Below are 49,254 nucleotides of genomic sequence, written 5' to 3'. Positions count from 1 at the left end.
TTCGCAAGAGCAACTCGACGCGGTAGCCAGACGACTCAACGAGCGCCCCAGGAAGACGCTACACTACCAAACACCGGCTCAACGATTTGAACAGTGTGTTGCGTTGACCGATTGAATCCGCACCCCGAAGCGGACATTGTGGAACAACTTACGCGCCGTTAACCACGCCGAAATTTATCGTTGCAAATGGACTCAACAGCCGTATGAATTAGGGCCAATCTATCTTTGCTCGACGTGAAGGAACGACTCATTACAAAAAGTTGCGGGTGGCGCAGCAATGAAATTTTGTCGAATAGAGCGCGGAAGGGCTGCTGATCCACACGAATGTACGCTACAAATTGTCCAAGGTATAAGCGGTATGCATTAACGCCCTCCCATTTTTCACGTATTGGATCCATGAGCATATGGTGTCCGACTAGGTTATCGTCTTCCCATCGAGACAAGCAGGCTCCGAAACAAGCCGGAATTGGATCAGTAGAATCTTGAATCACTTTCGCCGCAGAAGCTTCGAACGGGCCGAGATTCACCCGTGAAAAAAATTCTCGAGATGACACGGACGCGCGCCAGAGTACGGAGATTAAGAATTGCATTATGAGATTTTGATCGACGTCATCCGCTTGGAATCCCACTACCCCCGAGCGAGTCTTTACCGCTCTGAAATGGCGATCTGTCTCATTAAGGAAAATTTTCGCGGCGTAGTCATCGAACGCTTGGAATAATTTTTCGCAGTCCTTGCATAGAATCGTCTGGTCGTAGACGCCATTTCTAGATTTTTTTGGAAAAGTCCCGCGAGTGTTTGAAGCTAAAATCGCTGCTTTTTTTTCTTCTTGATACGGTTTGTAGAAAGCGGCAGGAATTACATGAGAATTCCCTAGCTGCCGTAGTTCACCGCACAACTTACATTTTTTAAATTTTTCGGCTTTCATCAATTTTTTGGTCAGTATAGTTGGCGAGATGTCACTGCAGCACTGAGATCTAAATTTGTAGTCACGGTCCGCTTCTGGCCGTTTGCTGCCTTCAACTAGTGAGGCGCTTCTCGTCCCACCACGGCTTAGCCTGTTGTTCAACTAAGGAGGCTACTCTTGAAGCAATATTCTGGTAATCCGCCTGTCGTTTAAAGAAGCCAACTGGCTCAAACGAAAACCAATTGTCCGAACCGGGGCCACTTGCACCCAGTCGCAACCTTTTCGATGTCTGCGCAGCCCGTAGCTTGCTTACTGGGGCTTCTTTATCAATATACACGTTCTCTCTTCCTGGTTCTGCATACGACAACTCAGCTACAAAGCTGCCCCCTGCCAATCTAAACTGAAAGGAGAATAGGTCCACGTGTTGATTTAGCTCGCGATAAAAATGAGGGAATGTTCCTTTAAAACCCAATTTACGGAGCACCGGGACCACAACCTCCTTGAGGGCGTCATTCATCTCTTTTCTAGCATCGACCATGAGCGACTATTCAGTCCTTCCACATTTAGTAAATTTTTCAATGACCGGCCGCTTCTGGCCGATGGCGGACGAGCGCCTAAGCCGTGAACAGCCGATATGCGAGGAATACAATGACTGCGACGATGAGGCCGATTCCACAGTAAGTTGAGTACATCATGAACTTGCCCTCAGCGCTCCCTTCCTTGCTGAGCTTCGAATAATATGCCCAGGCATCGCCTGGTTCATATGCCTTTTTCTTTCGATGCTTGTAGTCGATGATTTGGTTCGGTATTCCAAAAACGATAGCAAACAACAACACAGCAATTTTAAAAAATATCATACTTTCCCGAGAGTAGTCTCGCCTGTCCAGTTGATGTCAAGCTAACCTGCTGACGAGATGAATGAACGGTGGCGATCGCCAACAGCAGTCCAATAGCATAATAAATTACCAAGTGGAAAAAATCACGCATTGTCACCGCAACGTGAATGGCCGCTTCTGGCCGGTTACTGACTGAATCACCCGAAGGTGGCATAGTTCTAAGCGTCAGTTGTCTTCACAGCATTCGCCAAGTGGCTTCGTTTATGTTTTTTTGAGAGCGACACACCCACAATCCAGGATATGGAAAATGCCGCTAAAAGCCTTCCAAAGGCCTGAGGGTTATTTGCCAATGCTGGCAGAGCGGCAATGGTTAGCGATAGCCAGTTGTAGACAGAGGCGCCGTTTACAGCGTTTCTTCCCAAGTGCTTGTTTAGCACTTCTCCCAGGCCATGGAAGGCCCATGCAACAAACGGCGTCAGAAACATTAATAAGGTGGTGGCAGCTTTTGGTTCCATGTGTTTTTCGTATTCAATTTTGAGAGGCTGCTCCTGGCCTGACCCGGTTGTTAATCAAAGATAATTCGCTGTCCCACTTCGAATTCATTCTCGTGGCAGTAAAACAGGATAAGCGGCGTGTCCTTCGAATAAACCATCGCGTCGTCACGTGACGGGACAAAAATATCCGACCAATTCTCGACCAGGAACACACTGTTGCACAAGAAACATTCGTCCTCTCCAAACACGACGATCAGCTGCTGGTTTCCTGGCATACGGGCACGTAACCATTTGCTTGCGATGGCCGCATCCTCTCCGGATGCGAACCGCTCGATCGCGTCAACGGTGTTAACGTTCAGGCCGAGATGCGTCTTCGAGTCGTGAAGGCCTGCTATCTCATAGGCGCGGCGGGCATCCTCGGCATGCAGCCAGGCGATATCCGCTGAGTGATGCTGTAGTTCCTGAACCCGCCAATGTGCTGTGTTCATCATTTCTCAAAGTTTCATATGCTCGTGGTTATGGCGAGCAGCGCGGTCGAATCCGGTGCATCCCTTGATCCTGGCGCCAAACAAGGCTGTCATCATGGCCCGGCTTTATCTGCGACCAGTATAACCAGAATCTAATTCTATTGGCATGATAAAAAAACAGTGTATCCTGCAATTCCAGCAGATATATTTTTTTGTCGAGGCAAAGAAAAAGCTGCGGCATTTGTTTTTGCTGGCGGAGTATCTTTGAATTGGCGCAATGGCATGGCGATATTGCGTGATGAATGCTATGCCGCAGGAAAATATGCAGACACTGCGCGGCGCCGGATAGCAGACCCAGTTACTTTCACCACAATGATAGGGAGATTCCCAATTGATGCAAATCAAAGAAAGCATTCACATTGCAGTCCCGCCCACGGTCGTCGACCAGATTTGGAGCGAGGTCGACCGATGGCACCTGTGGGATCCGGACACAAAGCAAGCCCGGCTCAATGGGCCGTTCGCGGTGGGGACGCATGGCAGGATCGTTCCCAGCAAGGGCATGGGCATTCCGTTGCTGGTCACGGAGCGCACTGCCGGCCGCTCGTTCACCGTCGAGGGCCACATCCCCCTGTTCCGCATCCACTTCGAGCACACGGTTGCCGCCGTCAATGGCGGGTCGGAAGTCGTTCACAGCGTGTGGTTTACGGGAGCGCTTGCCTTTCTGTTCGGCCCAGGCGTTGCCAGGCAAGTCAGGGACGGGCTTCCCAGGACGATGCTTTCGCTGAAGGCCTATGCCGAGAAGCGCAACGAAACACTCCATGATGGCGAGGCGGGCAGGGCGGACGCGACTACAGCCTGATAGATAGTTTCCCCTCGTCAATTCCTTGCAAAGCACTGCAGCAAATTAACGTGCCGTTCCCGTCATGATGGAATACAATTCTTGCGTGGCAGCCAGCTTGCCTGGCAAGGCCGGGCACGGCACCACGCTTTGACCTCGGAAAGATGTTGGCTTATGACTCTGCAGTTCCCCCAGCGAACGGCGCCTTGCGCGCCATCCACGCTCCGCCTTTCACGCAAGCCCCTCGTTTCCCTGTTCGTCCTGACGTTTTCGTGCCTGCTGCTCACGGCGCCCGTCATGGCGGCCACGCCAGCCAGCGGCAGCGTCATGCTGGAAGAACTGACCAGCACGGAGTTGCGCAGCCGTATCGACCATGGCGCGACCACTGTGCTGGTGCCGATTGGCGGCGTCGAGCAGAGCGGGCCGTACATCGCGCTGGGCAAGCACAATGTGCGCGCCGGGCTGCTGGCGCGGCAGATTGCGCAAAAGCTGGGCAATACCATCGTCGCGCCCGTCGTTTCCTACGTGCCGGAAGGCAGTATTTCGCCGCCGGCAGGCCACATGCGCTTTGCCGGCACGATCTCGATACCGCCAGCCGCCTTCGAGGCCGTGCTGGAAGGGGCGGCCGCCAGCCTGCGCCAGCATGGTTTCCGCGACATCATTTTTCTCGGCGACCATGGCGGCTATCAAAAGAACGAGCAGAACGTGGCGAATAAGCTCAACCGCGCCTGGGGCAAGGCTTCCACCGGCAAGGAAGCGCGCGCTTATGCCTTGCTCGACTACTATGACATCACGCAATCGGCCTATATTGCCGAACTGCAGAAGCGCGGCCACAGCAGCGCCGAGATCGGCCTGCATGCCGGCTTGGCGGACGCGGCGCTGATGCTGGCGACGGACCCGTCGCTCGTGCGCAGCGAGGCCATGGCCCACGGACCCAAGCCTGGCGTGGCGGACGGCGTGCGCGGCGATGCGACCCGCGCCACGGCTGAACTGGGCCAGATCGGCATCAAGCTGCAGGTGGACACCTCGGTGGCCGCTATCAGGCAGCTGCTGCAACGTCCTAAATAATTCCGCTGGAAGTGTTGAACTTCCGGCTTTTGCAACGAAACGACGCGAAATCACATGAAAAAATCTCAACGACGCACCATCGTCACCTTGTCCGCCCTGGCTGCCGCACTGGCCGGCCTGGGCGTGGCCAGCCAGGTCATCGGCGCCAGTACGCCGGCCCCGGCCGCCGCAGCGCCGGCCGCCGCCTATTCGCCGCTGCCGGGCATGCCGCCGCTGGTCGATCCGAAAAACGTGTACGGCAGCATCGCCAGCAGCAATATGAGTCCCGTCGTCAAGGATCACTTGCGCCGGGTCTACGTGCCCAACCTGCGCTCGAACGACGTGTATGTGATCGACCAGGACAGCCTGAAAGTGGTCGACAAGTTCAAGGTCGGCAGCGGCCCGCAGCACGTCGTGCCGTCGTGGGACTTGCGCACCCTGTGGGTGGCGAATAACGCCGAGCGCACGGACAAGGGCAGTTTGACGCCGATCGACCCCCTGACGGGCAAGCCGGGCAAGGAAGTGCCCGTCGATGATCCTTATAATATGTATTACACGCCGGACGGCAAGTCGGCCATCGTCGTGGCCGAAGCGCGCCACCGCCTCGATTTCCGCGATCCGAAGACCATGGCCGTGCAGTACTCGATCGACACGCCCCAGTGCGGCGGCATCAACCATGCCGATTTTTCCAATGACGGCCGCTACGCCATGTTCACCTGCGAATTCGACGGCACCATCGCCAAGATCGACCTGGTGGGCCGCAAGGTCGACGGCTATCTGAAATTGCAGATGCCGGCCAAGCGCTTTGCCGAATCGGGTCCCGTGGGCGGCCCGGCGAATGAAATCTGCAGCGTCAAGAAGGGCATGCCGCAGGACATACGCATCTCGCCGGACGGCAAGAAATTCTTCATCGCCGACATGGACGCCGACGGCGTGCACATCGTCGATGGCGCCACGCTGAAGGAAATCGGCTTCATCCAGACGGGCGTGGGCGCACACGGCCTGTACCCCAGCCGCGACGGCAAGAAATTGTACGTGGCCAACCGCGGCACGCACCGCATCCACGGCAAGCCGAAGGGCAAGGGCAGCGTCAGCGTGATCGATTTCGCGACGGAAAAAGTCGTGTCGAACTGGCCGATCCCCGGCGGCGGCAGCCCCGACATGGGCAATGTGAGTGCCGATGGTAAATATCTGTGGCTGTCCGGCCGTTTCGACGACGTGGTCTACCGCATCGATACGAACAGTGGCGACGTTTCCAAAGTGAAAGTCGGCCAGGAGCCGCACGGCCTGACCGTGTGGCCGCAGCCAGGCCGCTATTCGCTGGGGCATACGGGCAACCTGCGCTAGGCGAGGCGCGTGGCGCTCCCTGGAACCGCAGTGCCGGGTCTGCAGTTATGCTTGCCTAAAAAGCAATGTTGGCGCATACTGTATTCCCCATTCCACTACCTTCAGGGAGCACCAGCATGATTCTTGATCACATCGGTTTGAATGTCAGCGATGCACAGGCCAGCAAGGCCTTCTTTTCGGCCGCCCTGGCGCCCTTGGGCGTGTCGGTGGTGATGGAAGTGCAGGGCTGGGTCGGCCTGGGCAAGGATGGCAAGCCCGATTTCTGGTTCGGCGTGGGCGGCGCGCCGCATGCCGGCATGCATCTCGCCTTCGCGGCGGATAACCGCGCCCAGGTGGATGCGTTTTACCAGGCAGCGCTGGCAGCGGGCGGCAAGGATAACGGCGCCCCCGGTATCCGCGAAATTTATCACCCGAATTACTACGGCGCCTTCGTGCTGGGCCCCGACGGTCACAATGTCGAAGCCGTCTGCCACCGTCCCGAACCTTGACGCCGGTCATTACCTGAAGAGAGCAGCATGAAGCACAGCGCCACCCTGTTTGCCGACGATGCCGGCCGCTATGCCTACGTGAAAGCGGGCTTTTCCTGGCCGGCCCTGTTGCTGGGCTCGTTCTGGGCCGTCGCCAAGCGCCGCTGGTGGCTGTTGCTGCTCATGCTGGCCATGGATGCCTGCCTGTGGTTTGGCAGCCATCTGGCCACCGAACTGCGCATCGGCCCGATGATGCTGCTGATGGCCGCCGCGGAGCTCAGTTACCTGCTGGCGCGTGGCTGGTATGGCAACCGCTGGCTGGAAGCGTCGCTGCGCAGCCGTGGCTACAAGCCCGTCGTGCCGGGCTGAACCTGCCTGGCACAGATTTCCCGTCACGTCACTGACGTTTGCCAAAGGCAAGCCGTCCAGCCAAAACTTTCTGCGCAGCCTAGCGCACCTTTGATCCAGATCATCCCTCAACTGCGGTGCTCACGTAGCCTTGGGACTCGCGTTGCAAAGCATCGTCCCACCAATCGGATATGTTTTTTCGCGTTTCGTGGCGTAGCCCGGCCGTCTGCCTCACCGTTCGACAGCCGGTGGTGTCGCCATCTGTTTATGTCCACCCAACCGCTATCTAATGAGGAACTCCATGTATCCATATTCCCGTAGTGTTACCCCCGCCGCCAAAAACCACCTGGAAGCGCAACTGGCTTTTTTCAATGGACTGTCGAAGTCGCTGTTCCAGTCGGTGCAGCACTTCAGCGACCTGAACATGCAACTGGCGCAAGGCTTGCTGGAAGAAACCGCGGTCACCAGCCAGAACCTGCTGACGGTCGAGCGCGCTGAAGATGTGTTCCAGGTGGCTGCCGCAGCGGGCCAGCCAGCCGCCGAGCAACTGCGCAAGTACCAGCAACAGGTGTCGCGCCTGGCAGCCGATACGCAGGTCGAACTGGCCAACGTGGCAGAGCGTCATGTGAATGAAACGAGCCGTACTGCCAAGGCGCTGGCCGAAGAAGTGGCCCGCACGGCGTCGGAAGAAACGGAGAAAAACGTGCGCAAGCAGCAGGAAGCCATGCAGCGCATCGCTGAACCGTTCCAGGCCTATCAGCAAAACGGCGCCAGCCGCGACCAGCAACGGGGCGCGCAAAGCCGTGACGGCCAAAGCCTGCAAAGCGGCAGCCACCAGGGCAGCCAGCAGTCGGCCGGCAGCGAAGGCTCGGCCAGCGGCAGCGTATCGCAAGCGGGTTCCGCACAAAGCAAGAGCAGCAGCGCCAGCCGTAAAGAGTAAGTACGAGGCTGCTTGCGGCTGAACCGCTTCGCGAGGGCCGAGCCTTGAGTTGCGGCCAGCCGGCACGCAGCATCGTGCCTCCTGGTTTGGACAGAGCGCCCGCCCTTCACGGGGCGGGCGTTTTGTCGTATGCGTGCAGTTCAGAGGCCGGCGTGGCCGCGCCAGGTGAGCGGGTGGGCACGGTGATGCTTGCCGGCACGGCTGTCTTCGGCGAGACGGCGGACAAGACCGTATCACCGTTCCCGCTCGCGCTGTTGGCGTCGATGAAGGCGCTGACGGCGTCCAGGGTGGGCACCAGCCTGCGCAAGGGCGCGGCCAGCGTGGCGACCAGGGTGGCGTGGCCCACGTGGTCGAAATACGTTTCCGTCACGGGCCTGGCAAGCGTCCGCAGGGCCTTGGCCATGCCGCCCGTGTTGCGTCGCGGATCGACCAGTTTATCCTGTCCGGGCAGGGGGGCGATCAGCAGGGCGGGCGGGGCTGCGGCCGTCACGTGGTGGATGGGCTGTGACGCGGCGGGCGTGTCCGGGTAAAAGAAAACGGGCCGGGTGGTGGTGTTTTCGATCGGCAAGAAATCATAGGGGCCGGCCAGGCCTATCCAGCCCCGCAAGTCGTGCGGGTGCATGCCATGGCGCGCCAGCAGGCTGGCGTCGAGCGCCACCATCGCCGCATTGTAGGCGCCGGCGCTATGGCCCATGACGAACAGGCGCGTCGGGTCGCCGCCGTGGCGGCTCGATTCCATCGCGGCCCAGGCCACGGCGCGGGCCGCGTCCTGCAGGATTTCGGGATAGTGCACGTCCGGATACAGCCGGTAGTCGGCGATCACGGCCAGATAGCCGCGCGCCGCCAGCGCATGGCCAACGAAGGCATAGTCGGCGCGCTCGCCCGTCGTCCAGTTGCCGCCATAAAAGAACACCACCACGGGAACGGGCCCCGTGCGGGTCTTGGGGGCATACACGTCGAGCTTTTGCCGTGGCAGGGGGCCGTAAGCGAGGCCGCGCGTCACGTGCGAGGCGCTGCCGGACGAGAAGGCATTGATGGCCATCAAGGGCGAGCAGGCGGCCAGGCCGGCAGCCAGCGGGATGGCCGCCAGCAAACCGAGCAGGGTGGTGCGCAGGATCGTCATGCCAGCTCCTGATGGTGAGGGTTGATGCTTGCAGTGTAGGCCAGGCAGGGCAGGGCGCACACGGGGAAGTTGCTGTATAGCATAGATAAATGTGGCATGCGTCAATCAATCCTGCAACAGCCATTTGCGCGCCGTGGCGATGACGGCATCCGACAGGGTGCGCGTGAGCGGGGTCTGGATATCCCAGGCATGCCAGGTCAGGGGCACGTCGAGCGCCTGTCCGGCCGCCACGTCGACCAGCCTGCCGGCGGCCAGTGCCGTTTCCGCCTGCAGCAAAGGCACCATGCCGTAAGCATAGCCCGCTTCGATGAAGCGCACAAAGTCGCGCGCCGAACCGAGCACGTGGTGCGGATAGCGGCCCGTGTAGCCGAGGCGGTGCTGCAGGTAGCGCTCGTGCAGCGCATCCTTGCTGCCGAACGTGATGGCGGGCGCCTGGCTGACGGCTTCCACCGTAAATCCATGGGGAAACCATTGCTGCGCGAACGCGGGCGAGGCCACGCACAGGTAGCGCATGCCGCCCAGCGGCGTGGCCGTGGTGCCCGCCACCAGGTCGTTGGCGCTGGTGACGCAGGCAAACACGCGCCCTTCGCGCAACTGGCTCAGGGTGTGGTCCTGGTCGTCGAGGCGGATATCGAGCAGGCAGGACGGCGGCGACAGCAGCGGTCCCAGCGCTTCCGGGATCCAGGTGGCGGCGCTGTCGGCGTTGACGGCGATGGCCAGTTCCGGCAAATGCGTGGTGGGGCCGGGCTGGGCGTCGAGCGCCGCTTCGAGCAGCTTGACTTGCCGGTAATGGGCGATCAGGCGCTGGCCCGCTTCCGTGGGCAGGGGCGGGTGGCTGCGGATGATCAATAAAGTGCCTTCCAGGTTTTCCAGGGTGCGGATGCGCTGCGACACGGCCGGCTGGCTGATCGCCAGCGCCTGCGCGGCCTTTTCAAAGCTGCCCAGGCCGATCACGGCGTCGAGGGCGGCCAATCCACGGTAATCGACGACGCGCATAAGTTTCTCTTATATATGGTTAGAATCATTCATTATACTTATATTTACTTTTTCTTTACACTGTTGAAATAGGGTAACAACTCCACTCTCCCGCGCGGTCCTGCTGGTACCGCTACACCCTCCACCTACCTTTGATGACTTTGCCGTTGCCGGCAGAGCGTGGGCGGCCGTGCGCGTGATGGAAAGCAATAAAGGAATCGATATGGACAGCGCAATCTTCTTGAAAGGCATGGGGCTCGGAGCGAGCCTGATCGTTGCCATCGGCACGCAAAACGCCTTCTTGCTGAAACAGGGCTTGAAGCGTCATTACGTGCTCACCTGCATCCTGGTCTGCCTGGTGTGCGATGCGATCTTGATCACGGCCGGCGTGGCCGGCATGGGCACTTTCATTGCAGACAACCCCAATTTCCTGCTGTGGGCCAAGGCCGGCGGCGCCACCTTCCTGATCGCATATGGCTTGCGTGCCGCCAAGTCCGCCTGGCGCCCAACGGCCTTGACGGTGTCGGCTGCCAAGTCGCCGGAAGGCTACTGGGCCGTGATCGGCGCCGCACTGGCGTTCAGCCTGCTGAACCCGCACGCCTTCCTCGATACGGTCATCCTGCTCGGGTCGATCGGCGGCCAGCATGAAGGCGTGGGACGTTTCTACTTCGCCGGCGGCGCCATCATGGCTTCGGCCCTGTGGTTCTTCCTGCTGGGCTTTGGTGCCCGCTACCTGGCGCCCGTGTTTGCCAAGCCCATGGCCTGGCGCGTGCTCGACGGCATCATTGCGCTCGTCATGTGGGCCATCGCCGCCTCGCTGTTCCTGTAATCAGCGGGTCAGGAAGGCCAGCACGCGGCTGGCCAGCTTGCCATACGGCGGCCACAGCAGTTTCAACGCACTGTAGCGGGCCTGGTAAAACACGGGCCGCAGCTTGCTGAAGGTGTGAAAGCCTTCGACGCCGTGGTAGTGGCCCATGCCGGACTCGCCCACGCCGCCGAACGGCAGGTCGTGCTGGCCCACGTGGTACAGGGCGTCGTTGACGGACACGCCGCCCGACATCACGCGCTCGATCAGCAACTGCACCGTGTCTGTTTTGTTGCTGAATGGATAGATGGCCAGCGGCAGTGGTCCCGCATTGATGCTGTCGATCACGGTGTCAAGCCTGGCATAGCCGCGCAGCGGCAGGATGGGACCGAAGATTTCCCGCGTCAGCAGCAGGCTGTCCTCAGGGGCGCCGAGCACGATGTGCGGCGCGATCTTGCGCGTGGCGCGGTCGTAGGCGGGCCCCGGCAACAGCGAAATTACTTGCGCGCCCCGCGCGCGTGCTTCGTCGAGCGCCTGCAGCAGGCGATCAAAGGCGGCCTCGTCGATTATGGAGGTGTAGTCGGGCGTGTCCAGCCGCGGGTAGCGCGTGGGCACGATGGCGCGTGCGTGCTCGACGAAGGTAGGAATGCTGGCCTCTGGCAGCCAGGCGTGGTCGACGCTGGTGCAGATTTGTCCCGCGTTCAGAAACTTGACGAACAGGATGCGCTCGGCTGCCGTGCGCACGTCGAAATCGGCGCAGACGATGGCCGGCGCCTTGCCGCCCAGCTCCAGCGTGACGGGGCACAGATTGCGCGCGGCGGCCGCCATGACGGCGCGGCCCGTCTGGCCGGAACCCGTAAACAGCAGGTGATCGAACGGCAGTTGCGAAAATTCCATACCCACGCCGCCCGTTTCGTCAAAGAACTGCAGCTTTTCCGGCGGAAAGTAGGCGGGTATGGTGTCGATCAGCAGCCGCGCCAGGTGGCGCGAGTTTTCGCTCATCTTGACCATGGCGCGGTTGCCGGCGGCGAAGATGTAGGTCAAGGGCACCAGGCTCAGGTTCACGGGGAAATTCCATGGCACGATGACGCCCACCACGCCCAGCGGCTGCGGCATCACGCGGTTGCGGGCGCCAGGAAAGCTGCGCCAGTCCACGCCGCGGCGCTGCGGCCGCATCCATTTTTTCAAGTGTTTTAATACATGGGCGATGCCATCGATGGCGGGGAAGATTTCCGCCAGCAAGGTTTCGTGACGGGAACGGTTGCCGTAGTCGGCGCTGATCGCCGCGCACAGCGCGTCTTTATGGTCGTGGATGAAGCGCTGCAAGGTGTGCAGGTCGCGTTTGCGCTCGGCCAGGGTCGGCACGGGGTGGGCCAGGCAGGCGGCGCGCTGCAAGCGCAGGGCGGCGGCGAGTTCGGTGCTCAATAGCATGTTTTCTGCGACATCAGGCATTGTTTTCCTTGGCCGGCCCGGCAATGTGCGCGCCGTTTCATCACACGTTTCAGCACACTATAGTGGACTCTGCGGACAAGTGCCGCCAGCGTGCCGACGGCGCTGCACGATACGCCGTAAAATGTCCGGCAACTGTACGCTACTCTTTCCAGGAACGCCATGACCTCGACCACGCCAGACTCCCTGCACATCGTGTGCCCCCATTGCGACGCCGTCAACCGCTTGCCGGCGGCGCGCCTGATTGAACAGCCCACGTGCGGCAAGTGCCAGAAGGATTTATTTACGGGCCAGCCCGTGGACCTGGCCAGCGCCCGCTTCCTCAAGCATATCGAACGCAGCGACATTCCCGTGCTGGTCGACTTCTGGGCGCCGTGGTGCGGTCCGTGCCGCAGCATGGCGCCATTCTATGTGCAAGCCGCCAAGACCCTGGAACCCGCATTTCGCGTCGTCAAGGTGAATACGGAAGCGTCGCCGGACCTGGGCAGCCGTTTCAATATCCGCAGCATTCCCACCCTGGCCCTGTTCCGCAGGGGCGTGGAAGTGGCGCGCCAGCCGGGCGCCATCGATGCGCAAGCCATCATCGCCTGGGCGAGGGACAAGGCGCGTCTCTAGGCGCATGGGAAAACCATTGAGGTTTTCCATTTGACATTTAATATGGTGCCATATTATATTGCGCCATATGATAAAACTCGAACAGAAATACACAGCCTTGCTGGGCGACGTGCAGCGCCGCGCCAGCGGTCTCGACATGGCGCAGTCCACGGCGCGCTTGCGTCTGTGCTTTGAAGTGCTGGGCCTGGCCTCCGCCATCGATGGCGATTGCGCCGCGCGCCTGGGCCGGCATGGCTTGTCGGAAGGAAAATTTGTGCTGTTGTCCCTGCTGCGTGACGTGCCCGGCGGACTGTCGCCGCACGAACTGGCCGAGCAGGCCGGCGTGACGCGCGGCACCATCACGGGCTTGCTCGACGGCCTGGAACGCGATGGTTTCCTGGCGCGCCACGCGGACCAGGTCGACCGGCGCAAGCTGCTGGTGCGCCTGAGCGCCAAGGGAGACATGGCCGCCGCGACCCTGGTCGATGAACACGCGCAATGGATCGCCAGCCTGTTTGCCGATTTCACGCCGGAAGAAATGCAGTTGCTGAGTGCGCTGCTGGAAAAAGCCTGGCGCAAGACGGATAGAGGTGAAATGCAGGATGCGCCATGAGCCGCGGCGTCGCCGACATCGCTCCCGCGCGCCTGGCCCTGCTGAACGGCGGGAGCGTGGCCAGTACCACCCTGACGGAAGGGCTGGCCATCGATTTCAGCGTGCTGCTGGCTGCGGCCGTGCCCGCTATCGGCGCCGCCCGCCTGGATCAACTGCGCGCGCAGGCCGCAGCCGGCATCACCAAACGCATGGCGCTGGCGGCACAATTGCTGCTGGAAGCCAACACCGACCTGGCGCTGCTGCAAGCACATGCCTCCGACACGGTACGTGGCTGGGTCTGCTTTGCCATCGCCGCGCAGGCTGGCCTGACCTTGCCGCAACGGCTGGCGGCCATGCGGCCGCTGGCCGACGATGGGCACTTCGGCGTGCGCGAATGGGCCTGGCTGGCGCTGCGGCCCCATCTGGCGGAGAGCCTTGACGAGGCCATTGCCTTGCTGGCGCCGTGGACGGCTGACCCGTCGGAAAGAGTACGCCGCTTCGCCTGCGAAGCGCTGCGCCCGCGCGGCGTGTGGTGCGCGCATATTGCCCGGTTGAAAGAACAGCCGCAGCTGGCCTTGCCCGTGTTGCACGCCTTGCGCGCCGATCCGGCCGTCTACGTGCAGGATTCCGTGGCCAACTGGCTCAACGATGCGGCCAAGAGCCAGCCGGATTGGGTGCGCAGCCTGTGTGCGCAATGGCTGCAGGAAAGTGCCAATGCCGCCACCCAACGCATCTGCAAGCGCGCCCAACGCTCGCTTGCTTAACTTTTTGGAGGAAAACATGCATTACCTGTTAGAACTGTACAGCCCGAAACCCGCCTGGCTGGCCCTCGATGCCGCCGCGCGCCAGGCGTATTTCGGCACGGTGGGCGCCGGCATGGCAGCCTTGTCCGGCACGGGTGCCGAAGCGCTGGCCATGGGCGCCATCGATGGCGGCAAGCTGCATGGGGCTGCCCAGCAATTTTATGCCGTCTGGCGCTTCCCGGACGAGGCGGCACTGGATGTCTTGCTGGCCGGCATCGCGGCCACGGGCTGGCATGATTACTTCGACACCATCAATGCGGCGGGACCGGCCGTGGATTTTCCTGCCCACCTGGCGCAACTGGCGGGCATCTAGCCGTCCGCCGTTTTCCTTGCCGCTGCGGTAAAGTTGGCATTTTCATCCGACCATTGACGTTGATGCCAATCAAACTGCTCTCCATCCTGATGCTTGCCCTGGCGCCCATGCTGGCCTCGGCCATTCCTGCCACCCCGCAAGCCCTCGTCGCCGCCGCCCGCAAGCAGGTGGGCGTGACCCTGCAGTACGATCCGCGCTATGAACGCCTTGCCTATCCGGGCGGCGACGTACCGCTGGAACGGGGCGTGTGCACGGACGTGGTGGTGCGCGCCTACCGTCAGCTGGGGCAGGATTTGCAGGTGCTGGTGCACGAAGACATGCGCAAGGCGTGGCAGGTGTACCAGCAGCAGGGACGCTGGCAGATGAAGGGGCCGGACCGCAATATCGACCACCGGCGCGTGCCGAACCTGGGCACCTACTTTGCCCGCCATGGCACCAGCTTGCCGCCAAGCAAAGAGGCCAACGCTTACCGCGCGGGCGACATCGTCACCTGGCGCCTGCCGCGCAACCTCACGCACATCGGCATCGTCAGCGACAAGCAGTCGTGGAGCGGCGTGCCGCTCATCATCCACAACATCGGCGAAGGCGCGCGCGAGGAAAATATTCTATTCAGCTATCCCATCACGGGACACTATCGTTGGCAACCCCGCTGAGGGGCAGGGGAGCGATCTCTTGCAGGATCGCCAGCACCTGGGTCAGCGCCGTGTCGATATCGAGCTTGTCGATGGCGCCATAGCCGAGGAACAGGCCTGCGTGGCGTGCCACGCCATGGTAAAAGCCCGATAACGCATACAGGCTGATGTCGGCCAGGCGCGCGCGGCGCAGCAATTCGGCGATATCGAGCGGCGCCTGGGCCAGGGCCGCCACGTGGAAGCCGGCGCTGGCGGGCACCAGGCGGAACCACGGCGCCAGCGGGCCGTTGAACCAGTGCTGCAGCCGCTCGCGCCGCCCCGCATAGATATCGTGGCAGCGGCGGATATGGCGCAGCAGATGGCCGTCGCTGATGAACTTGGCCAGCGCATGCTGGCCCAGGCTGGCCGTGTGACAATCGCTCAGGTATTTCACCGTTTCCACGGCGGCCACGATAGCTTGCGGCAGCACAACATAGCCGAGCCGCAATTCTGGCAGCATGATCTTGGAAAAGCTGCCCACGTGCGCGACGACGCCGTAGCGGTCCATGCTTTGCAGGGAATCTTCGGGCCGGCCTTCGTAACGGAAGGCGCTGTCGTAGTCGTCCTCGATGATGATGGCGCCCAGCTGCTGCGCCCGTTCCAGCAAGGCATGGCGGCGCGCCATGCTCATCGGCATGCCCAGCGGAAATTGATGCGCGGGCGTGACATAGATCAGCCGCGTGCCGTCCGGGATTTGTCCGACGATGAGGCCATCCTCGTCCACGTCGATGCCCACCACGCGGGCGCCCTGGCTGGCGAACACGGCGCGCGCCACCGGGTAGCCGGGTTCTTCCACGGCAACCGTGTCGCCTGCTTCCAGCAAGGTCAGCGCCAGCAGGTGCAAGGCTTGCTGCGCGCCGCTGGTGACGAGCACTTGTTCCTCGGTGCAATGGATGCCGCGGCTGAAAGCGGCATGGCCGGAGATCGCCGCGCGCAAGGCCGGCAAGCCGGCAACAGGGCCATAGCGGCCGCGCGCCTGGCCACCCTGGCGCAGCGCGTGCAGCATGCAGGCGCGCCATTCATCCTGCGGGAAGTGCGCGGGCGTGGCGCGCCCGCCGATGAAGGCATAGCGCGCCGGCTCTTCCTGGCTGGCGCGGCGCAGGGGCGTGGGCGTCGCTTCCCAGCGGGCGATGCGCTGGGCGCTGGCCAGCGGCGTGCTGGCGTGCCGGCGCTGCGGCGACGCGTGCGGCGTCTGCACGAAGCTGCCCACGCCCACTTTGCCGACCAGCAGCTTTTCATAACCGAGCTTGTCATACACGTCGGACACCGTCTTGCGCGACAGGCCCAGCTGGCTGGCCAGCAGGCGCGAGGGCGGCAATTGCTGCCCGTCCGTCAGCCGGCCCGAGCGGATGGCCTCGCTGAGCTGGCGGTACAGCTGGCCGCCCAGGTCGCGCGTGCCGTCGATCAGGATGTGTAATTCCATGGAGTATCTGCTGGTGGTCTGCTGTTTTTCGGGGGGATTGGCCTGCCGCGTGCTGTTCCTGGGCTACTACAATGGTGCATCTCTACTCCCTCAAGGAATGCATCATGACACAGCAACGACTCGATTTTACACAAGCTTCGCCGGACGCCGTCAAGGCCATGTACGCGCTGGAAGCGGCAATCGCCAGGCTGGGCGTGGAACACTCGCTGCTCGAGCTGATCCGCCTGCGCGCCTCGCAAATCAATGGCTGCGCTTTTTGCGTGGACATGCACACGAGCGACGCGCGCAAGGCGGGCGAAACGGAGCGCCGCCTGTATGCCGTGTCCGTCTGGCGCGAAACGCCGTTCTTCACGCCGCGCGAGCGGGCCGTGCTGGCCTGGACGGAAGCGCTGACCCTGCTGCCGCAAAGCCAGGCGCCCGATGACGTGTATGCGGCGCTGGCGGAACAATTGACGCCGGCGGAAATGGTCAACGTGACCCTGGCCATCGGCTCCATCAATACCTGGAACCGCCTGGCCGTGGGTTTCCGCAAGATGCCCGAATAAATCCTGTGTTCGTTCGCGAACAGACGCCTGGCTGATCCCTGCGTAGTCTGGCAAGACAACTTGTCAGCGGGGGAACGGCCATGGAAGTCAATATCAGCGAAGCAATTGAAAAGACACCGGAACAGCTGGAAGAGGCGCGCCGCGAATTCATCGCGGAACTGTGGCGGCGCTTTGAAACCTTGCAGGAATGGGCCGTCAGCCACTGGCCCGACCAGGAACACCCGCTCAGTTCCGCCGACTTCGTCGAGGCGCGCAAGGAAATCTTGAGCCTGCGTTCGCCGGCCGGTTCCCTGAACCAGCCGGCGCAGCAAAATGAAGCGGAACCGGAGCAGGGCGGCGCGCAGTATGTGGATGTGACGCCCGCCCCCTGGCCTTGAGGAGCGCCTGAGAAAACGTCCATGACTGCGTTGCCGTGCCTTGCCGTACTAGCGTACTGCCTGCGGCACGGCGCCTTGTCCTGAACGTTTTTCAGGTGCCCCCGTCCTGAAAAATCCGCTGTAAAAGCTACTGCTTGACCACTTCCGCTTTCTTGCCCTGCGCAAACACCCAGCACAGCAAACTCACCAGCAATCCCGCCATCACGCCATACGCCAGGTTCAGGGCGCTGTCGAACAGCAGCGGCGCCACCAGGCCCGACACCAGCGCGAACAGCAGCATCTGGATGAACGATTGCATCGACGATGCCAGGCCGCTGTTGTTGGGGAAGTGGTTCAGGGCCATCAGGGTCATCGGCGGCATGGCGATCGACAGGGCGAACGAGTAGAAGAACAATGGCAGCACGGCCCACGGCACTTCGGCGGCAAAGAAGTAGTTGTAGCCGATGTTGACCAGCGCGGCGATCAGCATCAGGATGAAGCCTGTCCAGATCATCTGGCGCTGGCTGTAGCGGTGGGCGATTTTCGCCGACAGGGCCGAACCGAACACCATGCCGCTAATTAATGGAATGAACAGCCAGGCGAACGCCGTCTCCGGCAGGTGCAGGATGTTGATGATGAAGTAGGCGGCCGAACCGATGTACAGGGCGAAGCCGCCAAAGGCGGCGCCGATGGCCGTCGACAGCAGCAGGAATTGGCGGTGGCACAGCACTTTCCAGTAATTGACGGCGATGTCGCCCAGGTGGAAGGCGTGGCGCTGCTCCTTCGGCAAGCTTTCCGGCAGCGCGCGCCAGACGACGACGAACATCAGCACGCCGAAGGCCGTCAGGAACCAGAAGATCCAGCGCCAGCCCAGGCCCACCTGCAGCCAGCCACCCAGCACGGGCGCGATGGCCGGCGCCAGCGCGAACACCATCATGATGTGCGAGAGGATTTTCTGCGCGGCGGCGCCCGAATAGCGGTCTTGCACGATGGCGCGGCCGATCACGGAACCGGCGCCCGCCGACAGGCCCTGCAGCACGCGCCAGGCCAGAAGCCAGCCCAGCGACGGCGCCAGCGCGGCGCCCACGGAAGCGATCACATACAGCACCAGCGAGACGAGAATGACGGGACGGCGGCCGAACGAGTCGGACAGGGTGCCGTAAAACAGCATCATGAAGGCGAACGTGAACAGGAAAAAGCTCAGGGTTTGCTGCACCAGCAGGGGGCTGGCATTGAAATCATGCGCGATGGCGGGGAAAGACGGCAGATAGGTGTCAATTGCAAGCGGTCCGACCATCGCCAGGCCCGCCAAAATCCATGTTAATAATTTAGTCATGTTGAAGAGTGTTTTTGTTAGTCCGTCATTTTACGCTAGTGACCGGAATCAGGTTTGGCGCCGGCCTTTTTGCCAACCATATGCGTTTTTCGCATATAGAATCTTGAAATTCTTCGTTTGCATCGCTTGCCGCCGCCGCTAAGCTGGGGCGACCCGGCTTGTTTGCCGTTTTCTGGAAGTGATACGCCATGCACAGTATTTATCCCGCGGCGCCCGCCGACGACACGGCCCAGTGGAACCTGGGGCCCGTGATCCAGGCCTTGCGCAGCTCGCGCGAAGACAAGCACAAGATCCGCCATAACGGCAGGGTGCGCGAACTGCCGTCGCGCGAAGCCCTTACCACCATCGTCAACGGCCTGTCGGCAGCCTTGTTCCCCACGCATTACGGGCGGTCCAACCTGACGGACGAAAGCATCGATTATTTTGTCGGCGACACGCTCAACACCACCCTGAACCGCCTCAGCGAGCAGGTGCGGCGCGGCTTGCTCTTTTCCGTGCCGGCCGGCGATGAAGGCGATGGCGCCAGCGACGATGCGGCCCTGGCGCAGCAGGCGCGCGACATCACGCGCGCCTTCGCCGCCAGCCTGCCCGATATCCGCGCGCTGCTGGTGTCGGACGTGCAGGCCGCCTACGCGGGCGACCCGGCCGCCACCTCGGTGGCCGAGATCATGCTGTGCTATCCGGGCACCATCGCCATCCTGTACCACCGCCTGGCGCACCGCCTGCACGCGCTCGGCGCGCCCTTCCTGGCGCGCCTGATCGCCGACATCGCGCACACCTTGACGGGCATCGACATCCACCCGGGCGCGCATATCGGCGCCTCCTTCTTCATCGACCACGGCACGGGCGTGGTGATCGGCGAGACGGCCATCATCGGCCAGCGCGTGCGCCTGTACCAGGCCGTTACCCTGGGCGCCAAGCGCTTCCCGGCCGATGCCAGCGGTGTGCTGATCAAGGGCACGCCGCGCCACCCCATCGTCGAGGACGACGTGGTGATTTACGCGGGCGCAACCGTGCTGGGGCGCATCACCATCGGCGCGGGATCGACCATCGGGGGGAATGTGTGGCTGACGCAGAGCGTGCCGCCAGAAAGCAATGTATCGCAGGCGCAGATGCGCAACGATTGAAGCGTGGCCGAGAAAACGTCCATGGCGGCGCTGCGCTTTGCCCTGAACGTTTTTCGGCCACTCTTCGCGCCAGGAGAGGGTTCCTGGCTTTGTGATGACCTTACTTCACCGTCAGCGCTTCATAGCGCGCCACGGGCACGCCATCCTTCAACAGCAGCAATTCCTGGTCGGCGTAGCGGTAGCCATTGACTTCGCCCAGGGTGGTCAGCAGCAGGCGTTCCAGGTCCATGTCCTGCGGCTGGCACATCATCATGGTGCCTGCCAGTTGTCCAAAGTTCAAGGTGCTGACGCCATCGCTGGTGTAGCCGCCCATCATCTGGTTGCAGCCGCTGTTGCCGCTGGCGCGGCCTTCAGCCAGCAGCAGGGTCACTTCGCGCTGCTCGGGCGCCTTGCGCACCACTTGTTTGCCCTGCAATTCCTTCAGCTTCCACTGCGTGCCCGTCAGCTTGGGCGCCGGCTTGGCTGGCGAGGTGGCGCCTGGCGCGGCGGCGGCAGCGTCGCTGCGCACCGGTGTTTGCGCGCAGCCGGCGGTGATGGCGACGATGGCGGCGAGGGGAATCAGGCTGGCGAGTTTGAACATGGCGGTTCCTTCTTTAAATGAATGGCGCCAGCGTAGCAGATCGGCGCTGCGCCAGCGTGCACGGTTGACAAGCTCATTGGCAATCTCACTGCTGCTTTTCCTGTTCCAGCCGGGAGTCGAGCACGGTACGCGCCGCCGCCACATAGGCGCGGCAGGCTTGCGGGTCGACAAAGGCGTCGCTGCCGGCCGTGGCGCTCGCTTCCAGCCGCTCCCACAACTGTGCAGCCTCCGGATGCGCGGAAATGAGCACGTCGCAGGGCAGTTTTTCCAGGGTCTCGAAGCTGCGGCGCAAGTCCGCCACCGCGTTCGGATACTCGCTGCTGGCGCTGAACTTGAAGCCGGGACGCGAGACGGCGTTGAGGCTGTCCGCATAGACCATGTTCAGGCAGCGGGGGCCGTCGCACGATTGCCACGTCCAGCTCAAGCCTCCGGGTGTGTGGCCCGGCGTGGCGTGCGCCGTCAGGTTGACAGGTCCGACATTGAACTGGCCGCCGTCGCGCGCCAGGCGCATGTCCTTCACGGGCGGGTACTTGGGCAGCGCGTGGTATTGCGGGTCGTCCGGCCCCACTTCACCCGACGCCAGGTCCAGCGCCGCCGACGGGCTGGCGGCCACCAGCGCATTGCTGCGCCGCTGCAGTTCGGCCAGACCGCCCGCATGGTCGATATGGCCGTGCGAATTGAGGATCAGCTTGACGTCCTCGATGCGAAAACCAAGCGTGCCGATATTGGCGATGATCTTGGGCGCCGATTCCGGCAAGCCGCCGTCGATCAGCACGTGGCCCTGCGGCGACGTCACCAGCACGGAACTGAGGCCTTTGACGCCCACATAATAGGTATTGCCGAAGATGCGGAACGGCGCCTGGTCCGCATTCCAGGTGGCGCAGACGTCGCAGCCAGGCGTCGGCGGCGTGACTGGCGCCTGCGCCAATGCCAGGGAGCCATGGCCTGCCAGCAGCGCCAGTGCCAGCGCGCGCGTAAGAGTGGGGGGCATTGCGATCCTTATCCGTGGTACCAGGGTGGCATATGCTGACATGGAACGGGGCGCGACGCAAACGCTAAGGGGCGGCGGACGGCGTACCGGCGGCATCCTGCTGGTAGACCAGTTCGATCAGGGTATCGTCCGCATAGCGGGTGTCGCCCAAGGGGGCCAGGAAGGACGTGCCGCCATTTTTCACCTGCAGCGCGACGCGGCGCCCGCCATCGAGCAGGGTAGCGCTGGCGATGGCCGGATCGCTATACGTGCTCATCTTGAGTTCAACGGCGGAGCACCAGTCGGTGGTGCGCAGCTTGGCGGCGATCAGGGTGCGCAGCAAGAAGGGTGTCTCTTTCTTGGCAATGGCGATGCCGACCTGGCACTGCAGGCGCAGGTCGCCCAGGCGGCGCATGCCGGGCGGTACATCGTCGCTGCGGACGCTGGCTTGCCAGCGGTACGCGTCCTTCTTCCTGTTGGTGACCAGGTCCGCGTCTTCGCGCTCGGCTTGCGCGCTGCGCGGCAGCGTAAAACTGCCGTCGGCGGCAAGGGACAGGACGATTGAGGTCTCATTGCCGGCGATACGCAAGCTCAGATCCTGCATGGCGTTGTCCGGTGCGCCGGGGCCGGGAATCAGCTGGAAGCGCACTTCGCGTGCCCTGGGCGCCAGTGCATGGTGGTCGTCAAAGGCATCGAGGCCCGCGGTCATCACGCGGTAGGACTTGAGTTCCGGGTTGCGGATGCTGCTGACGTGGATGGACTGGCTGGTGTCGACCGCTGCGTCGGCAGGTATGTCAGCCTGCGTATCCGCGTGAGCTGCGATGTGGCTGAGGGCAAGGATGACGAGAACGGGAAGGAAAGGAAGATGCACGTAGCCGCCTGTTTGTTTTCAAGATGGCAAACTAACATGAATGATAAGGCTTGTCACTGACGGTGCAGCGCGAGCCTCAGATCGCGTGCGCGGCGTGCAGTTCGCCGAGGATGGCCTCTTTTAATTGCGCCTGTGCCGCTGGCGTGCGCAGGCGGGGCCGGGGCGCGGCCACGTCGTACTGGGCGCGTGGCGGTCCGGCGCGCGTGTCGAGCATGACGATGCGATCGCTCAGGTACAGCGCTTCATCGATATCGTGCGTCACCAGCAGCACGCTCAAGCCATGGCGCGCGGCGACGGCGGCCAGCAAGTCTTGCAGCTTCATGCGCGTAAAAGCATCGACGGCGGAAAACGGTTCGTCCAGCAGCAGGATGCGGGGCTGGCCAAACAGGCCGCGGGCAATCGCCGCGCGCTGCGCCTGGCCGCCCGACAACTGCTTGGGCAGGCTGTCCGCATGGCCCTGCAAGCCTACTTCCTCCAGCAATTGCGCGACCCTGGGATTGTCTTCACCTTTGGGACCGAGGCCGAAGGCGATGTTTTGCGCCACTGTCAGCCAGGGAAACAGGCGCGGTTCCTGGAAGATCAGGCCGATGTCAGCGTGCACTCCCGCCAGCAGCTTGCCGTCGAGGCGCACGGTGCCGCGAAAATCCGTATCGAGACCGGCCACGATGGATAGCAGGCTGCTCTTGCCGCAGCCGCTGGCGCCGATCAGGCTGACGATCTCGCCCTGGCGCAGCTGCAATTGCAGGTTGTGCAGCACGCGCCGCGCGCCATAGGCTTTGTCATGGATGGCGATGTCGAGCAGGGCAGTCATGCGTGGGGGCTTTCGTCAGGAAGTGGCATAGCTGTCACGCCAGGCGAGCAAGCGGGTTTCCAGGCGCTGCATCAGGCTGTCGCTGGCCTTGCCCAGCACGGCCAGCAGCACGATGGCTGCGAGCACGATGTCGGCGCGGCTCGTTTCGCGCCCGTCGCTGAGCAGGTAGCCGAGGCCCTGGCTGGCGGCGATCAGTTCGGCCGCCACCATGAACATCCAGGCCAGGCTCAAACCGTTGCGCAAACCCGTGAAGATGGCCGGCAGCGCGGCCGGCAGCAGCACGCGCCGCGCCAGCGCGGGGCGGCTCAAACGGTACAGACGGGCCGCGTCGATCAGCTTGCGGTCCACGTCGCGGATGCCCGAGGCTACGCCCATGTACACGGGGAAGAGGGCGCCGATGCCGATCAGGACCAGTTTCGGTGCTTCATCGATGCCTAGCCACAGCAGCAGCAAGGGCACCCAGGCCAGCGAGGGAATGGCGCGCAGGGCCTGGAACGTGGGGTCGAGCAGCGCTTCCGCCGTGCGGTTCAAGCCCACCGCCGCACCGAGCACGATGGCCAGCAGCGCGCCGCCCGCAAAGCCGATGGCCACGCGCGCGGTGCTGGCCAGCACATGGCCGGCCAGGCCCTGGCGTGCCAGTTCGGCGATGGTGGCGCCGATGTCGCTGGGCGCAGGCAGCAAATTGGCGGGAATGGCGCCCGTGCGCACGCCCAGCTCCGCTGCCAGCAGCGCCAGGGCGGGCAGAAGCAGGCCAAGCGCCGCGCGTGGCAAGGGCGGGCGAAAGAGTTTGTGCCGGACGCCCGTGTCGTGGGCCGGTGCCGGCGCGGCGAGCGTGTCTCTGGCCATGAGCGTCTACGCCTTGCTGATGAAGGGCGCGGCGAAGCGCGTGTCGACCAGGTCCGCGATGGCGCGGTTCACGTCGGCGCCGGGTTTGACCAGCGCTTCCTCGGCGAGGATGGGCGCGGCCACCAGCAGGGCCTTCACATGCTCGTTCGACGGCTGCGGATTGCTGAAGTCACTGCGCAGTTTCACCTGCAGCAGCGCTACCGGCAGGCTGACCTTGGCTTCTTCCGACAGGATTTTCACCGCCTCTGCCGGATTTGCGCGTATCCAGGCGCGCGCCCGTTCGTAGGCCTGTATCACCTTGCCCACTTCGGCGGGGCGGCTGGCCAGGAAGTCCTCGCGCACGTTCAGGAAGCCGTAGGTGTTGAAGGCCACGTTGCGGTAGATCAGGCGCGAACCGGCTTCCAGTTCGCTGGCGGCCATGTGCGGATCGAGGCCGGCCCAGGCATCGACCTTGCCCTGTTCCAGCGCCGCGCGGCCATCGGCATGCTGCAGGCTGACGTGTTCGATGTCGCCGCGTTTCAGGCCGGCCGTCTTCAATGCGCGCAGCAAGAACAGATACGGGTCGGTGCCCTTGGTGGCTGCCACCTTCTTGCCCTTCAAGTCGGCGAGGTTGCGGATGGGACTATCCTTGCGCACCACCAGCGCCGTCCATTCGGGACGCGAAAAAACATACGGCGCACGGATGGGGTTGCCATTGGCGCGCGCCAGCAGGGCAGCCAGGCCGGCGCTCGAACCGATGTCGATGCTGTTGGCGTTCAGGTATTCGAGCGCGCGGTTGCTGCCCGCGCTGAGCACCCATTTGATGCTGGTGCCGTCCGGCTTGAACGCTTCTTCCAGCCAGCCGAAGCGGCGCAGCACCAGGCTGGTGGGCGAATAATAGGCGTAATCGAGGCGCAGCTCTTTCAGGGGCGCTTGCGTGGCGGCGCGGGTGAGGCCGGGCAAGGCGGCGATGGAGGCGCCGCTGGCGGCCAGTTGCAAGATGGTTCTGCGTTTCATGGTGTCCTTGAGTGGGAAATCTGATGCGTCAGGCCGCTGCCAGGGCGGCGTCGGCGGGGGCGATGCTGACCTGACGGCCCGCGTGATCGGCGGGCAGGCGCGGGCCCTGGCCGAAGACCTTGTGGCGCAAGCTGCCTTCCTCGTAATGGGTACGGTAGCGGCCGCGCCGCTGCAGTTCCGGCACGATGTATTGCACCACGTCGGCCATGCTGTCGTGGGCGACGGCGAAGGCCAGATTGAAACCGTCGATGCCCGTTTCATCGAGCCAGCTTTCCAGCTGGTCGGCCACCTGGCGCGCGTCGCCGACGATGACTGGGCCGCGTCCGCCCAGGCCGATGTATTCGGCCGCTTCGCGCACCGTCCAGCGGCGGTCCGGGTCGGCTTGGCTGAACGAGGCCAGCGCCGAGCGGCCGGCCGGTGAATCGATGTACTCGATGGTGGCGTCAAGCGGGTAGCGGCTGAAATCGACGCCCGTCCAGCCGGACAGCAGCACGAGGGCCGCCTCGATATTCACGTGACGCAGGTAATCGGCATGCTTGGCGCGCGCTTCTTCTTCCGTGACGCCCGTGATGACCAGCGCTTGCGCGTAGATGAGCAATGCGTCGCCATCGCGCCCGCTTTGCCGCACGGCGGCGCGCAAGTCGTCCGCGTAACGCTTGACGACTGTCTTGCTGGGGCCACTGACAAAGGTGGCTTCCGCATGGCGCGCCGCGAAGCGCGTGCCGCGCGGCGAGGTGCCCGCCTGGTACAGCAGGGGCGTGCGCTGCGGCGACGGCTCGCACAAATGGATGCCGGGCACCTGGTAGTGGCGCCCGGCATGGTTGATCGGATGCACGCGGGCCGGATCGGCATAGATGCCGCGCGCCTTGTCGTTGACGACGGCGTCGTCGTCCCAGCTCTTTTCCCACAGCTTGTAGACGACGTCCAGGTATTCGTCGGCCAGGTCGTAGCGCTCGTCGTGGCCCAGCTGCTGGCTCAAGCCCAGGTTGCGCGCCGCGCTATCGAGATAGCCGGTGACGATATTCCAGCCGATGCGCCCTTTCGTCAGGTGATCCAGGGTGGAAATGCGGCGCGCGAACGTGTACGGGTGCTCGTAGGTGAGGGCGCAGGTGACGCCAAAGCCAAGGTGCGTGGTGGCCTGCGCCATGATGGGCACGAGCGCCAGCGGGTCGTTCAGCGGCACCTGCACGCCGTGTTCCAGGGCCGCATCGAGGCTGCCCCGGTACACGTCATACACGCCCAGCACGTCGGCGAGGAAAACCGCGTCGAACAGGCCCGCTTCCAGCAGTTGCGCCAGTTCGGTCCAGTGTTCGGGATCGGTATAGCGGTGGCTGCGGTCGCGCGCATGCGTCCACAGGCCCGGCGACTGGTGGCCGACGGTATTCATCTGGAAGGCGTTGAAGCGTATCGACTTGGCCATGGCTTATTTGGCCGCCGTCTGCAAGGCTTGCTGGTAATCGGGTTTCGAGTAGCCGGCAAAGTGCTTGTTCGTGATGTCGAGGAATTCGCGCGAGCGGTAGGCGGCCGCCAGGTCTTTCGCGAACTGCTTGTCCTTGTCCGCTGTGCGGATGGCCACCAGGTTGATGTAGTTGGGCGAGATTTTCTCGGCCACCAGCGCATCCGTCAGCTTCAGCCCTGACGCCAGCGCGTAATTGCCGTTGATGAAGGAGTAGTCGGTGTCGCCCAGCGAGCGTGGCAGTTGCGCCGCTTCCAGCGGCAGCAGCTTGATTTTCTTGGTGTTGACGGCGATATCCTTTTCCGATGCGCGCACGGGGTCGAAGCTGGGGCGCAGCTTGATCCACCCCAGCTGGTCGAGCAGCACCAGCGCGCGCGCCTGGTTGGTCGGATCGTTCGGCAAGCCCACCGTCGTGCCTTCCTTCACGTCGTCCAGGGTCTTGTGCTTCTTGCTGTAGATGGCGATCGGCGCCGTGGGTATTGTGATCAGGTCCGTCAGGGCCAGTTTGTGTTCCAGCGCGAATTTCTTCAGGTAGACGATGTGCTGGAAGACGTTGGCGTCCAGCGAACCCTCGGCCAGCGCGAAGTTCGGCTGGATATAGTCGTTGAATTCCACCAGTTTGACCTTGTAGCCCTGCTTTTCCAGGATAGGCTTGATACCCAGCTTGATCTGGTCCGCATACGGCCCGGCGCTGGTGCCGATGGTGATGTCTTTCGGGTCCTTGGCGTGGACGAAGCTGCTGGCCAGTGCCAGGGTCAGGGCGGTGAGGAGGATGCTGCGGCGGGCGATGGTCATGGTGGCTCCTTGGTGGGTGAATCAGGAATACGCCGTCGGCTCGGGCACGGTGCCATTCAAGGCAAAGCGTCCCAGGTCGCGCAGCTTGTAGTCGATGGGGTCGTGCAGGGTATGCACGCGCACGTTGCGCCAGTAGCGGTCGAAGCCGTATTGGGCCGAGGTGGAGCGGGCGCCCGTCAGTTCGAACATCTGGCTGCTGATCTCCAGTCCCGCCTTGTGCGCCAGGCACTTGGCTTCGGCCACGGCGACGGCCAGCAAGCCCCGTTCGCGCGCCGTCACCAGCGCGCCCTTGCGGAACACTTTTTCCAGTTCCTGCGCCGCCGCGTCGGCCAGCACCTGCGCGGGGCGCAGCAAGAGCCACAGCTGGCCATAGCGGTGCTGTACCAGAGGGTCGTCCGTTGCCTTGGCCACGCCCGAGGCAAACCAGGCTTTCGCCTGTTCGTCCGTGTAGTGGCGCGCCGCCTCGAATGCACCTTCGGCGATGCCAAGGTACAGGTTCGCCATAATCAGCTGTGCGATCTGCGAGCGCACGGTGGCTTGCGGCGTGGCGGCCTGCGCGGGCGCCTGCAGCACCAGTTCGCGCGGCAGGGCCACCGCCTGGAAATGCACATTGCCGCTGTCCGTCTGGCGTTGGCCGAAGGCATCCCAGTCCGCCTGCACGGTGACGCCATCCTGGCGCGTGGGCAGGGCGGCGATCAGCGCCGTCTGCGTGGGCGCGTGCCAGGCCGAGACGGTCAGCCAGTCCGAGCCCACGGAACCGGAAGAAAAGCTCTTGATGCCGTCGAGGGTAAAACCGTCGTCGCTGTCGGCCGCGGTGACCCGTTTGTCGAGGGGATTCAAGGCATTGCCCCAGAACAGGCGCTCGTCGACGGTCAAGGCGAGCAGGCGGCGCTGCTGCTGCGCGCTGCCATACAGCTGCAGGCCGGCCAGCTGCAGATGGTGGAAGCCGAAGACATGCGCCAGCGCGCTGTCGGCCCGCGCCAGGATGCGGATCACCTGGTACACGAGGGGCCAGGACGCGCCCTGACCGCCGAATTCCACGGGGATCGACAAAGTCAGCAGACCCGACTCGCGCAGCCATTCGCGTTCCTGCGCCGCGTGCCCGCCGGCCTGGTCGCGGGCATTGGCCGTTTCGGCCAGGCGCGCGGCCAGCTTTGTTGCGATGCGGATGGCGTCCTGCAGGGGTTCCGGCACAGGCGGCTGGGGACGGGCGGCATGGAGAAAAACGCTAGACATGAGTGACATTCCAGAAAGACGATGACGCCGATATTGCACCGCCAGGCGCGCGCCGTACACGAAGAAAACCGCGCATGGATATGCGAAAAAAGCCGCGCGGAAGCCGGCGCCTCCGCTGGCGGGGCGTCAGGCCCGGATAGTCGAAAAACGCATATCGAAGCGCGAAAGCATTCGTTTTGCCGGACTGCTGATGGCGATAGGCTGCAAGCATCCGAGCAACTCCACTTTTGACAACCTACAGGGACGGGCATCACATGAGCATCTTGTTATTGGGCGGTAGCCCGCAACTCCCCTCGAGTTCCAGCCGCCTGCTGCTGCATATCGGCGAACAGCTGGCGCTGCAGGGCCACAGCTACGCCAAGCTGCATGTACGCGACCTGCCGGCGCGCGCCTTGCTGCTGGCCGACTACGACGATGCGGCGATTGCCCGCGCCGTGCGCGCCGTGGCCGACGCCGACGCCATCGTGATCGCCACGCCCATTTACAAGGCGTCGTATACAGGGTTGCTGAAAGCCTTCCTCGACCTGCTGCCGCAAGATGGCCTGGCCGGCAAGCTGGTGCTGCCGCTGGCCACGGGCGGCGGCCATGCCCACACCCTGGCGCTCGACTACGCGCTGCGTCCCGTGCTGCATGCGCTGGGCGCCAAGCAAGTCTTCACCAGCATCTACGCGAATGCGCAGCAACTGGCGTGGCACGAAGAACGGGGCCTGAGCCTGGATGCGCCGATTGCCGAACGCGTGCAGGCGGGCATCGAGGAACTCTCCACCGGCCTGTTCGTGCTGCAGGGGCAGCGCCCGCCCGCGCCCGCCGATATTTCTGTCCCCGTGCGTTCGCTGCAAGACCAGCCTTACGCGCCCCAGTATCAAGCCGCCTGATTATTCACCGACCAAGGAACTGCCATGACACACCGCCACGCACAACGACTCTCGCGCCGTACCACCCTGGGTTTGCTGTTTTCTGCCGTCGCCGGCGTGATGGCGGCCGGCATGCCGGTCGCGGCGCAGGCGCAAGCCAAGGGGGAAGTGCAAGCCAAGGGCGAGGTGCGCATCGGCTACCAGAAATACGGCACATTGACCTTGCTCAAGGGGCGCGGCACCCTGGAAAAACGCCTGGCCGAGCAGGGCGTGGGCGTGAAATGGACGGAGTTCCCGGCCGGTCCCGTGCTGCTGGAAGGCCTCAACGTGGGCAGCATCGATTTCGGCACCGTGGGCGAGGCGCCCCCCATCTTTGCGCAGGCGGCCGGCGCCAACCTGGTGTATGTCGGCAATGAGCCGGCGTCGCCGACCAGCGAAGCCATCGTCGTGCCCAAGGGTTCCGGCCTGCGCACCCTGGCCGACCTGAAGGGCAAGAAAATCGCCCTGAACAAGGGCTCGAACGTGCACTACCTGCTGTTGAAGGCACTGGAAAAGGCGGGTATCGCGTATGCCGACATCCAGCCCGTGTTCCTGCCGCCGGCCGACGCGCGCGCCGCCTTCGAGCGGGGCAGCGTGGATGCCTGGGCCATCTGGGACCCGTTCCTGGCGGCCGCGGAAAAGCAGCTGGGCGCCCGCGTGCTGGCCGACGGCAAGGGCCTGGTGGCGAACTACCAGTTTTATCTCGCCTCGCGCACGTATGCGGAAAAAAATCCCGAGATCCTGCGCATCGTGCTCGACGAGGTGGCCAAGGTCGATGACTGGGGCCGTAACAACCCCGACGAAGTGGCGACGATTCTCGCCGCGCAGACGGGTTTGGGCAAGGATGTCGTGGCGCTGGCCGCCTCGCGCTATGCGTATGGCGTCAAACCCGTGTCGGTCGACGTAATCGCCTCGCAGCAAAGGGTGGCCGATGCGTTTTCCAGCCTGAAGCTGATACCGAAACCGATCGTCGTCAAGGACGCGCTGCTGCCGGCGCGCCAGCTGGCCACCAGCACAAAATAAACAAGCAAAGGAAAGCGCACCATGTCATTGAATGTCTTCTGGTTCATCCCTACCCACGGCGACAGCCGCTACCTGGGCACGTCGCAGGGCGCACGTCCCGTCGATGCCGATTACCTGCGCCAGGTGGCCGTGGCCGCCGATACCCTGGGCTACGACGGCGTGCTGCTGCCGACGGGCCGCTCCTGCGAAGATGCGTGGGTGGTGGCCTCGTCCCTGATCAGCGTGACGCAAAAGCTGAAATTCCTCGTGGCCATCCGTCCCGGCCTGTCCACGCCCGGCCTGGCCGTGCGCATGGCGTCCACCTTTGACCGCCTGTCGAACGGGCGCCTGCTGATCAACGTCGTCACGGGCGGCGACCAGGGCGAGCTGGAAGCGGACGGTCTGTTTGCCGACCACGCCAAGCGCTATGAAATCTCCGATGAATTCATCAAGGTGTGGCGCGCCACCCTGGCGGGCGAGGGCGGCGCGGCCGGCTATGATTTCGAGGGCAAGCATATCCAGGTGAAGGGCGCGAAAACCTTGTATCCGCCCGTGCAGAAACCGTATCCGCCGCTGTACTTCGGCGGCTCGTCGGAGCCGGCGCATGAACTGGCGGCCGAGCAGATGGACGTGTACCTGACGTGGGGCGAGCCGCCTGCCGCGGTCGCCGAGAAAATCGCGGACATCCGCGCGCGCGCCGCCAAGCGGGGACGCACGGTGCGCTTCGGCATCCGCCTGCACGTGATCGTGCGCGAAACCAACGAGGCGGCCTGGCGCGCGGCCGATGAACTGATCAGCCACCTGGACGACGACATCATCGCCAAGGCGCAGGCGGCGTTCGGCAAGATGGATTCCGTGGGCCAGCAACGGATGGCGGCCCTGCATGGCGGGCGGCGCGACAAGCTCGAAGTGTCGCCCAACCTGTGGGCCGGCGTGGGCCTGGTGCGCGGCGGCGCGGGCACGGCCCTCGTGGGCGATGGCCCGACGGTGGTGGCGCGCATGCAGGAATACGCGGACCTGGGCATAGACACCTTCATTTTCTCCGGCTATCCGCACCTGGAAGAATCGTACCGCTTCGCCGAACTGGTGTTCCCGTTGCTGGGCAAGGGTAAGGCCGTGGGTGAGCAGTCACTGACGGGGCCCTTCGGCGAAGTCATGGCCAGCAATATCGTGCCGGCCGCGCCGCAGAGAAAGGCGGCCTGAGATGGGCGCCGGCCCCACTTTCACCACCAAGCGTCTGCCCGGCACGCCGTGGCGCAATGCGCTGGCGCCGTGGGCCTTGCCCGTGGCGCTGCTGCTGGCCTGGCAACTGGCGGCGCAGTGGGGCTGGCTGTCGAGCCGCATCTTGCCCGAGCCGTGGGCCGTGGCGAAAGCCTTCTGGCACCTGGCCGTATCGGGCGAATTGTGGCTGCACCTGAAAACGAGCTTGTGGCGCGCCACGGTCGGTTTTACCGTCGGCGCCGGACTGGGCTTGCTGCTGGGACTCTTGACGGGCAGCTTCCGCCACGCGGAAACCCTGCTCGACACGACCCTGCAAATGGTGCGCAACATCCCGGCCCTGGCCCTGATCCCGCTGGTGATCCTGTGGTTCGGCATCGACGAGACGGCGAAACTGTTCCTGCTGGCCGTCGGCGTCTTCTTTCCCGTCTACCTGAACACCTTCCACGGCATCCGCTCGGCCGACCAGGGCTTGATCGAGATGGCGAAAAGCTACGGCCTGTCCGGCTGGCCCCTATACCGCGACGTGATCCTGCCGGCGGCCATGCCGTCAATCCTGGTCGGCGTGCGTTTTTCGCTCGGTCTCGTGTGGGTGCTGCTGATCGTCGCCGAAACCATCTCGGCGCAGGCCGGCATCGGCTACATGACCATGAATGCCCGCGAATTCCTGCAAACGGACGTGGTGCTGGTGGGGATTTTGCTGTACGCCTTGCTGGGCAAGCTGGCCGATTTGTTCTCGCGCCGGCTGGAACGCCACTGCCTGCGCTGGAATCCCGCCTACCGATAGTGACGAAATGAGGAAAGAACACCATGCTGCTCGCCCCCATCCAGATCGAAACGGATTTCCTGTCGCACTTCGTGCAGTACGACCCGGCTAGCGCACCGCAGGCCAAGGCCGCCCCGCAGGCCCCTCTGGCGCGCCGCGGCGTGCCGCTGGCCTTGACGCAATTGAGCAAGGCCTATGGCGAACGTCCGGTCCTGAAAAACGTCGACCTGCAACTGGAAGCGGGCGAATTTGTCGCCATCGTGGGACGCAGCGGCTGCGGCAAGAGCACCTTGCTGCGCTCGATCGCGGGCCTGGAAAGCGTCGATGAAGGCCAAATCGCCATCGGCAGCGGCGTGGGCGCGCCCGATATCCGCATCATGTTCCAGGAATCGCGGCTGCTGCCGTGGAAGACGGTGCTCGACAACGTGGCCCTGGGCTTGCCCCGTTCCGTCGGCGCGGCGGCCGCCTCGCTGTGGACGGTGGGCCTGGCCGAGCGGGCGGACGACTGGCCGTCAGCCCTGTCGGGCGGGCAGAAGCAGCGCGTGGCGCTGGCGCGCGCCCTTGTGCACGAGCCGCAACTGCTACTGCTCGACGAACCCCTGGGCGCGCTCGACGCCCTGACGCGCATCGAGATGCAGCAGCTGATCGAGTCGTTGTGGCTGGCGCGCGGTTTCACGGCCGTGCTGGTGACGCATGACGTGGCCGAAGCCGTGGCCCTGGCCGACCGGGTGCTGCTGATCGAGGATGGACAGGTCACCATGGACGTGCCGGTGGACTTGCCGCGCCCGCGCCAGCGCGGCCATGCGGCGTTCGCCGCGCTGGAACAGGCTATCTTGTCGCGCGTGCTGCAACCGCAGGGTCAGATAACTGCGCCAGCACGATGAAGCCGTCGCTGTCGAGCGTCGCGACGATGGCTTCATAATTGTCGATGGCCGGGTGGCGCGTGGCCAGCGGATGCGCATGCGTGGCGGTGACGACGATGACCTTTGCTCCAGCCGCTTCGCCCGCCTCGATGCCGACGGAGGCATCTTCGAACACCAGGCAATCGGAGGGCGCCACGCCCAGTTTTTCCGCCGCCAGCAAATAGCAATCGGGCCGGGGTTTGCCCGCCTTGACGTCTTCCGCCGTCACCATGATGGCCGGTATCGGCATGCCGGCCGCCTTCAGGCGGGCCGTGGCCAGCGCGCGCGGCGCCGAGGTGACGATGGCCCATTGCGCGGGCGGCAGCGATTGCAAAAAGCGCAGCGCGCCCGCGATTTCAATAATTCCTTCCACATCGATGATTTCGGCGTCCGTGATGCCCTGCGATTCGCGCTGCGCGTCGACGCCGGGCAAGCGCAGTTTGGCGATGGTGTCCACCGAGCGCGCGCCGTGGATCGTGGGCAGGAAGGCTGCCACGTCGAGGCCCTGGCGCTGCGCCCAGGTGCCCCAGATGCGTTCTGCGGCGGCGATGGAATTGATTACGGTGCCGTCCATGTCGAACAGAAAAGCCCGGTAGCGGCCGGCGGCCGATGGTGTCGGGGATGAAGACGGCGAGGGCAGTGCGGACATGGCTTCCTTCCGGATGATGGGCTGGAAGCCATTGTAACGGCAGTCGATTTTTATTTCACAGGTAGACCGATTCAAACCTGGCCACGGGCGCGCCATCCTTGAGCAGGATCAGGTACTCGCCTTCGAAACGGTAGCCCGTCACGCTGTTCAAGTTGGCCAGCACGGCGCTTTCCAGCTGCATCAGGGGCGGCGGGCAGGCCATGCGCGTGCCGGCCAGCTGCGTGAAGCGCAGGGCAGTGCCGGCCAGCGTGTAGCCGCCCATGACCTGGTTGCAGCCCGTGAAACCATGGACCTTGCCATCGTCGGTGAGGGTGATGCGCACTTCGCGCTCCTGCTGCGGCGCCATCGTCACCGGGGCGCCATCGAGTTCCGTCAGCTTCCAGTAGGTATTCGTCAGGCTGTAGCTGGGCGTCAGGCCGGTGTCCGGCTTGGCGCTGTCGGACGTGGCGGCGCAGCCGCCGGCCATGGCGATGGCGGCGGCGAGGGACAGGTATGTGAGGCGATGCAGCATGGCGAGCTCCAGTATCAAGGTGAATAGCCGCAAGATTAGCAGTTTTCCCGTATCTGCCCGCGTACCGCAGCGGCGAATGTTTCCATTTTGCCAGTACTGGCATTACACTCATGCTTTCTGCTGTTTCAACCTTGATCGGGGAGCCGGGCCGATGCTGCAAGCGCAAGCGCTGGATAATCGACTGGTCGCCACCAGTGCCGACGACGTGCTGGTCGACCGCATCGTGCCGGGCGCGCCGCTGGTCATCGCTTTCGGTTTTGTTTCGTGGACAACGCGTCCCGCCTTCGATTTTTACGGGCGCCTGCGCAAGCTGGAGCAGGCCAGCGGACAGCACCTGAACAAGATCCTCGTGCGCGATTCGGGCAACGCCTGGTACCACCGCCGCATCGCGGGCCTGGGCAATCATGTGGATGAAACGGCGCAAGCCCTGCGCGAGCTGGTGCGCCGCATCGCACCGAGTCAAGTCTCCACCCTTGGCCAGTCCATGGGCGCGTACGCGGCCGTCATGTATGGCTTGCTGCTCGAGGCGCAGCAGATCGTCGCCTTCGGACCCTTGTCTTTTCTGGACGTGCAGCAGGCGCGCCTGTACCACGAGCTGCGCTGGCTGCCCGTGATGGAGTCGCTGGCGCAAGACCCGCCGCCGTCTGGCTACTATGACCTGGCCGCCCTGTGCCGCGCCAGGGCGACGGCCGATACGCAGCTGCACCTGGTGTTCGGCACGCGGCCTGACGTGGCCCGGCCCGACGTCGCCAATGCGGGCGCCAGTGCCAGCGAATCGGTGAACCTCGACGCCATGCACGCGCAGCGCCTGGCCGCCTTCGGCCGCTGCACCCTGCACCCGTATCCCCAGTCGGGCCATGCGGTGGTGCAGCACCTGATCGACACGAAGCGCATCAACGGCTTGCTGGCCAGCTGCATACTCGGTCTCACGCTGGAAGAAGAACCCATGCCGGAGATCGGCGCCGCCTGGCAAGACTGGGTGGCGGAAAACCTGCGCCTCGGCTGCGCCGGCGAGCAGCTGGTGGCGGTGCTGCAGCAGCATGGCTTTTCGCTGGCCAGCAGCATGGCCGCCGTGGATGCGGCCCGCGCCAAGGCCCTATGACGCCGCAGTTCGAACTCGACACCCTGAAAATCCGCATCGCCGCGCCTGAACTGGCGGCGCTCGACTTGCGCGTGCGGGTGCAGCGCGCGCTGCGCCAGTTGATACTCGACGGCGTGCTGGCGCCCGGCCTGCGCCTGCCGGCTACGCGCGCGCTGGCGCAGTCGCTGGGCGTGTCGCGCGAGACGGTGGAAATGGCGTATGCGCAGCTGCGCCTCGATGGTTATGTGCGGCGGCAGGCGGGATCGGGCAGTTTTGTCTCGCCGACGATAGGCGCGAGCTTGCTGGGCAAGACTGCGACTGCGTTGCCGCCCTTGTCCGCGCAGCCGGTGGCCCTCAGCGCGCGCGGCGCGCAGATTCTCGCCAGCGGCGGCGTGGCCGACCAGCAGAGCGTGAAGGCCTTCGCCACGGGCTTGCCGGAAACGCGGGCCTTTCCGCTCGACGTGTGGGAGCGCTTGCGGCGCCAGGCCGCCGGCGAACACCATGTGCTGCTGCACGGCGACCCGCAAGGGGCCGGGCCTTTGCGCCAGGCCATCGCCGACTATGTGAACCTGGAGCGGGGCGCGCGGGCCACGGCGGACCAGGTGCTGGTGCTGAGCAGCACGCGCCAGGCCCTGTACCTGTGCGGGCAAGTGCTGGCCGACGCGCACGGTCCCATCCTGATGGAAGACCCCGGCTATTTCGGCGCGCGCAAGGCGTTTGAGATGGCGCAATTGCGAGTCGTGCCAGTCCCCGTCGATGCGCATGGCTTGTCCATCGAGCACCTGCGCGCGGACCGCAGCGGGGCCAACACGGTGTACGTCACGCCCTCGCATCAATACCCGACGGGCGCCACCCTGGCGCTTGAGCGCCGCCTGGCCCTGACTGCCTGGGCCGCCGAGCGCCAGGGCTGGATCATCGAGGACGATTACGACAGCCAGTTTCATTACGCGGGCTTGCCGACGGCTTGCGTGCAGGGGCTCGACACGCAGCAGCGCACGATCTACCTTGGCACCTTTGCCAAGTCGCTGTATCCGGGCCTGCGCATCGGCTACATGGTGCTGCCGCCCGCGCTGGTCAAGCCGATGACGTATGCGCGCAGCATCCTCGACGGGCATACGCCGCAGCTGGACCAGCTGACACTGGCCCGTTTCATCGCCGACGGCCATTTCGCGGCCCATGTGCGCGCCATGCGCAAGGTCTACGCCGTGCGCCGCGATGCGATGGCGCAGGCCGTGCAGCGGCACTTGCCGCACGTGGTCGCGGCGCAGCTGCCGCCGGGCGGCTTGCAGATGCAGTGTCTGCTGCACGGGGGCAGGGACGAGCTGGAAACGATACGCCTGGCGGCGCAGGCGGGCATCGTGCTGCCGGGCCTGAGCCGGCTGTACGCGAGGCCGCCGGCGCGGGGCGGCTGGCTGCTGGGTTTTGCCGCGCTCACGCCGCACGAGATCGACAGCGGCATCGTCCGCCTGGCCCGCGCGCTGGGGTGAGCGCTCGAGTGGTCTGCTATGCATGCGAAAAGTGGCCTGCCTGAGCAGTCCATGTGGCCGTTAAGATGCCCCTTTTGAACCTCAGGCAAGGGCACACGCATGCAGACCAGTTCCACATCATCGGCGTCGATCGACAACACGGCACGGGCGCGCTGGCGCGACCTGGCATCCCCCGCCATGGCGGCCTTCATCTCCGTCCTCGTCAACTATGGCGGCACCTTCGTGCTGGTATTCCAGGCGGCCCAGCTGGCCCAGCTGAGCGCAGCGCAGACGGCGTCCTGGGTCTGGTCGCTGAGCATCGGCGTGGGCGTGACGGGCATCTGGCTCAGCTACCGCTACCGCGCACCCATCATCACGGCCTGGTCCACGCCCGGCGTGGCCTTCCTGGCCACCGTCATGCCGCATACGCCGTATGCCGAGGTGATCGGCGCCTATATCGTGTCCGCCATCGCCTTCATCTTGCTGGGCATGTCCGGCGCCTTCGAGCGCCTGGTGCGCCTGATACCGGGCGGCATCGCCGCCGGCTTGCTGGCCGGAATCCTGCTGCAATTCGGCGTGAACGCGTTCGGCGGCGCCAGCGCCGATCCGCTGCTGGTGGCGGTATTGCTGCTGTCGTACGCCGTGCTGCGCCGTTTTACGGCACGCTTTGCCGTGGTGGGCATCATGCTGACCGGCCTGGCCCTGCTGCTGGCGCAGGGGCGCATCGATACGCAAGGCATAGCACTGGCCCTGGCCGCGCCCGTGTTCGAGATGCCGCGCTTTTCCGTGGCGTCGCTGCTGGGCGTGGCGCTGCCCCTGTTCCTGATCACCCTGACGGGGCAATACATGCCCGGCATGCTGGTGCTGCGCAATGACGGCTACCAGGTCAGCGCCAATCCCATTTTGACGGTGACGGGCCTCGGTTCGCTGCTCATGGCGCCATTCGGCGCGCACGCCTTCAATGTGGCCGCCATCACGGCCGCCATCTGCACGGGCAAGGATGCGCATGCGGACCCGTCGAAGCGCTATGTCGCGGGCCTGGCGTGCGGCGTGCTGTACATCCTGGTGGGCATCTTCGGCGTCACCCTGGCCAGCCTGTTCATGGTCTTGCCGCGTCCCTTCATCACGGCGCTGGCGGGCCTGGCCTTGCTGGGCGCCATCGGCAACAGCCTGGCGCAGGCGATGGCGGACGTGCGCATGCGCGAAACGGCGCTGATCACCTTCCTGGCCACGGCCGCGAACGTGACCCTGCTGGGCGTGGGCGGCGCCCTGTGGGGACTGGCGGCCGGGCTGGCGGCGCATGCGCTGATGCATGGCTGGCGCAAGGCGGCATAGCAAGATAGGTTGCCCGTTTTGCCGGCCGCCGCATACAATTGCTGCGCCCGTGCCCGTTGGCACCGTAATCCGACTTGAGCCGAACGATGCCCGAGATCACTTCCCTGGCGCAGTATCTGCTGGCGATCACGCCCGCCTTCCTCGTCTGCGCCGCCTTGCTGCTGGCCGTTCCCCGGACGGTGCCGCTGCTGCGCGTGCTCGTGCACATCCTGTTCTTCGTGCTGGCGCGCGACGCGATGACGGCGCATGGCTATTGGCAAGTGGCGGCGGGCGGCTTGCGCTTCACGGCGCCGCCGCCAGTCTTGCTGGCGCTGGGCGCCATGTCGCTGGCCCTGGTGGCGAGTATTTGCTGGCTGGAAAGCGAGGCGCGCCGCCAGATCCGCTGGCTGGGCACGCGGCCGGCCCTGTCCGTGTTGCTGGGCGTGGCGGGCGCCATACTGATCATTGCGCTGGCGACGGGCTTGAAAGCCGTGTTTAACTTGCCCTCGCTGGCGCCCGTCGCGACATCCGCGCTGCCCTTGCTGCTGGGCTTTGCGCTGGCGGCCAACTGTTATGAGGAATTGCTGTTTCGCGGCTTGCTGCAGCAGCAATTGCGCGCCTGGCTGCCGGCCTGGCGCGCGGCGCTGGTGTCGGGTCTGCTGTTTGGCCTGTGCCACGCCTTTCTCGCCACCACCGTCACGCAGGTGGGCGCGCCCATCTTCGTGTTCACCGTGATCGAAGGCGTGGTGGCGGGGCTGGTATATTGCCGTGCCGGCTTGCTGGGCGCATCCCTGGCGCATGGGTTGGCGATTTTTGCGCTGGCCGCCGGCTGGGTGTGAATCCTGTTGTTTAATGTTAAAGAAACGAGAAGACAATGCCTGTAAGCTCTTACCTGAATACCCGTCCCGTGCTGGGCGAGCGCGTCTACCTGCATGATACGGCGCAAGTGATTGGCGACGTGCAGATCGGCGACGACTGTTCCATCTGGTGCAACAGCGTGCTGCGCGGCGATGTCAACCGCATCGTCATCGGCGAAGGCAGCAATATCCAGGACTTTTCCATGGGCCACGTGTCGCACAGGAATGCGGCCAAGCCCGACGGTTCACCGTTGACCATCGGCAAGTACGTCACCATCGGCCATTCCGTGATCTTGCATGGCTGCACCATCGGCGACGAGTGCCTGATCGGCATGGGCAGCATCGTCATGGATGACGTGGTGGTGGAAAAACACGTGATGCTGGGTGCGGGCAGCCTGGTGTCGCCGGGCAAGGTGCTGGAAAGCGGCCATTTGTACGTGGGCCGTCCCGCCGCCAAGGTGCGCGCGCTGACCGAGGCCGAAATCGCCTACCTGCGCTATTCGGCCGAGCACTACGTGCGCGTGAAGAACAATTACCTGGCCGGCGAGCCGGACTGATGCGTCAGGCTGGCGCCGTGGCCAGCGCATTGATGCGCGCCGCCATGGCGCGCGCGTCAGGCACGCCGAGTACCAGGCGCGCCCACTTTTCGCCCTGCAATTCGATGACGAGCGGCTGCGTGCCGCGCGTCATGAAGACAAACTGGCGGTCGCCACCCTTGTGGTAGGTGCCCGCCGAAATGACGCCAGGCAGGTTGGTGCCCGGAGCGCGCAAGCCCAGGGCCGTGCCGCGGAAGCCGTCATCGTCGGTGGCGCCACGCACATGCTGCAGGGGAATACGCAGGTTGCCGTGAAAGGAGGCCAGCTTTTCCCACAGGGCCAGGCGGATGGTCAGTGCATCGTCGTTCAATTCGAGGACAGGCATGGTGTCTCCTTTGGTGGTTGATCCAGATGGCTTAACAGGCGTTCGCCCAGCAGGCGGGCCGTCCCGGCGCCCGTGTCCTGCACGGCGGCGCGGCACAGCGCCGTGATGGCGGCGTCGGAGGGCGCCAGTTCCTTCAAGGCGATGATCAGCAAATCGACCGCTTCTTCCCGCGCCGGCCAGCCAGGCTGCAGCGCCTGCGCCAGCACGCGCTCGAACAGATGGCGCTTGGAGCCGAATGCCTTGTACAGGCTGCCGCGCAGCAAACCGGTCGCCTTGACCAGGTCATCGATCGATGCGGCGTTGTAGCCCAGGCTGCCAAAGACGGCGGCAGCCTGGCCGATGACGGTCGTTTCGTCGAAGTTGCGCGGTCTGGCCATGGTGCGTATGCAATGCGTGCGGCGGGGCGGGATGTCCCGTATCTGCTTCCACTATATGCATTGGTGAACGATTGGTCAATAACTATCGGCGGGCAGCCGTTGGCGCAGTTCCGGCCGCGGCGCCAGGTCGTGCGGCAGGCGCAGGCCGGAGACGAGGCCCAGGCGCCGCAACAGCAGCAGCATCCACCAGCCCGGGTCCCATTCGCCCGGCAGCAGGCCCAGCCTGGCTGAACCCGGATACGCGTGATGGTTGTTGTGCCAGCATTCGCCCATGGTCAGCAGCGAGGTCAGGCGGATATTCCGGCCTTGCACGGCGGCGCCGTCGACATGGAAGTGCATTTGCCCATGGTTGTGGGCGAAGTAGCCGATCAGCCAGTGGCCCAGCACGCCGGCGCTGACCCGCGCGCAGACGCCCCAGCAGACGTAGCCCCAGCCGCCCCAGGCGTAGAACAGCAGGGCCCAAGGCAGTTGCTGCAGCATCCACGTTTTTTCCAGGAAACGATAAAAACGGTCGTGCGCGATGCGCGGCTCGATGGCGATGTGCGGCGGGTGGTCGAGGTCCAGGCGGCAGTGCAATTGCCACCAGGCATCGCGCCAGAAGCCGGCGCCGTGGCGCAGATAGGGGTGGCAGTCGGGCAGGCGCTGGGCATAGTCGCGCAGCTCGTGCTGGCGCAGCAGGCCCAGCGGGCCGCTCAGGCCCACCAGCACGCCCAGGTAGACGAGTACATATTCCAGCCATTGCGGGCATGCGAAGCTGTCGTGGATCAGTTTGCGGTGGCTGCCCAGCGAGTGGCCGAACAGCAGGACGATGGCCGTGCTGACGATAAACAGCGCCACGCCCGTCCAGCTGAAGAAGAACACGGCGCCGGCAATGGCGCCGGCCAGCATGGCCGTCAGCCACAGCGATGGCAGCGGCGCGTAGCGCACCACGCCGTCCAGCACTTCGCCAGCGTGGCTGGCGCGGACGCGATGACTGTCCAGGCTGGCCGTTGGCATCAGCCCTTGGGGGCCGACGACGGTTGCGTGTACTTGTCGAAGTTGGTGATGTAATCGTTGAAGTTGTCGGTCAGCATGCGCTTGTACTGTTCCGTGAAGAAGGCCACGGCGCCTTCCTTCTCTGCCTGCATCTTGGCCACGTCGTTGCTCTTGCTGGCGACGAGGAAGGCGTTGAAGCGGGCGGCCGCGTACAGCAGCGAGGTGGCCACTTCATTGCCGCCGCTGTGCATGCATTGCTCATTGGCCAGGGCGATGACCTGGTCGGCGCGTTCCCAGAATTCCGGGCCCGGTGCTGGTTTTGTCGTTGGTGTGCTCATAGAAATCCTTCATGAAAGTGCGCGCCAGTCTACACAGGGGGCCGCGGGCTGTCCAGCCGCACGGCCGCCAGTCAGGGCGTTTGCAGGATCTGTTCGAGCAGCGCGGCCAGCGGCTGGCGGATATCGAGCACGATGCCGGCCTCGTCCGCCTGCAGCGGTTGCAGGGTGGCCAGCTGGCTGTCGAGCAGGCTGGCGGGCATGAAGTGGCCCGGGCGCTGCAAGCGGCTTTCCAGCACGGCGCGCGGGCCGTCCAGGTGGACAAAGCGCAGGGCCGGGTCGCCTGCGCGCAGCACGTCGCGGTAGGCGCGCTTCAGGGCCGAGCAAGAGACGACGAGGCCGCTGTCTTGCGCGCGCGCCGCAGCGATGCGTTCGTGCAGGGCGGCCAGCCAGCCGGCCCGGTCGGCATCGTCGAGCGGGATGCCGGCCGCCATCTTGGCCACGTTTTGCGGGGAATGCACGTCGTCGCCTTCCACGTAGGGCACGTGCAGGGCCTCGGCCAGCAGGCTGCCGACGGCGCTCTTGCCGCAGCCGGACACGCCCATCACGACCCAGCGCACGGCGGGCACGTCCAGGTGCAAGGTCAAGGTGCCGAGACGATGACGGTGACGCGGCGGTTTTCCGCCTTGCCCGTCTTGCTGGCGTTCGAGGCGACCGGTTTGCTCATGCCCAGGCCCTTGACGGTGATGTTGTCGCGCGGAATGCCCGATGCGCTCATGGCGTCGGCCACCACGTTGGCGCGCGCCAGCGACAGCTTGTTGTTGTACGCTTCCGTGCCTTCGTTATCCGTATGGCCTTCCACGCGCATGTGGGTAATGCCCACTTTCAGCAGGGCGGCGCTGATTTTCTGGATGGCGTTGCGGCTCGGTGCCGTCAGCTTGGCGGCGTCGAATTCGAACAGCAGCTTGTCCGTAAAGCTCAGTTCCCAGCCTTCGTCGGTCTGGTTGAAGCCTTGCTCCTTCAAGGTGGCGACTTGCTCGGCGTTGAACAGCGGTTTGATTTCTGGCGTGCTCTGGCAGGCGGCCAGCAGGCCCAGCATGAACAGACCGAGGACGCCGCGGCGTAATTGTGTGTAGAGAAATTGCATGGTGTTGCTCCTTGGTTCAGGGGTGAATATGGGGTTGCGGCAGGCGCGCCACCTGGCGCGTGCCGCGCTGCGCCTGCTTGGCGCGGTACATGGCTTCATCCGCCGCGCCCACCAGCGAGACGGCGTCGATGGCGTGGTCGGGGAAGACGGCCACGCCGATGGTCAGCGAGCTGACGATACTGTTGCCAGTGGGCAGCTCAATGGCTTGCGCCATGGCGGCGATGATGTTGTCGGCGATGTGCATGGCGTCGCTGCTGTTGCGCAGCGGCTTGAGCAGGATGGCGAATTCGTCGCCGCCCAAGCGCGCCACCAGGTCGCCCTCGCGCAATTGCTGCTTGATGCGCGCGGCGATCGTCACCAGCACCCGGTCGCCCGAGGCATGGCCGAAGGTGTCGTTGATGTATTTGAAGCGGTCGCTGTCGAGGAACAGCACGGCCACCTTGCCATTGCCGACCCGCGCTTCGAGGATGGCGCGTTCCAGCTCCGCTTCCATGAAGGCGCGGTTTGACAGGCCCGTCAGGCTGTCGTGGTTGGCGCGGTGCGACAGCGAGGCGTTTTCCTTTTGCAGATGGCTTTGCCATGCTTCCAGTTCGTCGAGCAGGGCGTTGAAGTCGTCATTGATCTGGTTCAACTCGGCAATATTGGCTGGCGGCACGCGCAGTTCGAACGAGCGGTCGCGCCGCACGCGGTGGGCCGTTTCCGCCAGGTGGCGCAGGGGCGACGTGATTTCCGTTTCCATGCGGCGCGACAGGCGCACGGCGACGGCCAGGCTGAGCACCAGGCAGGCGAGCAGGCAGGCCAGGCCGCTGAGCAGGAAGGGCAGCAGGCTGCGGCTGTGCGGCACCAGGGTGATGTTGCCGATGGCTTGTTCATTGCGCGTGATGGGGAAGGTCAGCGAATCGGGCAGCATCCAGCCCGTCAGCGCGCGTTCGATGTAGTAGCGCGTGCCATGTTGCCCCCGTTCCCAGCGGGCCAGCACCTTGCCGGCCGTGTCGCTCACCTGCGCCTGGTCAATATCTTCATTGACGCCGATCAAGGCCAGCGCTTCCCTGGCGGCCTGGGAATCGCCAAAGACGACGGCCCCTTCCACCGTGTAGCTCATCGAGCGGGCCACCAGGCGCAGGTTCTGGTCCGAATACACGCGCAGGGCTAGCAGCGCCACGGCCGTCAGGGTCAGGCCGGCCGCCAGCACGGCGATCAGCGATACGCTCAGGTGGGCGCGCCGCAGCACGCTGTCGAGCGTGGGGCGGGGTGCGCGGGCAGGCTTGGTGCTCATGCGGGCGCTCATGGCGGCGGTCCCTTGCGACGTGCAATTTGCAAGGCGTTCGGATGCACGCGCAGGCCGCTGCGGGCGATGGCGTCGAGGTTGACGTCAAAGCCGATCTGCGCCTCGTTCAGGCGCAGGCAGAACATGGTGCCCACGGTGCACGACGTGCCGGGTTCGGCGACCGATAAAATCGGCTTGCCGATGAGCTGCGCCAGCAAGTGCTCGCGCTCGCCCTCGGGCAGGCTGCCCAGGTAGACGACGTCGCATTCGCTGGCCGCGCTTGCCGCCGCCGGGACTTTCACGCGGATGCGCTGGCCCAGGCTGGAGGCGGGCGTGTCGACGATGGCCGCGCCGTAGCGGGGTGCACCGACCATGCAGACGCGCACTTCCTGGCGCGCCACGGGCCAGCGCACATAGCTGACGATGCCAAACAGGACCTGGGCCACCTCGGCGGGACGCCTGGCGTCGGCCGCCGCGCCCGCTTGCGCCCACGCCGCACACGGCGCCAGCGCGGTGCCGGCGAGCAGCGAAGCCAGCAGCACGACAGCGAACAGGGCTGGCGGCGCGGAGCGCTGCCGGTGGCGGGGGGAGGAGGGCACGGCGTCGGTGTCTTTATTCGGGTCGGGTGGCTACTTATACTGTTACTCAGCAACACAGACTCTACGGAAGTCCCGGTTGAAAGTAAATCACGGCGCTACGCCATACAACCTTGCATTATAAACACGAATGTGAAAACTTGCATTCTTTACCATGAGAATTACTTGTCAACACTGCCGTGGCACGCCAGAGTGTTGCTATTCTTCCAGTGTCGCTTCCAGCAAGTCGATTTCGCGCAGCAGGCGCAAATGGATGGTGTCGTCCAGTTCGCCCGAAATGCGGCGGCGGAACAGTTCATCGCGCTCCGCATTCAGCGCTTCCAGGCGCAGCGCGCGCTCGGCCTTGGCCAGTTCCTGCAAGCGCATCGCCTCGTCGTTGCTGCTTTCGCCATATGCGAGGCGGCGCCGGTAGGCTTCGATCAGGCGGTTGGCCGCTTCCGTGACGACTTGCTGCTTGTCATTCTTGTCGATGCCTTCGCACACTTTTTCCAGCCGCGCGATGGCCGCTTCGGCGGCTGCGGCGCGGGCATTGCGCTCTTCCGTCGAACGGCGCGCGGGCGGCGCGAACACCAGGCCCTTGGTCAGCAGGGGCAGGGTGACGCTGGCCAGCAGCAGCGACAGCAGGATCACGCCCATGGCCAGGAAGATGACGAGGTCGCGCGCCGGGAAACGATTGCCATCGGGCAAGAACAGGGGCAGGGTCAGGATGCCGGCCAGGGTCAGCGCGCCGCGCACGCCCGCGAACGACGCCACCAGCAGCAGGCGCAGGCTGGGGCGCGCCAGCAGCGCCGCATCCTTCGGTTCGCCCGCGATTTTCTTGTGGTGCTTGAACAGGGTCAGTTTCATGGAAATGAAGACCCAGAGGAAACGCATGAAGGTCAGCCCCACCGTGATGGCGATGACGAACAGGGGCAGCTTCCAGGCGCTGCCGGCGCCGATTTCGGCGGAGGCGGCCGGCAAGCCGGCGACGGTGGCGGGCAGCTGTGCGCCCAACATGACGAAGATCACGCCGTTCAAGACCAGTTGCACGGTATCCCACACGGCCTTGCGCTGGGTGCGCGTGGCGGCCAGCGGGCGGCCGATCAGGTCGGCGTAGTGCATGGACACGCCCGCCGTGGCGGCGGCCAGGATGCCGGAACCGTGGATTTGCTCGGCGCCCAGGTAGGCGGCGAACGGGATCAGGATGCTGATGAGGATTTGCAGGCCCGGTTCTTCGCCCACCTTGCTCACCAGCCATTTATTCGCCAGGCCCACGCCCCACGAGATGGCCAGGCCGATGACGATGCCGCCGCCCGCTTCCTGCAGGAAACTCAGCGAGGCGGCGCCGATGGAAAAGCCGCCCGTCATCATGGCGCCCACGGCAAACGTGAAGCAGACCAGGCCCGAAGCGTCGTTCAGCAGCGATTCGCCTTCGAGGATGTGCATCAGGCGCGGCGGGATCGGGTTGCCGGCGGCGATCGCCGAGACGGCCACGGGGTCCGTCGGCGAGAGGATGGCGCCCAGCGCGAAGGCGACGGCCAGCGGCACGCTGGGGATCAGCCAGTCGATGAAAAAGCCCATGCCCAGCACGGTAAACAGCACCAGGCCGATGGCCAGCATCAGGATCGAGCGCGCGTCGGAAAAGAAGGCGCCCTTGGGGATGCGCCAGCCGTCGAGAAACAGCAGCGGCGGGATGAAGAGCAGGAAGAAAATGTCGGGATCGAGCGGCACTTGCACGCCAAACAAGGCCAAACCCGTGCCGCCGGCGATCTGGATCAGGGGCAGCGGCAGCTTGACCCAGCGCGAGCGGGCGAGAAAGCCGCACAGGACGACGGTCAGGACGAGGATGAGGATGATGGTAACGGTATGCATGAAGGAGCGGCGGCGTGCTGAAACGCTGATTATAAGGCGCAGCCCGCCTGCGGCGTTGCCTGCGTGTCATTGCGTACATACAACAAGTCACAATCGCGGTAAGATTGTCACTGTGGCCCTGTTGCCGCCGCCGTTGGCCGGCGGCCCGTGCGCCTTGCTTACACCCTGGCCTTTACTTTTCACTGGTTCCTGTTTTGCTCAAGAAAATCTTCACCGGCCTGCTGTTGTCGCTGGCATTGCTCATCGTGGCGGCCCTGGGCGCGTATCTGTATTACTGGCGCCCCGCGCTGGCGCCCATCGATCCGCCTGCCGCCACGGCATTTTCCCCGCAAGTGGTGGAGCGGGGCCGCATCCTGGCGGGCATGGGCAATTGCGCCGCCTGCCATACGGCCAGGGACGGCGCCGATTACGCGGGCGGGCACGGCCTAGCCACGCCGTTCGGCACGATCTACGCGACGAATATCACGCCTGACCGGCAAACGGGCATCGGCCGCTGGTCGCTGGCCGCCTTCCAGCGGGCCATGCGCGAAGGCGTGGGCCGCGATGGCGCCCATTTGTATCCCGTCTTTCCGTACACGCATTTCAACCTCGTCTCGGAGGCTGACCTGACGGCCTTGTACGCGTATTTCATGACGCGCCCGCCCGTGTATGCGGCGGCGCCCGCCAACAGCGTGCCGTTTCCCCTGAACTTGCGCCCCTTGCAGGCGGGCTGGAAGTTGCTGTTTTTCAAGCCAGCGACATTCCAGCTTGATCCTGCGCAAGGCCTGGACTGGAACCGGGGCCGCTACCTGGCCGAAGGCCTGGCCCATTGCGCCGCCTGCCACACGCCGCGCAATGCGCTGGGTGCCGAGCTGGCCGGTTCGCCCTATCTGGGCTCGGCCATCGACCACTGGTATGCGCCGGCCTTGACCAGCGCCAACACGGCCCCCTTGCCGTGGACGCAGGACGAGCTGTACGCCTTCCTGCGCACGGGCGCGACGGCCCTGCACGGCGTGGCGGCAGGACCCATGTCGGCCGTCGTGCACGAAGGCATGGGCGCCTCGCCCGATAGCGATATCCGCGCGCTGTCCGTGTATTTTGCCGGCGTGGCCGGCGCTGAACAACGCCAGGTCGATACGGATGCCGTGGTGAAGGCCGGCATCGCCCGCTCGCAGAGGGTCAGCCTGGTCGACAACGACCGTGGCGCCAGCCTGTACGTGGCCGCCTGCGCGTCGTGCCACTCGAACAGCGATGGCCGGCCCGTGGCCCTGCGCCCGGAACTGAGCCTGAACAGCGCTGTCAGCGCGCCCGATCCCGCCAACCTGATCCAGGTGATATTGCACGGCATCAGCAAGGATGCGGCCATGCCCGGCGTGCTGATGCCCGGCTTTGCCGCTTCGCTGACAGACAATGACGTGGCCCAGCTGGCCGCCTATCTGCGCCGCAGCCGCAGCCACCAGCCGGCCTGGACGAACCTGGAAGCTGCCGTGGCGCGCACGCGCGCCGGCAAGTAACTCTTGAAAGTTTCTTATGTATAACATTACCGTCAATGGCCAGCCCTTCGGCACCGAGACCGATGCCGAGACGCCCCTGCTGTGGGTGCTGCGCGATGAAGTCAACTTGAAGGGCACGAAGTTTGGCTGCGGCATCGGCATGTGCGGCGCCTGCACCGTGCACGTGGATGGCCGCGCCATGCGCTCGTGCATCACGCCGATTGCCGCCGTGGCCGGCTGCGCCATCACCACCATCGAAGGCCTCTCGCCCGATGGCACGCATCCTTTGCAGCGGGCGTGGCTGGCCACGCAGGCGCCCCAGTGCGGCTATTGCCAGTCGGGCCAGATCATGCAGGCGGCCACCTTGTTGAAAGATTATCCGCAGCCGACGGATGCGAATATCGATGCCGTCATGAGCGGCAACCTGTGTCGCTGCATGGCGTATGTGCGCATCCGCAAGGCGATCAAGCTGGCGGCCGGCATGCAGGAGGCGCCCGGTGTTTAAGTTGCCGAAAGAAAATTCTGCTGCCCGTCCCAGCTCGCTGGGCCGGCGCGGTTTCCTGATCGCCGCCGCCGGCACGGGGTTTACTTTGGCCTTTCTGCGCGCCGACAGCTCCTTGGCCGACAGCAAGGTGGCACGCGTGCCGCCCGCCAAGCCGGCCGCGCCCGTGTTCGACCCCAGCATCTGGTTCCAGATCGGCCGCGATGGCATGATCACCGTCAATATCGCCAAGGCGGAAATGGGCCAGCATATCGGTACGGCCCTTGCGCGCATCGTCGCCGAAGAGCTGGAAGCGGACTGGAGCAAGATACGCCTGCATTATGTGGACACGGACCCGAAATGGGGTTTGATGGTGACGGGCGGCAGCTGGTCCGTCTGGCAGAATTTCGACCCGCTCAGCCGTGCCGGCGCGGCCGGGCGCCTGGCGCTGGTCGAGGAGGGCGCGCGCCTGCTGCGCGTGCCCGTGTCCGCCTGCCACGCCAGGCTGGGCGTCGTGCATGGCCGGGGAAGGTCGATCAGCTATGGCGACATTGTGCACCGTGGCAAGCTGGCGCGCCAGTACACGCCGGAACAATTGAAAGCCATCGTGCTGAAAACGCCGCAGCAGCGCAGCCTGATCGGCCAGCACGTGCAGGCGCTCGACATTCCCGCGAAAATCAATGGCGCGGCCGTGTACGGCATCGATGCGCACGTCGAGGGCATGCTGTATGCGCGCCCGAAGATCCCGCCCACGCGCTACGGCGCGAAAGTGGTGTCCATCGATGATGCGGCCGCGAAAAAGGTCAAGGGCTACCTGCGTTCGTTCGCCTTGCAAGACCCCAGCGGCACGGTGCCCGGCTGGGTCATGGTG

At 64.4% G+C, this 49,254-nt stretch carries 57 protein-coding genes and 1 pseudogene (1 of these 58 only partly in view); 29 read left to right on the top strand and 29 right to left on the bottom strand.

All coding sequences use genetic code 11. The features are described 5' to 3' along the window. Positions 1–115, top strand: a pseudogene (locus tag OX459_RS14705) (IS30 family transposase); the annotation flags it as partial. Positions 116–158: 43 nt separating this feature from the next. Here the strand turns inward: OX459_RS14705 and OX459_RS14700 are convergent. From OX459_RS14700 to OX459_RS14685, 4 genes are all read right to left on the bottom strand, one after another. Beyond that, positions 159–926: a hypothetical protein gene (locus OX459_RS14700; protein ID WP_289905576.1), complete on the bottom strand. Its 768-nt coding sequence runs from the start codon at positions 924–926 to the stop codon at positions 159–161. A 91-nt stretch (positions 927–1,017) separates the two neighbouring features. Then, positions 1,018–1,422 carry a DUF4304 domain-containing protein gene (locus tag OX459_RS14695; protein WP_289905575.1) on the bottom strand — a complete coding sequence of 135 codons (405 nt, stop codon included), beginning with the start codon at positions 1,420–1,422 and terminating at the stop codon, positions 1,018–1,020. 537 nt (positions 1,423–1,959) lie between these two features. Continuing rightward, positions 1,960–2,256: a hypothetical protein gene (locus OX459_RS14690; RefSeq protein WP_289905574.1), complete on the bottom strand. Its 297-nt coding sequence runs from the start codon at positions 2,254–2,256 to the stop codon at positions 1,960–1,962. Between the two features lie 50 nt (positions 2,257–2,306). After that, complete coding sequence (locus tag OX459_RS14685) at positions 2,307–2,723, bottom strand: hypothetical protein (protein WP_289905573.1); 417 nt, start codon at positions 2,721–2,723, stop codon at positions 2,307–2,309. 373 nt (positions 2,724–3,096) lie between these two features. Between OX459_RS14685 and OX459_RS14680 the strand changes: the two genes are divergently transcribed. The 6 genes from OX459_RS14680 to OX459_RS14655 all read left to right on the top strand — a co-directional run bounded on the left by OX459_RS14680 (position 3,097) and on the right by OX459_RS14655 (position 7,689). After that, positions 3,097–3,561, top strand: a complete 465-nt coding sequence (locus OX459_RS14680) for an SRPBCC family protein (RefSeq protein ID WP_289905572.1) — start codon at positions 3,097–3,099, stop codon at positions 3,559–3,561. A 153-nt stretch (positions 3,562–3,714) separates the two neighbouring features. Beyond that, positions 3,715–4,608, top strand: coding sequence for a creatininase family protein (locus tag OX459_RS14675; protein WP_354669662.1), 894 nt, complete (start codon positions 3,715–3,717; stop codon positions 4,606–4,608). A gap of 54 nt (positions 4,609–4,662) precedes the next feature. Beyond that, on the top strand, positions 4,663–5,934 hold the full coding sequence (locus OX459_RS14670; protein ID WP_099664588.1) for a YncE family protein: 1,272 nt from the start codon (positions 4,663–4,665) through the stop codon (positions 5,932–5,934). A 116-nt stretch (positions 5,935–6,050) separates the two neighbouring features. Beyond that, positions 6,051–6,422 carry a VOC family protein gene (locus OX459_RS14665; RefSeq protein ID WP_289905571.1) on the top strand — a complete coding sequence of 124 codons (372 nt, stop codon included), beginning with the start codon at positions 6,051–6,053 and terminating at the stop codon, positions 6,420–6,422. A gap of 27 nt (positions 6,423–6,449) precedes the next feature. Then, on the top strand, positions 6,450–6,770 hold the full coding sequence (locus tag OX459_RS14660) for a hypothetical protein (protein ID WP_099664586.1): 321 nt from the start codon (positions 6,450–6,452) through the stop codon (positions 6,768–6,770). 280 nt (positions 6,771–7,050) lie between these two features. After that, positions 7,051–7,689, top strand: coding sequence for a phasin family protein (locus OX459_RS14655; RefSeq protein WP_099664585.1), 639 nt, complete (start codon positions 7,051–7,053; stop codon positions 7,687–7,689). 106 nt (positions 7,690–7,795) lie between these two features. Here OX459_RS14655 and OX459_RS14650 read toward each other — a convergent pair whose 3' ends face one another. Both OX459_RS14650 and OX459_RS14645 read right to left on the bottom strand, forming a co-directional pair. Further along, complete coding sequence (locus OX459_RS14650) at positions 7,796–8,812, bottom strand: alpha/beta hydrolase (protein ID WP_289905569.1); 1,017 nt, start codon at positions 8,810–8,812, stop codon at positions 7,796–7,798. Positions 8,813–8,917: 105 nt separating this feature from the next. Continuing rightward, entirely contained in the window at positions 8,918–9,808 is an 891-nt protein-coding gene (locus tag OX459_RS14645; protein ID WP_034785706.1) for a LysR family transcriptional regulator ArgP, read from the bottom strand. 202 nt (positions 9,809–10,010) lie between these two features. Here OX459_RS14645 and OX459_RS14640 point away from each other — a divergent pair, with 202 nt between their 5' ends. Continuing rightward, positions 10,011–10,616 carry a LysE/ArgO family amino acid transporter gene (locus OX459_RS14640; RefSeq protein ID WP_034785705.1) on the top strand — a complete coding sequence of 202 codons (606 nt, stop codon included), beginning with the start codon at positions 10,011–10,013 and terminating at the stop codon, positions 10,614–10,616. On the opposite strand, the gene OX459_RS14635 is transcribed toward OX459_RS14640, so the two are convergent. Continuing rightward, entirely contained in the window at positions 10,617–12,044 is a 1,428-nt protein-coding gene (locus tag OX459_RS14635; RefSeq protein ID WP_289905567.1) for a coniferyl aldehyde dehydrogenase, read from the bottom strand. A 159-nt stretch (positions 12,045–12,203) separates the two neighbouring features. Between OX459_RS14635 and trxC the strand changes: the two genes are divergently transcribed. The 5 genes from trxC to OX459_RS14610 all read left to right on the top strand — a co-directional run bounded on the left by trxC (position 12,204) and on the right by OX459_RS14610 (position 14,996). Continuing rightward, positions 12,204–12,656: a thioredoxin TrxC gene (trxC, locus tag OX459_RS14630; protein WP_251351148.1), complete on the top strand. Its 453-nt coding sequence runs from the start codon at positions 12,204–12,206 to the stop codon at positions 12,654–12,656. A gap of 70 nt (positions 12,657–12,726) precedes the next feature. After that, positions 12,727–13,248 carry a MarR family transcriptional regulator gene (locus OX459_RS14625; protein ID WP_289905603.1) on the top strand — a complete coding sequence of 174 codons (522 nt, stop codon included), beginning with the start codon at positions 12,727–12,729 and terminating at the stop codon, positions 13,246–13,248. Beyond that, positions 13,245–13,991: a HEAT repeat domain-containing protein gene (locus OX459_RS14620; RefSeq protein ID WP_289905566.1), complete on the top strand. Its 747-nt coding sequence runs from the start codon at positions 13,245–13,247 to the stop codon at positions 13,989–13,991. The genes OX459_RS14625 and OX459_RS14620 overlap by 4 nt, the downstream gene beginning before the upstream one ends. Before the next feature lie 16 nt (positions 13,992–14,007). Then, positions 14,008–14,343, top strand: a complete 336-nt coding sequence (locus OX459_RS14615; protein ID WP_289905565.1) for a DUF6616 family protein — start codon at positions 14,008–14,010, stop codon at positions 14,341–14,343. A 62-nt stretch (positions 14,344–14,405) separates the two neighbouring features. Continuing rightward, complete coding sequence (locus OX459_RS14610; RefSeq protein WP_289905564.1) at positions 14,406–14,996, top strand: DUF1287 domain-containing protein; 591 nt, start codon at positions 14,406–14,408, stop codon at positions 14,994–14,996. On the opposite strand, the gene OX459_RS14605 is transcribed toward OX459_RS14610, so the two are convergent. Continuing rightward, positions 14,965–16,437, bottom strand: coding sequence for a PLP-dependent aminotransferase family protein (locus OX459_RS14605; protein WP_289905563.1), 1,473 nt, complete (start codon positions 16,435–16,437; stop codon positions 14,965–14,967). The two genes, OX459_RS14610 and OX459_RS14605, sit on opposite strands and share 32 nt — an antisense overlap. A 104-nt stretch (positions 16,438–16,541) precedes the next feature. Here OX459_RS14605 and OX459_RS14600 point away from each other — a divergent pair, with 104 nt between their 5' ends. Next, positions 16,542–16,982: a carboxymuconolactone decarboxylase family protein gene (locus tag OX459_RS14600; protein WP_035817618.1), complete on the top strand. Its 441-nt coding sequence runs from the start codon at positions 16,542–16,544 to the stop codon at positions 16,980–16,982. An 80-nt stretch (positions 16,983–17,062) separates the two neighbouring features. Next, the gene (locus OX459_RS14595) at positions 17,063–17,359 is read left to right on the top strand and encodes a hypothetical protein (protein WP_289899018.1); all 297 of its coding nucleotides are present in this window, start codon (positions 17,063–17,065) and stop codon (positions 17,357–17,359) included. Positions 17,360–17,486: 127 nt separating this feature from the next. On the opposite strand, the gene OX459_RS14590 is transcribed toward OX459_RS14595, so the two are convergent. After that, positions 17,487–18,674: a multidrug effflux MFS transporter gene (locus OX459_RS14590; RefSeq protein WP_077402553.1), complete on the bottom strand. Its 1,188-nt coding sequence runs from the start codon at positions 18,672–18,674 to the stop codon at positions 17,487–17,489. 188 nt (positions 18,675–18,862) lie between these two features. Between OX459_RS14590 and epsC the strand changes: the two genes are divergently transcribed. Further along, on the top strand, positions 18,863–19,801 hold the full coding sequence (epsC, locus tag OX459_RS14585) for a serine O-acetyltransferase EpsC (protein ID WP_289905562.1): 939 nt from the start codon (positions 18,863–18,865) through the stop codon (positions 19,799–19,801). A gap of 100 nt (positions 19,802–19,901) precedes the next feature. On the opposite strand, the gene OX459_RS14580 is transcribed toward epsC, so the two are convergent. The 9 genes from OX459_RS14580 to OX459_RS14540 all read right to left on the bottom strand — a co-directional run bounded on the left by OX459_RS14580 (position 19,902) and on the right by OX459_RS14540 (position 28,362). Beyond that, positions 19,902–20,381 (bottom strand): META domain-containing protein, encoded by a 480-nt coding sequence (locus OX459_RS14580; protein WP_289905561.1) that lies wholly within the window; start codon positions 20,379–20,381, stop codon positions 19,902–19,904. Between the two features lie 85 nt (positions 20,382–20,466). Continuing rightward, positions 20,467–21,372, bottom strand: a complete 906-nt coding sequence (gene bla / locus OX459_RS14575) for a subclass B3 metallo-beta-lactamase (RefSeq protein WP_289905560.1) — start codon at positions 21,370–21,372, stop codon at positions 20,467–20,469. Between the two features lie 64 nt (positions 21,373–21,436). Then, the gene (locus OX459_RS14570; protein WP_289905559.1) at positions 21,437–22,222 is read right to left on the bottom strand and encodes a hypothetical protein; all 786 of its coding nucleotides are present in this window, start codon (positions 22,220–22,222) and stop codon (positions 21,437–21,439) included. A 76-nt stretch (positions 22,223–22,298) separates the two neighbouring features. Beyond that, positions 22,299–23,033, bottom strand: coding sequence for an ABC transporter ATP-binding protein (locus OX459_RS14565; protein WP_289905558.1), 735 nt, complete (start codon positions 23,031–23,033; stop codon positions 22,299–22,301). Positions 23,034–23,048: 15 nt separating this feature from the next. Next, a complete protein-coding gene (locus OX459_RS14560) occupies positions 23,049–23,879 on the bottom strand; it encodes an ABC transporter permease (protein ID WP_289905557.1) in 831 nt (276 codons plus the stop codon). Positions 23,880–23,885: 6 nt separating this feature from the next. Beyond that, the gene (locus OX459_RS14555; protein ID WP_289905556.1) at positions 23,886–24,875 is read right to left on the bottom strand and encodes an aliphatic sulfonate ABC transporter substrate-binding protein; all 990 of its coding nucleotides are present in this window, start codon (positions 24,873–24,875) and stop codon (positions 23,886–23,888) included. Between the two features lie 28 nt (positions 24,876–24,903). Then, on the bottom strand, positions 24,904–26,295 hold the full coding sequence (locus OX459_RS14550; RefSeq protein WP_289905555.1) for an LLM class flavin-dependent oxidoreductase: 1,392 nt from the start codon (positions 26,293–26,295) through the stop codon (positions 24,904–24,906). A 3-nt stretch (positions 26,296–26,298) separates the two neighbouring features. Beyond that, the gene (locus tag OX459_RS14545) at positions 26,299–27,126 is read right to left on the bottom strand and encodes a MetQ/NlpA family ABC transporter substrate-binding protein (RefSeq protein WP_289905554.1); all 828 of its coding nucleotides are present in this window, start codon (positions 27,124–27,126) and stop codon (positions 26,299–26,301) included. Between the two features lie 21 nt (positions 27,127–27,147). Further along, positions 27,148–28,362: an acyl-CoA dehydrogenase family protein gene (locus tag OX459_RS14540; protein ID WP_289905553.1), complete on the bottom strand. Its 1,215-nt coding sequence runs from the start codon at positions 28,360–28,362 to the stop codon at positions 27,148–27,150. Positions 28,363–28,616: 254 nt separating this feature from the next. Here OX459_RS14540 and ssuE point away from each other — a divergent pair, with 254 nt between their 5' ends. From ssuE to OX459_RS14515, 5 genes are read left to right on the top strand one after another with little or no spacing between them, the layout of a single operon-like run. Continuing rightward, entirely contained in the window at positions 28,617–29,237 is a 621-nt protein-coding gene (ssuE, locus tag OX459_RS14535) for an NADPH-dependent FMN reductase (RefSeq protein ID WP_099664566.1), read from the top strand. A gap of 24 nt (positions 29,238–29,261) precedes the next feature. Further along, positions 29,262–30,278 (top strand): sulfonate ABC transporter substrate-binding protein, encoded by a 1,017-nt coding sequence (locus tag OX459_RS14530; RefSeq protein ID WP_289905552.1) that lies wholly within the window; start codon positions 29,262–29,264, stop codon positions 30,276–30,278. 21 nt (positions 30,279–30,299) lie between these two features. After that, a complete protein-coding gene (gene ssuD, locus OX459_RS14525; RefSeq protein WP_289905551.1) occupies positions 30,300–31,460 on the top strand; it encodes an FMNH2-dependent alkanesulfonate monooxygenase in 1,161 nt (386 codons plus the stop codon). A gap of 1 nt (position 31,461) precedes the next feature. Beyond that, on the top strand, positions 31,462–32,262 hold the full coding sequence (gene ssuC / locus OX459_RS14520) for an aliphatic sulfonate ABC transporter permease SsuC (protein WP_289905550.1): 801 nt from the start codon (positions 31,462–31,464) through the stop codon (positions 32,260–32,262). Between the two features lie 23 nt (positions 32,263–32,285). Continuing rightward, positions 32,286–33,125, top strand: coding sequence for an ATP-binding cassette domain-containing protein (locus tag OX459_RS14515; RefSeq protein WP_289905549.1), 840 nt, complete (start codon positions 32,286–32,288; stop codon positions 33,123–33,125). Here OX459_RS14515 and OX459_RS14510 read toward each other — a convergent pair. Continuing rightward, on the bottom strand, positions 33,070–33,792 hold the full coding sequence (locus OX459_RS14510) for an HAD-IA family hydrolase (protein ID WP_289899006.1): 723 nt from the start codon (positions 33,790–33,792) through the stop codon (positions 33,070–33,072). The two genes, OX459_RS14515 and OX459_RS14510, sit on opposite strands and share 56 nt — an antisense overlap. 55 nt (positions 33,793–33,847) lie before the next feature. Beyond that, positions 33,848–34,303 (bottom strand): META domain-containing protein, encoded by a 456-nt coding sequence (locus OX459_RS14505; protein WP_289905548.1) that lies wholly within the window; start codon positions 34,301–34,303, stop codon positions 33,848–33,850. 151 nt (positions 34,304–34,454) lie between these two features. On the opposite strand from OX459_RS14505, the gene OX459_RS14500 reads away from it, so the two are divergent. The 5 genes from OX459_RS14500 (at position 34,455) to OX459_RS14480 (ending at position 39,578) form a co-directional block, all read left to right on the top strand. Continuing rightward, entirely contained in the window at positions 34,455–35,405 is a 951-nt protein-coding gene (locus OX459_RS14500) for a hypothetical protein (protein ID WP_289905547.1), read from the top strand. Then, the gene (locus OX459_RS14495; RefSeq protein WP_289905546.1) at positions 35,402–36,871 is read left to right on the top strand and encodes a PLP-dependent aminotransferase family protein; all 1,470 of its coding nucleotides are present in this window, start codon (positions 35,402–35,404) and stop codon (positions 36,869–36,871) included. The genes OX459_RS14500 and OX459_RS14495 overlap by 4 nt, the downstream gene beginning before the upstream one ends. A 177-nt stretch (positions 36,872–37,048) precedes the next feature. Beyond that, on the top strand, positions 37,049–38,185 hold the full coding sequence (locus OX459_RS14490) for a benzoate/H(+) symporter BenE family transporter (protein ID WP_289905602.1): 1,137 nt from the start codon (positions 37,049–37,051) through the stop codon (positions 38,183–38,185). Positions 38,186–38,271: 86 nt separating this feature from the next. Next, positions 38,272–39,003: a CPBP family intramembrane glutamic endopeptidase gene (locus OX459_RS14485; protein ID WP_289905545.1), complete on the top strand. Its 732-nt coding sequence runs from the start codon at positions 38,272–38,274 to the stop codon at positions 39,001–39,003. A gap of 35 nt (positions 39,004–39,038) precedes the next feature. Continuing rightward, entirely contained in the window at positions 39,039–39,578 is a 540-nt protein-coding gene (locus OX459_RS14480; RefSeq protein ID WP_289905544.1) for a gamma carbonic anhydrase family protein, read from the top strand. 4 nt (positions 39,579–39,582) lie between these two features. Here OX459_RS14480 and OX459_RS14475 read toward each other — a convergent pair whose 3' ends face one another. The 9 genes from OX459_RS14475 to OX459_RS14435 all read right to left on the bottom strand — a co-directional run bounded on the left by OX459_RS14475 (position 39,583) and on the right by OX459_RS14435 (position 46,430). Further along, entirely contained in the window at positions 39,583–39,942 is a 360-nt protein-coding gene (locus OX459_RS14475) for a hypothetical protein (protein ID WP_099664554.1), read from the bottom strand. Continuing rightward, positions 39,924–40,319: a helix-turn-helix domain-containing protein gene (locus tag OX459_RS14470; RefSeq protein WP_289905543.1), complete on the bottom strand. Its 396-nt coding sequence runs from the start codon at positions 40,317–40,319 to the stop codon at positions 39,924–39,926. The genes OX459_RS14475 and OX459_RS14470 overlap by 19 nt, the downstream gene beginning before the upstream one ends. Positions 40,320–40,394: 75 nt before the next feature. Beyond that, a complete protein-coding gene (locus OX459_RS14465) occupies positions 40,395–41,315 on the bottom strand; it encodes a fatty acid desaturase (RefSeq protein ID WP_289905542.1) in 921 nt (306 codons plus the stop codon). Next, positions 41,315–41,632 (bottom strand): DUF3144 domain-containing protein, encoded by a 318-nt coding sequence (locus OX459_RS14460; protein ID WP_092712778.1) that lies wholly within the window; start codon positions 41,630–41,632, stop codon positions 41,315–41,317. The genes OX459_RS14465 and OX459_RS14460 overlap by 1 nt, the downstream gene beginning before the upstream one ends. A gap of 71 nt (positions 41,633–41,703) precedes the next feature. Then, a complete protein-coding gene (locus OX459_RS14455) occupies positions 41,704–42,174 on the bottom strand; it encodes a gluconokinase (protein ID WP_289905601.1) in 471 nt (156 codons plus the stop codon). Positions 42,175–42,212: 38 nt separating this feature from the next. After that, the gene (locus tag OX459_RS14450; protein ID WP_251351177.1) at positions 42,213–42,716 is read right to left on the bottom strand and encodes an OmpA family protein; all 504 of its coding nucleotides are present in this window, start codon (positions 42,714–42,716) and stop codon (positions 42,213–42,215) included. A 16-nt stretch (positions 42,717–42,732) separates the two neighbouring features. Beyond that, positions 42,733–43,992: a diguanylate cyclase gene (locus tag OX459_RS14445; protein WP_289905541.1), complete on the bottom strand. Its 1,260-nt coding sequence runs from the start codon at positions 43,990–43,992 to the stop codon at positions 42,733–42,735. Positions 43,993–44,000: 8 nt separating this feature from the next. Further along, a complete protein-coding gene (locus OX459_RS14440) occupies positions 44,001–44,582 on the bottom strand; it encodes a YfiR family protein (RefSeq protein WP_289905540.1) in 582 nt (193 codons plus the stop codon). Between the two features lie 195 nt (positions 44,583–44,777). Further along, positions 44,778–46,430, bottom strand: a complete 1,653-nt coding sequence (locus OX459_RS14435) for a Na+/H+ antiporter (protein ID WP_289905539.1) — start codon at positions 46,428–46,430, stop codon at positions 44,778–44,780. A gap of 194 nt (positions 46,431–46,624) precedes the next feature. Between OX459_RS14435 and OX459_RS14430 the strand changes: the two genes are divergently transcribed. The 3 genes in view from OX459_RS14430 to OX459_RS14420 are tightly spaced (at most 16 nt apart) and all read left to right on the top strand, a layout consistent with a single transcriptional unit that may run on beyond the window. After that, positions 46,625–47,923, top strand: a complete 1,299-nt coding sequence (locus tag OX459_RS14430; protein ID WP_289905538.1) for a cytochrome c — start codon at positions 46,625–46,627, stop codon at positions 47,921–47,923. A 16-nt stretch (positions 47,924–47,939) separates the two neighbouring features. Further along, the gene (locus tag OX459_RS14425; RefSeq protein WP_034782880.1) at positions 47,940–48,407 is read left to right on the top strand and encodes a (2Fe-2S)-binding protein; all 468 of its coding nucleotides are present in this window, start codon (positions 47,940–47,942) and stop codon (positions 48,405–48,407) included. Further along, positions 48,400–49,254 carry the 5' end (the start) of a molybdopterin cofactor-binding domain-containing protein gene (locus OX459_RS14420; RefSeq protein WP_289905537.1) on the top strand. The gene runs 1,464 nt beyond the window's last position, so the window shows 855 of its 2,319 coding nt (coding positions 1–855); the start codon lies at positions 48,400–48,402; the stop codon falls past the right edge of the window. Before OX459_RS14425 ends, OX459_RS14420 begins: the two co-directional genes overlap by 8 nt.

Source organism: Janthinobacterium sp. SUN026 (assembly GCF_030397625.1).
Classification (GTDB): domain Bacteria; phylum Pseudomonadota; class Gammaproteobacteria; order Burkholderiales; family Burkholderiaceae_D; genus Janthinobacterium; species Janthinobacterium kumbetense.
Note: the sequence above shows the minus strand (reverse complement) of the source record. Positions and strands in the feature narration are given on the sequence as shown.

Bases quoted from the DNA above. Each gene is read 5' to 3' on its own strand.
- ssuD (WP_289905551.1), top strand. From the start codon at position 30,300: ATGTCATTGAATGTCTTCTGGTTCATCCCTACCCACGGCGACAGCCGC.
- OX459_RS14615 (WP_289905565.1), top strand. From the start codon at position 14,008: ATGCATTACCTGTTAGAACTGTACAGCCCGAAACCCGCCTGGCTGGCC.
- ssuC (WP_289905550.1), top strand. From the start codon at position 31,462: ATGGGCGCCGGCCCCACTTTCACCACCAAGCGTCTGCCCGGCACGCCG.
- OX459_RS14470 (WP_289905543.1), bottom strand. From the start codon at position 40,319: ATGGCCAGACCGCGCAACTTCGACGAAACGACCGTCATCGGCCAGGCT.
- OX459_RS14425 (WP_034782880.1), top strand. From the start codon at position 47,940: ATGTATAACATTACCGTCAATGGCCAGCCCTTCGGCACCGAGACCGAT.
- OX459_RS14595 (WP_289899018.1), top strand. From the start codon at position 17,063: ATGGAAGTCAATATCAGCGAAGCAATTGAAAAGACACCGGAACAGCTG.
- OX459_RS14635 (WP_289905567.1), bottom strand. From the start codon at position 12,044: ATGCCTGATGTCGCAGAAAACATGCTATTGAGCACCGAACTCGCCGCC.
- OX459_RS14495 (WP_289905546.1), top strand. From the start codon at position 35,402: ATGACGCCGCAGTTCGAACTCGACACCCTGAAAATCCGCATCGCCGCG.
- OX459_RS14485 (WP_289905545.1), top strand. From the start codon at position 38,272: ATGCCCGAGATCACTTCCCTGGCGCAGTATCTGCTGGCGATCACGCCC.
- OX459_RS14690 (WP_289905574.1), bottom strand. From the start codon at position 2,256: ATGGAACCAAAAGCTGCCACCACCTTATTAATGTTTCTGACGCCGTTT.
- OX459_RS14555 (WP_289905556.1), bottom strand. From the start codon at position 24,875: ATGAAACGCAGAACCATCTTGCAACTGGCCGCCAGCGGCGCCTCCATC.
- OX459_RS14695 (WP_289905575.1), bottom strand. From the start codon at position 1,422: ATGAATGACGCCCTCAAGGAGGTTGTGGTCCCGGTGCTCCGTAAATTG.
- bla (WP_289905560.1), bottom strand. From the start codon at position 21,372: ATGCCCCCCACTCTTACGCGCGCGCTGGCACTGGCGCTGCTGGCAGGC.
- OX459_RS14510 (WP_289899006.1), bottom strand. From the start codon at position 33,792: ATGTCCGCACTGCCCTCGCCGTCTTCATCCCCGACACCATCGGCCGCC.
- OX459_RS14480 (WP_289905544.1), top strand. From the start codon at position 39,039: ATGCCTGTAAGCTCTTACCTGAATACCCGTCCCGTGCTGGGCGAGCGC.
- OX459_RS14435 (WP_289905539.1), bottom strand. From the start codon at position 46,430: ATGCATACCGTTACCATCATCCTCATCCTCGTCCTGACCGTCGTCCTG.
- OX459_RS14620 (WP_289905566.1), top strand. From the start codon at position 13,245: ATGAGCCGCGGCGTCGCCGACATCGCTCCCGCGCGCCTGGCCCTGCTG.
- OX459_RS14675 (WP_354669662.1), top strand. From the start codon at position 3,715: ATGACTCTGCAGTTCCCCCAGCGAACGGCGCCTTGCGCGCCATCCACG.
- OX459_RS14665 (WP_289905571.1), top strand. From the start codon at position 6,051: ATGATTCTTGATCACATCGGTTTGAATGTCAGCGATGCACAGGCCAGC.
- OX459_RS14455 (WP_289905601.1), bottom strand. From the start codon at position 42,174: ATGGGCGTGTCCGGCTGCGGCAAGAGCGCCGTCGGCAGCCTGCTGGCC.
- OX459_RS14685 (WP_289905573.1), bottom strand. From the start codon at position 2,723: ATGAACACAGCACATTGGCGGGTTCAGGAACTACAGCATCACTCAGCG.
- ssuE (WP_099664566.1), top strand. From the start codon at position 28,617: ATGAGCATCTTGTTATTGGGCGGTAGCCCGCAACTCCCCTCGAGTTCC.
- OX459_RS14650 (WP_289905569.1), bottom strand. From the start codon at position 8,812: ATGACGATCCTGCGCACCACCCTGCTCGGTTTGCTGGCGGCCATCCCG.
- OX459_RS14605 (WP_289905563.1), bottom strand. From the start codon at position 16,437: ATGGAATTACACATCCTGATCGACGGCACGCGCGACCTGGGCGGCCAG.
- OX459_RS14450 (WP_251351177.1), bottom strand. From the start codon at position 42,716: ATGCAATTTCTCTACACACAATTACGCCGCGGCGTCCTCGGTCTGTTC.
- OX459_RS14580 (WP_289905561.1), bottom strand. From the start codon at position 20,381: ATGTTCAAACTCGCCAGCCTGATTCCCCTCGCCGCCATCGTCGCCATC.
- OX459_RS14645 (WP_034785706.1), bottom strand. From the start codon at position 9,808: ATGCGCGTCGTCGATTACCGTGGATTGGCCGCCCTCGACGCCGTGATC.
- OX459_RS14610 (WP_289905564.1), top strand. From the start codon at position 14,406: ATGCCAATCAAACTGCTCTCCATCCTGATGCTTGCCCTGGCGCCCATG.
- OX459_RS14680 (WP_289905572.1), top strand. From the start codon at position 3,097: ATGCAAATCAAAGAAAGCATTCACATTGCAGTCCCGCCCACGGTCGTC.
- OX459_RS14500 (WP_289905547.1), top strand. From the start codon at position 34,455: ATGCTGCAAGCGCAAGCGCTGGATAATCGACTGGTCGCCACCAGTGCC.
- OX459_RS14655 (WP_099664585.1), top strand. From the start codon at position 7,051: ATGTATCCATATTCCCGTAGTGTTACCCCCGCCGCCAAAAACCACCTG.
- OX459_RS14560 (WP_289905557.1), bottom strand. From the start codon at position 23,879: ATGGCCAGAGACACGCTCGCCGCGCCGGCACCGGCCCACGACACGGGC.
- epsC (WP_289905562.1), top strand. From the start codon at position 18,863: ATGCACAGTATTTATCCCGCGGCGCCCGCCGACGACACGGCCCAGTGG.
- OX459_RS14460 (WP_092712778.1), bottom strand. From the start codon at position 41,632: ATGAGCACACCAACGACAAAACCAGCACCGGGCCCGGAATTCTGGGAA.
- OX459_RS14660 (WP_099664586.1), top strand. From the start codon at position 6,450: ATGAAGCACAGCGCCACCCTGTTTGCCGACGATGCCGGCCGCTATGCC.
- OX459_RS14515 (WP_289905549.1), top strand. From the start codon at position 32,286: ATGCTGCTCGCCCCCATCCAGATCGAAACGGATTTCCTGTCGCACTTC.
- OX459_RS14540 (WP_289905553.1), bottom strand. From the start codon at position 28,362: ATGTCTAGCGTTTTTCTCCATGCCGCCCGTCCCCAGCCGCCTGTGCCG.
- OX459_RS14530 (WP_289905552.1), top strand. From the start codon at position 29,262: ATGACACACCGCCACGCACAACGACTCTCGCGCCGTACCACCCTGGGT.
- OX459_RS14565 (WP_289905558.1), bottom strand. From the start codon at position 23,033: ATGACTGCCCTGCTCGACATCGCCATCCATGACAAAGCCTATGGCGCG.
- OX459_RS14545 (WP_289905554.1), bottom strand. From the start codon at position 27,126: ATGACCATCGCCCGCCGCAGCATCCTCCTCACCGCCCTGACCCTGGCA.
- OX459_RS14465 (WP_289905542.1), bottom strand. From the start codon at position 41,315: ATGCCAACGGCCAGCCTGGACAGTCATCGCGTCCGCGCCAGCCACGCT.
- OX459_RS14600 (WP_035817618.1), top strand. From the start codon at position 16,542: ATGACACAGCAACGACTCGATTTTACACAAGCTTCGCCGGACGCCGTC.
- OX459_RS14640 (WP_034785705.1), top strand. From the start codon at position 10,011: ATGGACAGCGCAATCTTCTTGAAAGGCATGGGGCTCGGAGCGAGCCTG.
- OX459_RS14550 (WP_289905555.1), bottom strand. From the start codon at position 26,295: ATGGCCAAGTCGATACGCTTCAACGCCTTCCAGATGAATACCGTCGGC.
- OX459_RS14700 (WP_289905576.1), bottom strand. From the start codon at position 926: ATGAAAGCCGAAAAATTTAAAAAATGTAAGTTGTGCGGTGAACTACGG.
- OX459_RS14590 (WP_077402553.1), bottom strand. From the start codon at position 18,674: ATGACTAAATTATTAACATGGATTTTGGCGGGCCTGGCGATGGTCGGA.
- OX459_RS14505 (WP_289905548.1), bottom strand. From the start codon at position 34,303: ATGCTGCATCGCCTCACATACCTGTCCCTCGCCGCCGCCATCGCCATG.
- trxC (WP_251351148.1), top strand. From the start codon at position 12,204: ATGACCTCGACCACGCCAGACTCCCTGCACATCGTGTGCCCCCATTGC.
- OX459_RS14445 (WP_289905541.1), bottom strand. From the start codon at position 43,992: ATGAGCACCAAGCCTGCCCGCGCACCCCGCCCCACGCTCGACAGCGTG.
- OX459_RS14490 (WP_289905602.1), top strand. From the start codon at position 37,049: ATGGCGGCCTTCATCTCCGTCCTCGTCAACTATGGCGGCACCTTCGTG.
- OX459_RS14475 (WP_099664554.1), bottom strand. From the start codon at position 39,942: ATGCCTGTCCTCGAATTGAACGACGATGCACTGACCATCCGCCTGGCC.
- OX459_RS14670 (WP_099664588.1), top strand. From the start codon at position 4,663: ATGAAAAAATCTCAACGACGCACCATCGTCACCTTGTCCGCCCTGGCT.